The organism is Lactobacillus sp. ESL1191 (assembly GCF_058504435.1).
Map to the genome: position 1 here is coordinate 242,501 of NZ_CP196365.1, position 55,000 is coordinate 297,500.

Annotated in this window: 60 protein-coding genes, 5 tRNA genes, 2 rRNA genes and 2 pseudogenes (2 of these 69 cut by a window edge); 49 read left to right on the forward strand and 20 right to left on the reverse strand. The window is 42.9% G+C overall.

Annotated features, from left to right (window positions below):
• From ACSYSN_RS01275 to ACSYSN_RS01305, 7 genes are all read left to right on the forward strand, one after another.
• Positions 1-2,549 (forward strand): 23S ribosomal RNA (locus tag ACSYSN_RS01275); it begins 362 nt to the left of the window's first position.
• A gap of 84 nt (positions 2,550-2,633) precedes the next feature.
• A 5S ribosomal RNA gene (gene rrf / locus ACSYSN_RS01280) occupies positions 2,634-2,750 on the forward strand.
• Positions 2,751-2,761: 11 nt separating this feature from the next.
• A tRNA-Asn gene (locus ACSYSN_RS01285) sits at positions 2,762-2,834 on the forward strand.
• Positions 2,835-3,013: 179 nt separating this feature from the next.
• The gene (locus ACSYSN_RS01290) at positions 3,014-4,015 is read left to right on the forward strand and encodes a mannose/fructose/sorbose PTS transporter subunit IIA (protein WP_491712468.1); all 1,002 of its coding nucleotides are present in this window, start codon (positions 3,014-3,016) and stop codon (positions 4,013-4,015) included.
• A gap of 18 nt (positions 4,016-4,033) precedes the next feature.
• A complete protein-coding gene (locus ACSYSN_RS01295; RefSeq protein ID WP_317637737.1) occupies positions 4,034-4,840 on the forward strand; it encodes a PTS mannose/fructose/sorbose transporter subunit IIC in 807 nt (268 codons plus the stop codon).
• A 27-nt stretch (positions 4,841-4,867) separates the two neighbouring features.
• A complete protein-coding gene (locus tag ACSYSN_RS01300) occupies positions 4,868-5,782 on the forward strand; it encodes a PTS system mannose/fructose/sorbose family transporter subunit IID (RefSeq protein WP_317637738.1) in 915 nt (304 codons plus the stop codon).
• A 3-nt stretch (positions 5,783-5,785) separates the two neighbouring features.
• Entirely contained in the window at positions 5,786-6,148 is a 363-nt protein-coding gene (locus tag ACSYSN_RS01305; protein WP_491712469.1) for a DUF956 family protein, read from the forward strand.
• 41 nt (positions 6,149-6,189) lie between these two features.
• On the opposite strand, the pseudogene ACSYSN_RS01310 reads toward ACSYSN_RS01305, so the two are convergent.
• Both ACSYSN_RS01310 and ACSYSN_RS01315 read right to left on the reverse strand, forming a co-directional pair.
• Positions 6,190-6,877 (reverse strand): annotated as a pseudogene (locus tag ACSYSN_RS01310) (B3/B4 domain-containing protein).
• A gap of 142 nt (positions 6,878-7,019) precedes the next feature.
• Positions 7,020-8,390 (reverse strand): amino acid permease, encoded by a 1,371-nt coding sequence (locus tag ACSYSN_RS01315; RefSeq protein ID WP_491712470.1) that lies wholly within the window; start codon positions 8,388-8,390, stop codon positions 7,020-7,022.
• A gap of 167 nt (positions 8,391-8,557) precedes the next feature.
• On the opposite strand from ACSYSN_RS01315, the gene ACSYSN_RS01320 reads away from it, so the two are divergent.
• Positions 8,558-9,100 carry a GNAT family N-acetyltransferase gene (locus ACSYSN_RS01320; RefSeq protein WP_491712471.1) on the forward strand — a complete coding sequence of 181 codons (543 nt, stop codon included), beginning with the start codon at positions 8,558-8,560 and terminating at the stop codon, positions 9,098-9,100.
• A 139-nt stretch (positions 9,101-9,239) separates the two neighbouring features.
• Here ACSYSN_RS01320 and galE read toward each other — a convergent pair whose 3' ends face one another.
• Complete coding sequence (gene galE / locus ACSYSN_RS01325; RefSeq protein WP_491712472.1) at positions 9,240-10,229, reverse strand: UDP-glucose 4-epimerase GalE; 990 nt, start codon at positions 10,227-10,229, stop codon at positions 9,240-9,242.
• Positions 10,230-10,356: 127 nt separating this feature from the next.
• On the opposite strand from galE, the gene ACSYSN_RS01330 reads away from it, so the two are divergent.
• A complete protein-coding gene (locus ACSYSN_RS01330; RefSeq protein ID WP_491712473.1) occupies positions 10,357-11,115 on the forward strand; it encodes an NADPH-dependent oxidoreductase in 759 nt (252 codons plus the stop codon).
• Positions 11,116-11,207: 92 nt separating this feature from the next.
• Here the strand turns inward: ACSYSN_RS01330 and ACSYSN_RS01335 are convergent, their stop codons facing one another.
• From ACSYSN_RS01335 to ACSYSN_RS01345, 3 genes are all read right to left on the reverse strand, one after another.
• A complete protein-coding gene (locus tag ACSYSN_RS01335; RefSeq protein WP_491712474.1) occupies positions 11,208-11,324 on the reverse strand; it encodes an SLAP domain-containing protein in 117 nt (38 codons plus the stop codon).
• A gap of 169 nt (positions 11,325-11,493) precedes the next feature.
• The gene (locus ACSYSN_RS01340; RefSeq protein WP_491712475.1) at positions 11,494-12,021 is read right to left on the reverse strand and encodes a hypothetical protein; all 528 of its coding nucleotides are present in this window, start codon (positions 12,019-12,021) and stop codon (positions 11,494-11,496) included.
• A 75-nt stretch (positions 12,022-12,096) separates the two neighbouring features.
• Complete coding sequence (locus tag ACSYSN_RS01345; protein ID WP_491712476.1) at positions 12,097-12,819, reverse strand: BspA family leucine-rich repeat surface protein; 723 nt, start codon at positions 12,817-12,819, stop codon at positions 12,097-12,099.
• A 148-nt stretch (positions 12,820-12,967) separates the two neighbouring features.
• Here ACSYSN_RS01345 and ACSYSN_RS01350 point away from each other — a divergent pair, with 148 nt between their 5' ends.
• The gene (locus ACSYSN_RS01350; RefSeq protein WP_317637748.1) at positions 12,968-13,150 is read left to right on the forward strand and encodes a YlcI/YnfO family protein; all 183 of its coding nucleotides are present in this window, start codon (positions 12,968-12,970) and stop codon (positions 13,148-13,150) included.
• 226 nt (positions 13,151-13,376) lie between these two features.
• A tRNA-Thr gene (locus tag ACSYSN_RS01355) sits at positions 13,377-13,449 on the forward strand.
• Between the two features lie 109 nt (positions 13,450-13,558).
• On the opposite strand, the gene ACSYSN_RS01360 is transcribed toward ACSYSN_RS01355, so the two are convergent.
• Positions 13,559-13,927 (reverse strand): EXLDI protein, encoded by a 369-nt coding sequence (locus ACSYSN_RS01360; protein WP_317637749.1) that lies wholly within the window; start codon positions 13,925-13,927, stop codon positions 13,559-13,561.
• A 210-nt stretch (positions 13,928-14,137) separates the two neighbouring features.
• On the opposite strand from ACSYSN_RS01360, the gene ACSYSN_RS01365 reads away from it, so the two are divergent.
• Together ACSYSN_RS01365 and ACSYSN_RS01370 are read left to right on the forward strand one after the other, a co-directional pair.
• Positions 14,138-14,590 (forward strand): MarR family winged helix-turn-helix transcriptional regulator, encoded by a 453-nt coding sequence (locus ACSYSN_RS01365; protein WP_491712477.1) that lies wholly within the window; start codon positions 14,138-14,140, stop codon positions 14,588-14,590.
• Positions 14,591-14,642: 52 nt separating this feature from the next.
• Complete coding sequence (locus tag ACSYSN_RS01370; RefSeq protein WP_491712478.1) at positions 14,643-16,052, forward strand: MDR family MFS transporter; 1,410 nt, start codon at positions 14,643-14,645, stop codon at positions 16,050-16,052.
• 132 nt (positions 16,053-16,184) lie between these two features.
• Here the strand turns inward: ACSYSN_RS01370 and ACSYSN_RS01375 are convergent, their stop codons facing one another.
• Complete coding sequence (locus tag ACSYSN_RS01375) at positions 16,185-17,147, reverse strand: D-2-hydroxyacid dehydrogenase (RefSeq protein ID WP_491712479.1); 963 nt, start codon at positions 17,145-17,147, stop codon at positions 16,185-16,187.
• Positions 17,148-17,408: 261 nt separating this feature from the next.
• On the opposite strand from ACSYSN_RS01375, the gene ACSYSN_RS01380 reads away from it, so the two are divergent.
• From ACSYSN_RS01380 to ACSYSN_RS01390, 3 genes are all read left to right on the forward strand, one after another.
• A complete protein-coding gene (locus tag ACSYSN_RS01380; protein ID WP_491712480.1) occupies positions 17,409-18,254 on the forward strand; it encodes a DUF6574 domain-containing protein in 846 nt (281 codons plus the stop codon).
• A gap of 11 nt (positions 18,255-18,265) precedes the next feature.
• Entirely contained in the window at positions 18,266-19,666 is a 1,401-nt protein-coding gene (locus ACSYSN_RS01385; RefSeq protein WP_491712481.1) for a zinc ribbon domain-containing protein, read from the forward strand.
• Positions 19,667-19,837: 171 nt separating this feature from the next.
• On the forward strand, positions 19,838-20,323 hold the full coding sequence (locus tag ACSYSN_RS01390) for a helix-turn-helix domain-containing protein (RefSeq protein ID WP_491712482.1): 486 nt from the start codon (positions 19,838-19,840) through the stop codon (positions 20,321-20,323).
• 587 nt (positions 20,324-20,910) lie between these two features.
• Here ACSYSN_RS01390 and ACSYSN_RS01395 read toward each other — a convergent pair.
• The 3 genes and pseudogenes from ACSYSN_RS01395 to ACSYSN_RS01405 all read right to left on the reverse strand — a co-directional run.
• A complete protein-coding gene (locus tag ACSYSN_RS01395) occupies positions 20,911-21,501 on the reverse strand; it encodes an NAD(P)H-dependent oxidoreductase (RefSeq protein WP_491712483.1) in 591 nt (196 codons plus the stop codon).
• The gene (locus ACSYSN_RS01400; RefSeq protein WP_491712484.1) at positions 21,498-21,752 is read right to left on the reverse strand and encodes a hypothetical protein; all 255 of its coding nucleotides are present in this window, start codon (positions 21,750-21,752) and stop codon (positions 21,498-21,500) included. Before ACSYSN_RS01400 ends, ACSYSN_RS01395 begins: the two co-directional genes overlap by 4 nt.
• 186 nt (positions 21,753-21,938) lie before the next feature.
• Positions 21,939-22,064: pseudogene (locus ACSYSN_RS01405) on the reverse strand (hypothetical protein); the annotation flags it as partial.
• 553 nt (positions 22,065-22,617) lie between these two features.
• Here ACSYSN_RS01405 and apf point away from each other — a divergent pair.
• Positions 22,618-23,349 (forward strand): aggregation-promoting factor, encoded by a 732-nt coding sequence (gene apf / locus ACSYSN_RS01410; RefSeq protein ID WP_491712485.1) that lies wholly within the window; start codon positions 22,618-22,620, stop codon positions 23,347-23,349.
• Positions 23,350-23,443: 94 nt separating this feature from the next.
• Here the strand turns inward: apf and ACSYSN_RS01415 are convergent, their stop codons facing one another.
• A complete protein-coding gene (locus tag ACSYSN_RS01415; RefSeq protein ID WP_491712877.1) occupies positions 23,444-23,632 on the reverse strand; it encodes a UTRA domain-containing protein in 189 nt (62 codons plus the stop codon).
• On the opposite strand from ACSYSN_RS01415, the gene ACSYSN_RS01420 reads away from it, so the two are divergent.
• The 11 genes from ACSYSN_RS01420 to ACSYSN_RS01470 all read left to right on the forward strand — a co-directional run bounded on the left by ACSYSN_RS01420 (position 23,592) and on the right by ACSYSN_RS01470 (position 30,297).
• The gene (locus ACSYSN_RS01420) at positions 23,592-23,891 is read left to right on the forward strand and encodes a UTRA domain-containing protein (RefSeq protein WP_491712486.1); all 300 of its coding nucleotides are present in this window, start codon (positions 23,592-23,594) and stop codon (positions 23,889-23,891) included. The genes ACSYSN_RS01415 and ACSYSN_RS01420 overlap by 41 nt on opposite strands.
• A 171-nt stretch (positions 23,892-24,062) precedes the next feature.
• Positions 24,063-25,118, forward strand: coding sequence for an SEC10/PgrA surface exclusion domain-containing protein (locus ACSYSN_RS01425; RefSeq protein ID WP_491712487.1), 1,056 nt, complete (start codon positions 24,063-24,065; stop codon positions 25,116-25,118).
• Positions 25,119-25,142: 24 nt separating this feature from the next.
• The gene (locus ACSYSN_RS01430) at positions 25,143-25,313 is read left to right on the forward strand and encodes a hypothetical protein (RefSeq protein WP_491712488.1); all 171 of its coding nucleotides are present in this window, start codon (positions 25,143-25,145) and stop codon (positions 25,311-25,313) included.
• Positions 25,313-25,657 carry a GNAT family N-acetyltransferase gene (locus tag ACSYSN_RS01435; protein ID WP_491712878.1) on the forward strand — a complete coding sequence of 115 codons (345 nt, stop codon included), beginning with the start codon at positions 25,313-25,315 and terminating at the stop codon, positions 25,655-25,657. Before ACSYSN_RS01430 ends, ACSYSN_RS01435 begins: the two co-directional genes overlap by 1 nt.
• Positions 25,658-25,745: 88 nt before the next feature.
• A tRNA-Gln gene (locus ACSYSN_RS01440) sits at positions 25,746-25,817 on the forward strand.
• A gap of 212 nt (positions 25,818-26,029) precedes the next feature.
• A complete protein-coding gene (locus tag ACSYSN_RS01445) occupies positions 26,030-26,746 on the forward strand; it encodes a glycerophosphodiester phosphodiesterase (RefSeq protein WP_491712489.1) in 717 nt (238 codons plus the stop codon).
• A 93-nt stretch (positions 26,747-26,839) separates the two neighbouring features.
• Positions 26,840-28,021, forward strand: coding sequence for an aminotransferase class I/II-fold pyridoxal phosphate-dependent enzyme (locus ACSYSN_RS01450; RefSeq protein WP_491712490.1), 1,182 nt, complete (start codon positions 26,840-26,842; stop codon positions 28,019-28,021).
• A 60-nt stretch (positions 28,022-28,081) separates the two neighbouring features.
• A tRNA-Tyr gene (locus tag ACSYSN_RS01455) sits at positions 28,082-28,163 on the forward strand.
• A gap of 7 nt (positions 28,164-28,170) precedes the next feature.
• Positions 28,171-28,242: transfer RNA gene (locus ACSYSN_RS01460), tRNA-Gln, on the forward strand.
• A gap of 159 nt (positions 28,243-28,401) precedes the next feature.
• The gene (locus ACSYSN_RS01465) at positions 28,402-29,517 is read left to right on the forward strand and encodes a hypothetical protein (RefSeq protein ID WP_491712491.1); all 1,116 of its coding nucleotides are present in this window, start codon (positions 28,402-28,404) and stop codon (positions 29,515-29,517) included.
• An 81-nt stretch (positions 29,518-29,598) separates the two neighbouring features.
• Positions 29,599-30,297, forward strand: coding sequence for a GntR family transcriptional regulator (locus ACSYSN_RS01470; RefSeq protein WP_317637792.1), 699 nt, complete (start codon positions 29,599-29,601; stop codon positions 30,295-30,297).
• Between the two features lie 40 nt (positions 30,298-30,337).
• On the opposite strand, the gene tagD is transcribed toward ACSYSN_RS01470, so the two are convergent.
• Positions 30,338-30,724: a glycerol-3-phosphate cytidylyltransferase gene (tagD, locus tag ACSYSN_RS01475; protein WP_317637793.1), complete on the reverse strand. Its 387-nt coding sequence runs from the start codon at positions 30,722-30,724 to the stop codon at positions 30,338-30,340.
• A 117-nt stretch (positions 30,725-30,841) separates the two neighbouring features.
• Between tagD and ACSYSN_RS01480 the strand changes: the two genes are divergently transcribed.
• From ACSYSN_RS01480 to trxA, 11 genes are all read left to right on the forward strand, one after another.
• Positions 30,842-31,573, forward strand: a complete 732-nt coding sequence (locus tag ACSYSN_RS01480) for a WecB/TagA/CpsF family glycosyltransferase (protein WP_491712492.1) — start codon at positions 30,842-30,844, stop codon at positions 31,571-31,573.
• A gap of 3 nt (positions 31,574-31,576) precedes the next feature.
• Positions 31,577-32,674, forward strand: a complete 1,098-nt coding sequence (locus ACSYSN_RS01485) for a glycosyltransferase (protein ID WP_491712493.1) — start codon at positions 31,577-31,579, stop codon at positions 32,672-32,674.
• Positions 32,675-32,744: 70 nt separating this feature from the next.
• Positions 32,745-34,220: a nicotinate phosphoribosyltransferase gene (locus ACSYSN_RS01490; protein ID WP_491712494.1), complete on the forward strand. Its 1,476-nt coding sequence runs from the start codon at positions 32,745-32,747 to the stop codon at positions 34,218-34,220.
• The gene (nadE, locus tag ACSYSN_RS01495; RefSeq protein ID WP_491712495.1) at positions 34,220-35,050 is read left to right on the forward strand and encodes an NAD(+) synthase; all 831 of its coding nucleotides are present in this window, start codon (positions 34,220-34,222) and stop codon (positions 35,048-35,050) included. Before ACSYSN_RS01490 ends, nadE begins: the two co-directional genes overlap by 1 nt.
• Positions 35,051-35,162: 112 nt before the next feature.
• On the forward strand, positions 35,163-35,597 hold the full coding sequence (locus tag ACSYSN_RS01500) for a GNAT family N-acetyltransferase (RefSeq protein WP_491712496.1): 435 nt from the start codon (positions 35,163-35,165) through the stop codon (positions 35,595-35,597).
• Positions 35,598-35,904: 307 nt separating this feature from the next.
• Complete coding sequence (gene alaS, locus ACSYSN_RS01505; RefSeq protein WP_491712497.1) at positions 35,905-38,544, forward strand: alanine--tRNA ligase; 2,640 nt, start codon at positions 35,905-35,907, stop codon at positions 38,542-38,544.
• Between the two features lie 52 nt (positions 38,545-38,596).
• Positions 38,597-38,854: an IreB family regulatory phosphoprotein gene (locus ACSYSN_RS01510; protein WP_317637800.1), complete on the forward strand. Its 258-nt coding sequence runs from the start codon at positions 38,597-38,599 to the stop codon at positions 38,852-38,854.
• On the forward strand, positions 38,854-39,282 hold the full coding sequence (gene ruvX, locus ACSYSN_RS01515) for a Holliday junction resolvase RuvX (RefSeq protein ID WP_491712498.1): 429 nt from the start codon (positions 38,854-38,856) through the stop codon (positions 39,280-39,282). The genes ACSYSN_RS01510 and ruvX overlap by 1 nt, the downstream gene beginning before the upstream one ends.
• Position 39,283: 1 nt before the next feature.
• Positions 39,284-39,589 (forward strand): DUF1292 domain-containing protein, encoded by a 306-nt coding sequence (locus ACSYSN_RS01520; RefSeq protein ID WP_317637802.1) that lies wholly within the window; start codon positions 39,284-39,286, stop codon positions 39,587-39,589.
• Between the two features lie 53 nt (positions 39,590-39,642).
• Positions 39,643-41,991 (forward strand): endonuclease MutS2, encoded by a 2,349-nt coding sequence (locus ACSYSN_RS01525; protein ID WP_491712499.1) that lies wholly within the window; start codon positions 39,643-39,645, stop codon positions 41,989-41,991.
• An 86-nt stretch (positions 41,992-42,077) separates the two neighbouring features.
• Positions 42,078-42,389 (forward strand): thioredoxin, encoded by a 312-nt coding sequence (gene trxA / locus ACSYSN_RS01530; protein ID WP_317637804.1) that lies wholly within the window; start codon positions 42,078-42,080, stop codon positions 42,387-42,389.
• Positions 42,390-42,424: 35 nt separating this feature from the next.
• On the opposite strand, the gene mscL is transcribed toward trxA, so the two are convergent.
• Both mscL and ACSYSN_RS01540 read right to left on the reverse strand, forming a co-directional pair.
• Positions 42,425-42,799, reverse strand: coding sequence for a large-conductance mechanosensitive channel protein MscL (mscL, locus tag ACSYSN_RS01535; protein WP_491712500.1), 375 nt, complete (start codon positions 42,797-42,799; stop codon positions 42,425-42,427).
• Between the two features lie 77 nt (positions 42,800-42,876).
• Positions 42,877-43,284, reverse strand: coding sequence for a YslB family protein (locus tag ACSYSN_RS01540; RefSeq protein WP_491712501.1), 408 nt, complete (start codon positions 43,282-43,284; stop codon positions 42,877-42,879).
• Between the two features lie 79 nt (positions 43,285-43,363).
• Here ACSYSN_RS01540 and murI point away from each other — a divergent pair, with 79 nt between their 5' ends.
• Together murI and ACSYSN_RS01550 are read left to right on the forward strand one after the other, a co-directional pair.
• Positions 43,364-44,152, forward strand: a complete 789-nt coding sequence (gene murI, locus ACSYSN_RS01545) for a glutamate racemase (protein ID WP_491712879.1) — start codon at positions 43,364-43,366, stop codon at positions 44,150-44,152.
• A complete protein-coding gene (locus ACSYSN_RS01550; protein WP_491712502.1) occupies positions 44,121-44,780 on the forward strand; it encodes an XTP/dITP diphosphatase in 660 nt (219 codons plus the stop codon). Before murI ends, ACSYSN_RS01550 begins: the two co-directional genes overlap by 32 nt.
• Positions 44,781-44,812: 32 nt before the next feature.
• Here ACSYSN_RS01550 and ACSYSN_RS01555 read toward each other — a convergent pair whose 3' ends face one another.
• A complete protein-coding gene (locus ACSYSN_RS01555; RefSeq protein WP_317637809.1) occupies positions 44,813-45,625 on the reverse strand; it encodes a mechanosensitive ion channel family protein in 813 nt (270 codons plus the stop codon).
• Between the two features lie 111 nt (positions 45,626-45,736).
• Here ACSYSN_RS01555 and ACSYSN_RS01560 point away from each other — a divergent pair, with 111 nt between their 5' ends.
• Positions 45,737-46,162, forward strand: a complete 426-nt coding sequence (locus tag ACSYSN_RS01560; protein WP_317637810.1) for a DUF948 domain-containing protein — start codon at positions 45,737-45,739, stop codon at positions 46,160-46,162.
• Between the two features lie 18 nt (positions 46,163-46,180).
• The gene (locus ACSYSN_RS01565; protein WP_317637811.1) at positions 46,181-46,540 is read left to right on the forward strand and encodes a DUF1269 domain-containing family protein; all 360 of its coding nucleotides are present in this window, start codon (positions 46,181-46,183) and stop codon (positions 46,538-46,540) included.
• 75 nt (positions 46,541-46,615) lie between these two features.
• On the opposite strand, the gene ACSYSN_RS01570 is transcribed toward ACSYSN_RS01565, so the two are convergent.
• Positions 46,616-47,722, reverse strand: a complete 1,107-nt coding sequence (locus tag ACSYSN_RS01570; RefSeq protein ID WP_491712503.1) for an aminopeptidase P family protein — start codon at positions 47,720-47,722, stop codon at positions 46,616-46,618.
• Positions 47,723-47,871: 149 nt separating this feature from the next.
• Between ACSYSN_RS01570 and ACSYSN_RS01575 the strand changes: the two genes are divergently transcribed.
• Positions 47,872-48,873: a substrate-binding domain-containing protein gene (locus tag ACSYSN_RS01575; protein WP_317637813.1), complete on the forward strand. Its 1,002-nt coding sequence runs from the start codon at positions 47,872-47,874 to the stop codon at positions 48,871-48,873.
• 31 nt (positions 48,874-48,904) lie between these two features.
• On the opposite strand, the gene ACSYSN_RS01580 is transcribed toward ACSYSN_RS01575, so the two are convergent.
• Positions 48,905-50,290 (reverse strand): glycerophosphodiester phosphodiesterase, encoded by a 1,386-nt coding sequence (locus tag ACSYSN_RS01580; protein WP_491712504.1) that lies wholly within the window; start codon positions 50,288-50,290, stop codon positions 48,905-48,907.
• A gap of 84 nt (positions 50,291-50,374) precedes the next feature.
• Between ACSYSN_RS01580 and ACSYSN_RS01585 the strand changes: the two genes are divergently transcribed.
• From ACSYSN_RS01585 to ACSYSN_RS01605, 5 genes are read left to right on the forward strand one after another with little or no spacing between them, the layout of a single operon-like run.
• Positions 50,375-50,707, forward strand: coding sequence for a hypothetical protein (locus tag ACSYSN_RS01585; protein ID WP_491712505.1), 333 nt, complete (start codon positions 50,375-50,377; stop codon positions 50,705-50,707).
• Between the two features lie 13 nt (positions 50,708-50,720).
• Entirely contained in the window at positions 50,721-52,121 is a 1,401-nt protein-coding gene (locus ACSYSN_RS01590) for a bifunctional metallophosphatase/5'-nucleotidase (protein ID WP_491712506.1), read from the forward strand.
• Positions 52,096-52,644, forward strand: a complete 549-nt coding sequence (locus ACSYSN_RS01595) for a YutD family protein (protein WP_491712507.1) — start codon at positions 52,096-52,098, stop codon at positions 52,642-52,644. Before ACSYSN_RS01590 ends, ACSYSN_RS01595 begins: the two co-directional genes overlap by 26 nt.
• Positions 52,645-53,421, forward strand: coding sequence for a TIGR01457 family HAD-type hydrolase (locus tag ACSYSN_RS01600; protein ID WP_491712508.1), 777 nt, complete (start codon positions 52,645-52,647; stop codon positions 53,419-53,421). It abuts the gene before it with no gap.
• Positions 53,418-54,026 (forward strand): TIGR01906 family membrane protein, encoded by a 609-nt coding sequence (locus tag ACSYSN_RS01605; RefSeq protein WP_317637819.1) that lies wholly within the window; start codon positions 53,418-53,420, stop codon positions 54,024-54,026. Before ACSYSN_RS01600 ends, ACSYSN_RS01605 begins: the two co-directional genes overlap by 4 nt.
• A gap of 12 nt (positions 54,027-54,038) precedes the next feature.
• On the opposite strand, the gene ACSYSN_RS01610 is transcribed toward ACSYSN_RS01605, so the two are convergent.
• Positions 54,039-54,689 carry a VTT domain-containing protein gene (locus tag ACSYSN_RS01610; RefSeq protein ID WP_491712509.1) on the reverse strand — a complete coding sequence of 217 codons (651 nt, stop codon included), beginning with the start codon at positions 54,687-54,689 and terminating at the stop codon, positions 54,039-54,041.
• A gap of 9 nt (positions 54,690-54,698) precedes the next feature.
• Positions 54,699-55,000: the 3' portion of an NAD(P)/FAD-dependent oxidoreductase gene (locus ACSYSN_RS01615; protein WP_491712880.1), read on the reverse strand. The gene runs 637 nt beyond the window's last position; only the last 302 of its 939 coding nucleotides appear in the window; its start codon lies off the right edge, out of view — the gene reads right to left on this strand; it ends in the stop codon at positions 54,699-54,701.

Genomic DNA, 55,000 nt, shown 5'->3' on the forward strand with positions numbered 1-55,000 from the left:
AAAGCCCCGTAAGCGAAATTGCGAGCGCGCCGAGCAGGATCCTGAGTAGGTCGGAACACGAGAAATTCCGATTGAAGCAGCGAGGACCATCTCGCAAGGCTAAATACTAGCATGTGACCGATAGTGAACCAGTACCGTGAGGGAAAGGTGAAAAGAACCCCGGAAGGGGAGTGAAAGAGAACCTGAAACCGTGTGCCTACAAGTAGTCAGAGCCCGTTAAGGGGTAATGGCGTGCCTTTTGTAGAATGAACCGGCGAGTTACGTTAATTAGCGAGGTTAAGTCCAAAAAGGACGGAGCCGGAGCGAAAGCGAGTCTGAAGAGGGCGAGTAAGTTAGTGGATGTAGACCCGAAACCAAGTGACCTACCCATGACCAGGTTGAAGGTGCGGTAAAGCGCACTGGAGGACCGAACCCACGTAAGTTAAAAATTGCGGGGATGAGTTGTGGGTAGCGGTGAAATTCCAAACGAACTTGGAGATAGCTGGTTCTCTCCGAAATAGCTTTAGGGCTAGCCTGGTGCGAGGATGATCATGGAGGTAGAGCTCTGTTTGGACGAAGGGCCCATCAAGGGTTACTGAATTCAGATAAACTGCGAATTCCATGGATCAAAGCACTGGAGTCAGACTGCGAGTGATAAGATCCGTAGTCGAAAGGGAAACAGCCCAGATCACCAGTTAAGGTCCCAAAATCTATGCTAAGTGGAAAAGGATGTGGAGTTGCGTAGACAACTAGGATGTTGGCTTAGAAGCAGCCATCATTAAAAGAGTGCGTAATAGCTCACTAGTCGAGTGACTTTGCGCCGAAAATTTACCGGGGCTAAGCATAGTACCGAAACTGTGGATGTGTAGTAATACACGTGGTAGGAGAGCGTTCTAAGGGCGGAGAAGCTTAACCGAGAGGATAAGTGGAGCGCTTAGAAGTGAGAATGCCGGTATGAGTAGCGCAAGATAGGTGAGAATCCTATCCGCCGAAAGACTAAGGTTTCCTGGGGCAGGCTCGTCCGCCCAGGGTAAGTCGGGACCTAAGGCAAGGCCGAAAGGCGTAGTCGATGGACAACAGGTAGAAATTCCTGTACTGCGTTAGATCGTTAAAAACGAAGGAGGGACGCAGGAGGCAAAGAACGCATGGCGCTGGAAGCCCATGTTTAAACGATAAGTGTGGAGAAGAGTCAAATGCTTTTTTCCGGAAAGCACAAGTCGTGATGAGGAGCGAAATTAAAGTAGCGAAGGTTCTAGAGTCACACTGCCAAGAAAAGCTTCTAGTGAGAGCTAACGTACCCGTACCGCAAACCGACACAGGTAGTCGAGTGGAGAACACTAAGGTGAGCGAGAGAACTCTCGTTAAGGAACTCGGCAAAATAGCCCCGTAACTTCGGGAGAAGGGGTGCTGGTGTAAGAGCCAGCCGCAGTGAATAGGCCCAAACAACTGTTTATCAAAAACACAGGTCTCTGCAAAGTCGAAAGACGACGTATAGGGGCTGACACCTGCCCGGTGCTGGAAGGTTAAGGAGAGAGGTTAGCGTAAGCGAAGCTTTGAACTGAAGCCCCAGTAAACGGCGGCCGTAACTATAACGGTCCTAAGGTAGCGAAATTCCTTGTCGGGTAAGTTCCGACCTGCACGAAAGGTGTAATGATTTGGGCACTGTCTCAACGAGAGACTCGGTGAAATTATAATACCCGTGAAGATGCGGGTTACCCGCGACAGGACGGAAAGACCCCATGGAGCTTCACTGCAATTTGATATTGAGTAGCTGTTAAACATGTACAGGATAGGTAGGAGCCAGAGAAGATAGTACGCCAGTATTATCAGAGGCAATGTTGGGATACTACCCTTGTTTGATGGCTGCTCTAACCAGGGCCTCTAAGCGAGGCATGGGACAGTGTCAGATGGGCAGTTTGACTGGGGCGGTCGCCTCCTAAAGAGTAACGGAGGCGCCCAAAGGTTCCCTCAGAATGGTTGGAAATCATTCACAGAGTGTAAAGGTATAAGGGAGCTTGACTGCGAGAGCGACAACTCGAGCAGGGACGAAAGTCGGGCTTAGTGATCTGGTGGTACCGCATGGAAGGGCCATCACTCAACGGATAAAAGCTACCCTGGGGATAACAGGCTTATCTCCCCCAAGAGTTCACATCGACGGGGAGGTTTGGCACCTCGATGTCGGCTCGTCGCATCCTGGGGCTGAAGTAGGTCCCAAGGGTTGGGCTGTTCGCCCATTAAAGCGGCACGCGAGCTGGGTTCAGAACGTCGTGAGACAGTTCGGTCCCTATCCGTCGTGGGCGTTGGAAATTTGAGAGGAGCTGTCCTTAGTACGAGAGGACCGGGATGGACATACCGCTGGTGTACCAGTTGTTCTGCCAAGGGCATAGCTGGGTAGCTACGTATGGAAGGGATAAGCGCTGAAAGCATCTAAGTGCGAAACCCCCCTCAAGATGAGATTTCCCATACGAAAGTAGTAAGACACCTCAAAGACGATGAGGTAGATAGGCTAGGAGTGGAAGAGCCGTGAGGTTTGGAGCGGACTAGTACTAATCAGTCGAGGACTTGACCAAAGCGAGTGCAAGCTAAAGATTGGGGAAGGGAATTTTCGAAGGATTATATTTAGTTTTGAGTGTAAAAACTCAAAAAGAGAAAAGTACGGTGGCAAGAGCAAGAAGGAAACACCTGTAACCATGCCGAACACAGCAGTTAAGCTTCTTAACGCCGAGCGTAGTTGGTGGGAGACTGCCTGCGAGGGTAGGACGCTGCCGTGCTTTTTTAATATTCCGGCTTAGCTCAGTTGGTAGAGCGCTTGACTGTTAATCAAGATGTCGTCAGTTCGAGTCTGACAGCCGGAGCAAGTAAGAGAAGAGGACCCCCAGGTCCTTTTTTTGAGCGCAATCAATCCTTTCTTGTTATGCAAAAATCCGCTTCTGTTATCTTAAAGATTGTTGAAAATCGCCAATTACCGCGTGACTTAAGGTTTTTCAAAAGGTATAATAGTCAAGGATATATTTTATCTAAAGGAGGAAATCTCATGGTAGGAATTGTATTAGCCAGCCATGGCGGTTTCGCCGATGGAATTGCGCAGTCTGCGCAAATGCTGTTCGGCGAACAAGACAATTTTGCCCATGTTATTTTGACGCCTGATGAGGGGCCAGATGACATTAAAGGTAAAATGGAAGACGCGATTGCTTCATTTGACAATAAAGATGAAGTATTACTAATCGTTGATCTATGGGGAGGTACACCATTCAACCAGGCGAATAGTTTACTTGAAGAAAAACCTGCTTGGGCAGTTGTATCAGGTATGAATTTACCAATGGTGGTAGAAGCGTTAACGCAACGGATGACGAATCCTGAGGCCACTGCGCACGAAGTTGCGACTGCAATTATTACCCCAGCTCAGGAAGGCATTAAGACAAAGCCAGCTGACTTAATGCCAACAGCAGCTAATCAAGCTGCTCCTAAGACTAAAGCTGCTGACCAAAAGGAAATTCCCGAAGGAACTGTTGTAGGCGATGGCCACATTAAATTTGTGTTAGCCAGAATTGATTCACGGTTGCTGCATGGTCAGGTCGCTACTGGCTGGATTCCAGCAATGCATCCAGACCGAGTTATTGTCGTTTCTGACAGTGTGGCTAAGGATGAAATGCGTAAGAGCATGATTCGTGAAGCAGCGCCAGCGGGCGTTAAAGCTCATACGGTGCCAATCGAAAAAATGATTGAAATTGCTCAAGATCCACGTTTTGGCAATACTCATGCCCTGTTACTCTTTGAAAATCCCGAAGATGTTTTAAAGGTAGTCAAAGCGGGGGTTAATATCGAGACGGTTAATGTGGGCTCAATGTCTTACCGGGTTGGCGATGTTAATGCTAACAATGTATTGTCGATGAACCAAGAAGACGTCGACACTTTCCATGAACTTGAAAAGATGGGCGTTAAGTATGATGTTCGTAAGGTTCCGACCGATAAGTCAGGCAACATGGACGCAATTTTGGCTAAGGCTCAAAGTTTACTAGACGAACAAAAGAAATAATAGGATAGGAGCAAAAAAATGAATGCTATTCAAATGATTTTAGTTGTTCTTGTTGCCTTTTTAGCAGGTATGGAAGGCATCTTGGATCAATGGGAATTTCACCAACCTCTGGTTGCCTGTACGCTAATTGGATTGGTTACGGGACACTTAGACTTGGGAATTATGTTAGGTGGTTATTTACAAATGATCGCCCTCGGTTGGGCTAATATTGGTGCAGCTGTGGCTCCCGATGCTGCTTTGGCTTCCGTTGCCTCAGCTATCATCTTAGTTCAAAGTGGCCAAGGTACCAAGGGAATCGGTATGGCTACGGGGATTGCGATGCCATTAGCCGTTGCCGGTTTGTTCTTGACCATGATTGTGCGGACTATTTCTACTGGTATTGTGCACATTATGGATGCTGATGCTAAAAAGGGCAATTGGCGCAAAATCAATATGTGGCAATGGCTTGATGTCTGCTTGCAAGGGTTACGAATTGCTATCCCTGCTGCTTTGTTGCTTGCTATTCCCGCCTCAACTGTTCAGTACTGGTTGGGCTTAATGCCTGCTTGGCTAAGTGAAGGCATGCAAATCGGTGGTGCTATGGTGGTAGCAGTTGGTTATGCAATGGTAATTAACATGATGGCTAGTCGTGAAGTTTGGCCATTCTTTGCCATCGGTTTTGCCCTGGCAGCAATTCAAAATTTAACCCTAATTGCTTTGGGTGCAATCGGTTTAGCAATGGCTGTGATGTACTTGGCACTTGAGTCAAAGGGTGGCAGCAGCAATTCAAATTCAGATAATGACGGTACCGGCGACCCACTCGGCGATATCATTGATGATTATTAAAGTGATATTTAAGAGGAGGATTTTATTATGGCTGATCAAAAAATCAAATTAACTAAAACCGACCGCTTCAAAGTAATGTGGCACTCACAATTCTTGCAGGCTTCTTGGAATTATGAAAGAATGCAGAACGGTGGGTTCGCATATTCGATGATCCCAGCTTTGCGTAAGTTATATTCTGACAAGGATGATATGGCAGCAGCTCTTGAGCGACACTTGGTGTTCTTCAATGTGCACCCCTACCTAGTTTCACCAATTTTGGGTGTTACGCTGGCTTTAGAAGAGGATAAGGCTAATGGTGCTCCGGTTGAAGACGAGGCTATTCAGGGCGTTAAGGTTGGAATGATGGGACCGCTGGCCGGTGTCGGCGACCCAGTCTTCTGGTACACGGTGCGGCCAATTGTTGGTGCGCTCGGTGCTTCAATGGCGATTCAGGGTAACCTGCTGGGACCAATTCTGTTCTTTGTTATCTGGAACGCAATTAGATTGGCATTTATGTGGTACACCCAGGAATTCGGTTATCGTGCGGGTTCTGCAATTACTAACGATGTGTCCGGTGGACTTTTGCAAAAGGTTACCCGAGGCGCTTCCATGATGGGAATGTTCGTTTTAGGTTCACTAATTGAGCGCTGGGTTAACATCAAGTTCACCCCAATCGTCTCGAAAACACCAATTCAAAAGGGTGGCTACATTGATTGGAACTCACTTCCAGCTGGTGCCAAAGGGATTCAACAAGCTTTGATTGATCAAAGTAATGGCTTGTCTTTAACCAAGTTCAAGGTAACAACGCTACAGAACAATCTGGATATGTTAATCCCAGGTCTTGCTGGTCTCTTATTAACCTTCTTCTGTATGTGGTTATTAAAGAAGAAAGTTTCACCAATTGTGATCATCATCGGTATTTTTATTGTCGGTGTGGTATTGCACGTTTTGCATGTACTGTAAAAAATGGTTGAATCAAGTAATATCAACTTCGATTTAACATCCAGTGCAACTTGGTTTCGCGGTGTAGCGACCTACGGTAAAATCATGGTCGGCAATAAGGCGTTTGAGTTTTACAATGACCGTAACCCCGCTGACTATGTCCAGATACCCTGGGCAGAAGTAACCTATGTTGTGGCTGATGTGCATTTTGGTGGCCGGTACATTCCGCGCTTTGAAGTTAGAACGCGTAAAAATGGGGAGTTTATCTTCTCGGCGCGCAATAACAAGGAAGCTTTGCGGGCTATCCGGAAGTATGTACCGGCTGATCGGATGCGGCGGGCCTTAGGTCTGTGGCAGAAAATTAAGAGTAGATTTATTCATAAATAGCAAAATTCCGCGGTAAGTAACCTTACCGCGGAATTTTTTGTCTAGTTTTTGCTAAAACATTTAATTGTTCCTTTAACTTTTAACTTGTCAAAGATCTCATTTTGCAGCGCGTTAATAGCATTTTGCGCTCTGGCTTTTTGTTGATCAGTGATACCTTCAATAATTAAAATTGCATTCTTTGTTTTTTCTGTAAGCATGGTGCGCTCACCATCACGCCAGTTGAGAGAATGGCAGATGGCACCACTGGTGTCATAATAAATTACTTCTTGGGGACGGGGTGGGTCGTTTTTATCGGAGCCAATTGGATAGAAAGCTTCATTGCCCTGTGCTAACCCTAAGTGCATGGTGCCAGTTAGCGTGTCGAGATCCTCACCCCGCAGGGAACGCCGTAGGCTAATGAAATGCTGTTATAAATATCCACTAGAGGATTAATTGGGGTAAAGGTGTGGCCTTGGTCGACTCTTTTTAGTAAAGCCTCAATTGAAGCACGAGCCCCTTTTTCTTTTTAAACTTGGTCATGACCGTGCGCCATTCGGCAATAACAGAATTATTCTTAAAGTCTGGCGCGGTTAAAAATGATTTAGCCTGTTCTTCAGCCTGACTAAGTAGCAATTGATACTCTGTTTGGTCAGTAGGGATATGGTTGTCAATGTTTCGTAATTCAATAGCAAAAATTTGTGCATCTGGAAACAATGACCAAAATTCTTGGTCAACAATTAGTGCAGTCATGGTAATTCTCCTAATAATAAAAAACACTTAGTAAACTCTACTAAGACCTAAAGAGTTCACTAAGTGCGGTCACCCGGTGGCGACTATGATGTGTATTTAACTGCGATTTTAATATAAAATTTGAACAAAAACAAGTACCAAGCTAAGCTGCTTTTTCTTTAGTCCAAAGTTTAGCTGTGCTAGCTAGCAAAACGAAGATCAAAATTGCTACAATCATTGCCGTTCGGTTGGCTGGTAAAATTAATAGTAAAACAATCATCAAGACAAAAAAGATTAGGGCAAGATAATCCAACCAAGGAAAACCCGGCATTTGAAAAGTGGTCAATTCTTGCTGGTTAGTCTTGCGGCGGTATACGATATGGGTAAGGAGCATTAAACACCAGATAATTAGGAACATACTGGTTGAGGTGGACGAGATAAAGTCAAAAGCACTGTTACCAATCATGATGATAACCAGTGGAGCAAGTGCCATGAGTCCAGCAGATAAGATGAGAGCATTCTGTGGTAGTTGCCGCCGCAGCTGACCGAAGGTTTTATTCCATTTGCCTTCACCGTTGAAGGTGGCTGAGAACAGTAAACGGCCAGCACTATACAGGAAGCTGTTGGTGGAGGAGACGGCTGCAGAAATCACCACAAAGTTGATGATTGAGCCGGCATTTTTTATTCCAGTTGCGGCCAAGGTTTGCACAAAGGGACTGGATGAAGTGGAAATTTGGGGCCAAGGGATAACTATGAGAATAGCGATAATTGCCAATACATAGAAAAGAATAATCCGCACGGGTACTTGGTTGATAGCCTTTTTGATAACAACTTGGGGATTCTGTGCTTCAGCAGCCGTTACCCCGACCAGTTCCACACCTACAAAGCTAAAGATAACCATTTGAAAGCCTGAGAAAAAGCCATTACTGCCTTTAGCAAAAAATCCGCCATTAGTGGTTAGATTGGCAAGGGTCACGGGCCCAAAGCTAGTTTTACCACCTTTAGCTAGTAAATAACCAACTAGAATAACAAAGGCAATTACGGTCACAATTTTGATAATGGCAAAGCTGAACTCCAGATTGCCAAAAAGCCGGGCCGACAGTAGGTTGATAAAGAGCAAAATAGCAATTGTGACCAGTCCCGGCACCCAGGTAGGCAAATGCGGGAACCAGTACTGAAAGTAAATGCCCAAGGCCGTCATTTCGGCCATTCCCAGGGTTATCCAGCTAATCCAGTATAGGTAGCCGGTAATAAAACCAATATCTTTGCCAAGGTATTTTTTAATAAAGTCAATGTAGGTGTGCTTGGATAAGTCGGAAACTATCAACTCTCCCAGTGCCCGCATCAATAGAAACAAAAAAATTCCGACAATCACGTAGATCAGAATAACGCTAGGACCGGCTCGCCGGATACTGTTGCCCACACCTAAAAATAAGCCGGTACCAATTGTTCCGCCTAAGGCAATTAGCTGAATATGGGCGTTGGTTAGCGTCCGTTCATAAGTGGGTTCGCTTTTTTGGTCTTTTTTACTCATCAGATCACTCCATTTTTCAAACTGGGATATTATTTAATTATAACATTTACCCAATAGTTTGATTTAAAGGACCAGTAAAAATACTAGGTTGTCCTAATTTTAAAAAAATAGTCCAGCGGGCTTTTCTTGTAGTATGATAAATTTACTAAAAATGGGAGGGTATTTAAATGTTTGTTAGCCGTAACTTCACGCTTAATAATCTGACTATTCAGTTGGCTTTACCGGAACTCAGCCATGCGCCGGCCTTGTTTGAGTTGGTTAAACAAGATCGCTCAGACTTGTCCCGCTTTTTGCCATGGGCTGATAAAGTGGTAACTGTGCAAGATGAAGTTGACTTTATTAAGATGATCCGGGTAGATACGGCCAATTATCGGAAATTAGTGCTAGTCGTTTTAGTTGATCATCAACCTGCAGGCATGGTTGATGTGCACAAGATTAACTTGAAAAACGAAAGCGGCGAAATTGGATACTGGCTTGGACAAGCCTTCCAAGGTCAAGGTATTATGACCAAGGCGGTAGAGCAAATAATTGACCTTGCCTGGGTCGAACTCGGTTTGCATCGGTTGAATTTATTGGCCGAGCATGATAACCACGCTAGTCGGGCAATTGCCACCCGGCTGCATTTTACCCATGTTGCTTTACTCAAGGATGAGTTGAAATATCATGGCAAATTTCATGACCTGGATCTGTATACAATAATTGGTAAATAAACAGTTAAGTAGAATTTTGGTCGCTGATAATAAAGCTCAATTTTCTGTCTTTTAGCTAATTTAGTTATAAAAATAGTCCCAAAAGTTGTCTAACTTTCGGGACTCATTTCATGCTCTAAGGTGTTGCCAGCTTTTTTATTTAGTCATCGTAGCCATTGGGGCAAGTCTGATGCCACTTCCAGGCACTAGCGATAACTTCTTGGACATTTTCGTGTTGAGGCTGCCACTTTAAGATAGTTCTTGCTTTAGTCGAATCAGCTACCAGACTGTCAGGATCCCCACCTCGTCTTGGGCCCATTGTATAGGGAATGTCAATACCGGTAACCTCACATGCCGCCTGCAAAATTTCTAAATTAGAATAACCATGAGCTGTGCCCAGGTTAAAGATATCTGACTTGTTGGTTGTCATCAAGTGCTTAAGTGCTAGGATATGGGCATCAACTAAGTCAGAAATTTCCACGTAGTCGCGCACGTTAGTGCCGTCTTTGGTGTCGTAGTCATTTCCGAAGATGGTCAACTTGCCATCACCGCTAACTGCGCTCTTGAGAATGTTGGGGATCAGGTGAGTTTCAGGTGCGTGGTCTTCTCCGGTTTTACCGTCACTAGAAGCTCCTGCAACGTTAAAATAACGTAGGGCAATCGACTTAATTCCATCGGCCTGGTCAGCCCAGTGCATAATCTTTTCCATCATGAGCTTAGTTTCACCATATGGATTGATTGGTTCCGTCGGTGAATCCTCAGTGATTGGTAGTTGCTTGGGTATACCATATGTTGCTGCACTTGATGAAAAGACTAGGTAGTTGACGCCAGCATCCTTCATTGCTTCAAGTAAGGCAATCATGCCAGAGACATTGTTGTCGTAATACTTTAAAGGCTTTTTTACGGATTCTGGCACGAGGGAGTATGCAGCAAAGTGCATTACGGCGTCAATGTGCTCATTGCGCAAAATCTGGCTAACTAAAAACTTGTTTTCAATGTCGCCTTGATAAAACTTGGCTTGGGGGTCGACCGCTTTACGGTGACCGGTGTAGAGGGCGTCGAGTATGACCACCTCATTACCCTGGTTAATGAGTCCTCTAACTGCGTTAGAGCCAATATAGCCCGCTCCACCAACAACTAATATACGCATAATTACCTCCATGTGAATATAAATAGTTAAGTAAATTTTAGCACAGCGTAGCAAAAGTAGGAGGCATTTTTTATGCTATAATGAAGTTACTTACTTATTATTAGTAATATAGAAAGAAGCGCTAACCATGATGCACAATTCAACAATTGACCAGCAGCTTGATCACCGATCGATTCGAAAATTTAAGGATAAGCAGCTCACTAAGGACCAGCTGACCATCCTTTATACGGTCTTCCAGCATACGGCCACTAGCATGTTCATGCAGAATGCAACGCTGTTGCATATCACTGCTGAAAGAAAAAAGGCAAAGATTAGGGATTTATGCGGGCAGCAATATGTTGGAGCAGAAGGTGACTTGTTAATTTTTGTGGTTGACTTGTACCGTAATCAGCAAATTCGCCAGCAACTGGGGCAGGACGACGGCCGGGTGAATACGACAGATATTTTCTTCCAGGGGATGGATGACACCTTGCTGGCCTGGCAAAATGTGGCCAATGCAGTGGAGAGTATGGGGCTAGGTTATGTGCCGCTGGGCACGATTAACGATCATCCCTTGGCAATGTTAGAAGTGCTAGACCTGCCCGAATTGACTTTTCCGGCGCTAGGGATGCAAGTTGGAGTCCCAGACCAGCAGCCGCAACTTAAGCCGCGCTTGCCACTTGAGTTTACCACCTTTGAAAATGACTATTCGCGCAACTTTAAGGTTGATGATCTCAAGGAGTACGACCAGGAGGTAACCACGTATTATGACCTGCGTGATGCCAACCGGCGCATTGACTCTTTTACCAAACAGATTACTGGTAATAAGTTAAACATTAGGACCATTGATCGCGATCAACTGCCAGAATTATTGCATAAACAGAAACTGTGTCTAGATTGGAAATAAGGTAAGATTTGGCAGATAATGAAAGGCCCCATAGGTTGTTCAACTTACGGGGCTCATTTCTTGGTTATGCTTTTTATGCACAAGAAATTACTTTAAACTAGTTTTACGTTAACGACACGAATGTAACGATTCTTTGCAATCCGGTAATAAGTCTTACCTTTGATACGATAAACCTTGCCATTGCTCTTTACAACGGAACCTCGCTTCAAGAGTTTTCTTGAAACGCGCTTACCTGTCTTGGTATAACGATATGATGCTTTACGCAGTTTTAACGCTGAGTATTATTGTTGATAAGCGTAGTGGCTCGACAGCGGTTAAAGCGCGATCACACAATACGATGGCGATTTTTTGATTAAGTATCATTTTATCCTCTAACTTTTAATACACAAAGTGAGGATAATGACGGTTTTTAAGCCGGTTAGCAAGTTTAGAAGAGTGATAACGGTGGATGGTACCTCCCAAATCATGACCACTAGCACTGGTTAAAACTTGATGTCCCTTAAGCGTAGAAACATTAAAAGAGGCTCCTCCTGTTGTTTGATACCAGCCTGCTATAAGAATCCACCTGCGTCCGCGAACAGTTGTCGTAGGTTCTAAAATATAAATCCAGTTTTCTTTTTTTGTTTCATGCTTGGGATAGGCTGGATCATTTGTGGGTTTATTGTGTAAATACTGCACTTCTTTTTTGCCGTCATAATACGATATTAACTTCGTTTTAGTATAAATCTCTTTTTCAATTCGTTTGGTTATATTATCGTAATGATACCAGGTGCCGCGCATTTTCTTGGGGAAGACGGCTCTGGTGGGTTTTGCCTGCACGGAATTGACGGAAGTAGCCGATAAACTACTGGTCGTGCCTAAGCTGATTAACGCAACTAATGCAAGCAGATTTTTTTGGACTTTCATATGGCTTTTTTCTCCTAATCTGCTGTTGACAGCTATAACAACATTGACCAAGTATAATTATTTTTTTAAAGCAACTTAGTCTGCATTTTTTTCGATGCCGATGATTTTAACTTTGGTAGTGTCAAGACCATCAAAAATCGAATCCGAAGTGGAGTTAATGCCCCAGCCAGTCAGATTGATTTCAGTTAACGATTTGTCACCGGAAAACATCTCATAAGAATCCTGTAACGTACTTGTGTCCCAGCTACTTAAGTCCAAAGACTTCAATTTTTTATCTTTAGCAAACAGACTGCTTAAATTATAAGTAATGCCCGTATCTACTTTATCAAGTCCGCTAATATCTTCGAGATTGTACAGCTTTGAAAACAGGTCTTTAGAATCATCTGATAAGGCTATTTCATTATCAATACTAATATGCTTGATGTTACTCGGTTTGAATGTGCGCCTTTTAGAGATATGTTTTTTCGCCTTATGAACTGCCTCATAGATTGGAGTTGTTCCTAAGATGTTATTGTTTGCGCCTTCCTTGATGTGCAGGGTCTTAGTCGTAACATCAAACTTTAAAATACAATTATTATTTTCAGAATATTTGCTGATTTTGATGGTTTTCTTACTTTTCGCTTGAATAGTTTGAAGGGCACCCGGTTGTTTTGGCAGAACTGTCGTTGAGACCCCAACCAGCGTGCCGGCGAGAGCTGCACTAATTATTAATTTACCTATTTTGTGATTGTTTTTCATTTTTACTCCTTTACCTAATGATTCTTTCTTGTTGTTATCCTTCTGAATAGTTGCTAGCAATAATCGTCCTCCTTTATTTTGAGCTAGAAATTTTGACAGTATTATTATACGCTTTGCATTTCTTTTTATGCCGTAATTTAAAATGCATTATGCAATGCATATTTATCACTACTTGCCCCATATAATTAACTTGCAGGAGGTGATTAATTTGGCATTCAGAATCAAACCAAATCACAGGGAAACTGAAAATAAAACAGTTAGGTTTCCCCTTAAGCTCATTCAAAGAATCGAGCAGGCAATTAAGGGTAAGAATGTAACCTTTTCAGGTTTTGTAATCCAAGCATGTGAGTATGCACTAGACAATATGGAAGAAACACCAAAAGAAAAATAATAATATCATTTACTCTACAGCTATATTTTATAATTTGTCTTGCAAAAAGCAGTACAAATTATCAATATAGTATAAATGATTCTATTTATATCTTTAAAAATAGCGTTTCTGTAATGTAAGAAACACTGGTTTGTTCATTAAAAGTATTAATATCAGGCAAGAAAAGTCATGCATTCAATTGCATGACTTTTTAAGTTCTGCTATAATTTAAACGTTGTCAAAAAGCGCTGATTTAGCTCAGTTGGTAGAGCGTTTCCCTCGTAAAGAAAAGGTCGCCAGTTCGATTCTGGCAATCAGCATAAGTTAAGAACATGTAGCAAGCCCAAATTTATCTGACCTAGGTGAGATAAACTCGGGCTGATTTTTGTTTATTACGGAGATTTGGGCCAAAATTAGACAAGCTAATAGTTAAATATCCAGTTTTTCTATAAGTGTTCCTTGGTCAACTTTTTGTTGTAGCTTTTGAATTAATGCAGTACTTAAATAGGTTTGCAACTGTGCCAATTGAGGTACGACCTTAAAAATAATCTGATTATCGATATCTTCTGGAGCAAAAGCAGAGTCATATTTGTGAGGATCGCTCCAATAATTCCAATTGACATCAGTGCGCTGATAGTAGACATAATTATGTTTAGGAGTTTGATAAATTCTTTGAGATATTTTGGTTTGATTGTTAGCTGACTTTTGACAATGACTGTAAATTTTTATCCCTTGAAATATTTTTGTTTCATGTATTCCTTGGTTGTTAATTGTTAAAGTGATTTCTTGGTAAGCCATTGATATTATCTCCGCATTAGATATTATATTTATAGATTTTATCATATTTTCACAACAAGTAATGCTTCAAAATAGTTGTAATGCGGCTAATTCCTAACGCGATTACTTTAAGTAAGAGTGGTGGAAAATAATTAGTTACAAGTAAACTTATTCATCAAATGCTTGTTTTTTTAATAAAGTGTAGTAAACTACATATTAAAGGAGGAAAACATGAATAATTCATCCTTAAATGAACTTGGTCCGCTAATTAAGATTGCTAATACGCTGATTGAGAAGGAACTCAATAATCGGATAGCCCGGGCAATTACCGATTATAACCTGACCGGTCCGCAAATTACGATGATGGTTTACTTGTATGAAGCACATGGTAAGACAATTACGCAAAAAGAATTGGCCGATAAATTTGTTTTGAGTCATCCAACTATTCGCAGTGTTGTTCGACGCTTAGAAAAGGCAAACTTACTGAGTGCGGAACGAATGCCGGAAGATCGCCGGCAGATTAAGTTGTCTTTGACTACTGCAGGCAGCAGTTTTATTGCTACTAATCTTGCTGATATCTATGCGATTATGAATGAGGTCAACCGGCAAATCGTGCAGGGGCTCAGCCCGGCTGATCTTAAGCGAATTACCAAAACTTTGCAGCAGATTATTAAGAACTTCTAATGTTCTTTTTTATCAACATAAGTGTAGTTTACTACATAAAAGGAGAGAAAACATGACTAGTGCCAGCACCCCTAAAATGACAAACCGGCAGCGCAACATGATGATGGTCGTTCTGCTATTTGGAGCCTTTGTTGCTCTTTTGGCAGAGACTTTTTTAAATAATGCGTTACCAACAATAATGCATGCTTTTAGCGTCAGTCAAGCGACTGCCCAATGGCTGACGACGGGCTACTTATTGGTCGTTGGTTTAATGATTCCAATGTCCGCGTGGATTTTTAATTCATTTAGCCTGAAGGTCAATTATTTGACGATGATGGCCATCTTTTTTAGCGGATCTGTAGTCTGTGCGCTTGCGCCTAACTTTACCACTTTACTGGTCGGACGTATTATTGAAGCAGTTGCGGCCGGCGGGTTAATGCCTTTTATCCAAAATGTGATTTTATTACTATTCCCACCAGCAAAACGGGGGATGGCAATGGGAATTACCGGTCTGGTAATTGGTTTTGGACCTGCCGTTGGGCCAACCGTTTCAGGGTTGATTTTAAAATACGCGGATTGGCAAATGCTGTTTATTATTTTGAGTGTAACCAGTTTACTGGTGGGGCTGGCAGCCGCCTTTACGATTAAGGATATTACCCAGCCCAAATTTGTCTCGCCTGATATGACCTCGTTTCTTGAAACAATCTTTGGCTTTGGGTTAGTCCTGTACGCCTTATCTGAACTTGGCAATACTGGGAGAATCACGCTGCCGCTCGTATTTTGTTTGCTTTTGGGTTTAGTGATTATCATCTTTTTCTGCCGACGGCAACTAAAGATGCAGACACCGTTGCTGGATATCCGCATTTTTAAAAATCTAAAGTTCGACCTTTGTACAGGATTAAGCATGATTAGCAACATCGCCATGGTTGGTATTGAATTGATTCTGCCCCTGTACTTACAAACAACTAGGGCTGAAACAGCTGTAACGGCAGGACTGGTAATGATGCCGGGTGCCTTAGTGATGGTTATTTGCAATCCAATTTCAGGTACGCTTTATGACAAGTTTGGCATTAAGAAACTGTCAATCTTTGGCTTTGCGATGTTACTACTGGGTACATTACCGATGTTAACGTTTAAGGCAGATACAAGTTTACTAGTTATTGGAATCTGGTATGCAGTACGGATGGTAGGAATTTCCTTTACCATGATGACCACCTTCACAGCCGGGATTAACCTGGTAAATAAGGAGCTTACAGCCTATGCTAATGCTGCATCGTCAACTATCAGACAAGTTGGTGGCTCTCTTGGGACCGCTTTGGCAATGTTGGTAATTGCGCTGGCGACAACCATGAAAGCTGGGGTAAGCAAAGGTGCTGCGCTTGCCGCCGGTTACCACTGGGGCTTTATCCTAATGATCAGCTTTGTGCTAGTGGGACTAGTCTTGTCGTTTTTCTTGCCAACAGCTAAGGAAGAGCACAAGTAATACTATTAAGTAGTTATGCTTTACACCCAAATCATTTTGCTTGAGCAAAAAGCAGTATTAGGCAATTTTTTAACCTAAAATAAAAGCCCAGCCATACCTAAGTTGGTATAGCGGGCTTTTTTGTGTGTTAACTTAGTTAACCACGTTCATTTCTTGGCCATTGAGGAAGGCTCGCAAATTATCAAGCACAATCCCGAGCAGCCGGTTACGAGTTTCACGGGGGGCCCAGGCAATGTGCGGCGTAATATAGCAGTTCTGCGCGGCTAATAATGGACTAGTTGCTGGAATCGGCTCGCGCCCAGCCACATCAACACCAGCGGCGCCAACTTTACCACTAGCAAGGGCAGCAGCTAAGTCGGCCTCCTTAATCAGGCCACCGCGGGCAGTATTAATGATGATAACGCCGTCTTTCATCTGACTAAGAGACTCTTGATTAATCATTTCGGTAGTTTCGGGTGCCTGCGGAACGTGCAGACTGATGATATCGGCCTGTTGGTATAACTGGTCTAATCCAACTTGCTTAGCGTAGGCTGGAAGGTTTGTCTTAGGCCGATGATTGTAAAAAATCACGTTCATTGAAAAAGCGTGGCCAATTTCAGCCACCTTTTGGGCAATACTACCAAAACCAATGAGGCCAAGTGTCTTGCCTGATAGTTCCATTAATGGCTTAGCCCAAAAAGTAAAGTCAGAATTGCTCGACCACTTTCCTTGGTGGACTAACTCGTTGTGCAAACCGACTTGACTGGTAATTTCAAGCAGCAGGGCAAAAGTAAACTGAGCAACGGCCTCGGTGCCGTAGGTCGGGATATTAGTCACGGGGATGCCAGCAGCTCGGGCGGCCACCGTATCGATCACGTTATAGCCCGTTGCAGTTACACCGATATACTTAAGCTTGGGTGCGGAAGTGATGACAGTTTGGTCCAGCGGGGTCTTGTTGGTTAAGACTATTTCTGCGTCACCAATCCGGTTGAGAATTTCGTCGTCGTTGTCCACAGGTGTCCGATCGTAAAAAGTACATTCGCCTAATTTTTTAAGCGGTGCCCAGTCTAGATCTCCAGGATTTAAGGCGTAACTATCCAAATTTACAATTTTCATTTTTCTTACCTCATTAGAAAATTAGTTTCTCTTCTGTCTTCTAGTTTACTATAATTTCCCGGGTTAACTGTAATAAAAATTCACTTTATAAATAAATTGAATCTTGCGGCTATTTGACAGTATTTTTGAATAATTCTACAATTACTGGATATACTACTTTTTCACAATAAGTTGATAAAGCAGAGAAATAAAAGTGGTTTATTTGTTGTTTTATAATTATCTGTATTGTCAATATAAGATAAGTTAGAGAAGGAGTTATGAATGAAAAAATGTCCTAAATGCGGTGCCACAATGGAAGCCGATGTCAATTTTTGCACAGCCTGTGGAACTGATTTACGCGGAGTAAAAGCAATCCCAAAGACGCAGCAAGCACCACTTAAGCAGCAGGAAGAGCCCTCGGTTCAGCCGCAACAAGTGGAGGCTAGTCAGTCAGTAAACAATCAGGCTAGTGGCCAAACAACCGGAAAGGCAAGAGTCTGGGGCTACTATTGGCAATGGTGCCTTGATTCTTGGAAAAATCCGGCGAACACCACGGTGCAAGCTGAAAGCTGGTACGGCTGGGTGACTATTCTACTGGTCGACTTACTAATTGTTTTGGGCCTATACTTCTGTGCCAACACGCTACTTCATGCTGCGATTAGTTTTTCAAATCACTTTAATGAAGCGGGACAAGGCCTCAGCATGGTCGATTTTTCCTTTGGGATCGTTTTAAAAGTGCTCCTGTTTATTCTGTTATATGAAATAATTATGATTGGCAGTACTTATTTGGCTCACAAGTTTATTTATGATCGAAAAGTGGCACTACTAGACTTTGTCAATCGCAGCGCCCATGCGAGCAACTTGAACCTGATTTTTGCCGCCATCTTCTTTTTATTAATGTTGATGGGGCCTGGCAGTATTGTGCCCGCTGTAATTTTATTATTGGTAATTTTAATGCTGTTCTCAGTGGGTCAACAAGTAGTCTTGCTTAGTGATGAAGGTGCAAAGCGGGACAAAGTCTATGGCTGTCTGATTTCGTTGGGAATCAATTTTGTCGGGATGTTAATCTTGAATGCGCTACTTTTTCAGACTATTATCGGACAAATGATGTCTTTTGGTAGAATGTAGGGGTGAAGAGAATGAATGAAAGTCAATTTTGCCCTAATTGTGGTCAAAAGGTCGACTCTAAGGCGGAGTTCTGTCCCAATTGTGGGAAGCAACTCAAGGTGAAGGCAGCAAATCAAGCGCATCGTACCAAGAACGTGCAAGCAACCAATTCGCAGCCAGTTGTAACCCAGCAACAAGCAACGGTTGCGAAGAAGCGGCCGCCAATGAAGCAGAAAAGCAAAATTATTTTGAGTAGTCTAGCTGCTCTGGTAGTTGTTTTTGTTATCTTTTATGCCTGGGGATCCAACCATTATCAGCGCAATAACCAGCTTGCACAGATAAACACAGCATTGAAGAATTCACGTCAGTCTTTGAGCCAGTACGTTACTTCTGATAACCCGAATGTGCATGTGACGGATGCGGCATTGAAGCCGACGCAGAAGTATTATGCAGAAAATTATGAAAAAGCAAATAAAATGGCGGATGACCTTAAATACAGTGATCAGTCTGACGATGTTAGTCTGGTCAGGAGTGGTCATTACTTATTATTTTTCCCCAAATACAAGCTGCAATTCAAGACTTACACCCCGCAGATTAAGACTAATCACGCCAATTCCAGTATTTATGTTAACGGTCAAAAATTTGGTGGCATTGATGGCAGCGGCGGGGAATATTATAAGAAGATTACGCCGCTTTTTCCAGGCAAGTATCATATCGTAGTCAAGTCTATTGCCTCTGGCCATGAATTATCTGCTGACAAGAGCATGCTGATTGATTCCAACCAAGCCATTAATATGGACATTAAGACGGTCAACTTTATGGTTAAGAGCATGCCGGGCGCTGATGTTTATATAAATGACAAGAAAGTCGGGATACTAAACAGAAGAGGTACTAAAAATTTCAAAGAATATCCTGCAACCGCTGATATGAAGATTTACGTTGAAGCTACAATCGCAGGAAAAACCATTAAGTCGAAAATGGTTAATTATGATGATTTAGGCTTCGATGATGACGATGATAGTAGCAGTAATGTCATTAAGCCAGAATGGCCCGGACTAATCAGCCAGGATGATGCAGAGAGTATCTTACAGGACAACTTTAATTCTCCAGACGAAGATGCCTTTATCGGCGGTGCGGAGAACAAAGGCTACCAGGATCTGCACACACAAGAGGCCAAGTTTAGAAATAGTGATGAAATTATTGATTTTTCAATGGAGTGTAGCATCGTCTCAATTGCACCAGCTCCTAATAATTGTAGTAGCGTTACGTATAAGATAACTTATACCTTTGAACATGATGATTATGAGCATAAGCAGGTCTTGCTCTACTCGGGCGGTCTGTTCCACCAAGTCGGTGATGAGGATGATGGTAAGCAAAAGATTAAGTCAATTGGTAATGGTAAGGTGATTAGCGACAAGAAGTACGATAATTAGGAGTAAATATTTTTAGCAAAAAGCAAGTTGCTTACTTAATAAAATCAAAGCCTGTCATTTCAAGTTTGAGTTGACAGGATTTTTCTTGTGGGCAGTTATTGGTAACTTTAGATTGAGCTAGGCGGCCAAGTTAAAAACCACTTTAGCTAAATGAAAAAATGGAGTTTTTTGATGCACCAAGAAAGCTACGGACCAAAATTTCGTCAAATCAGAAGGCAAAAGGGCTTAAGCATAGTTGAAGCAGCTGCAGGGATAGTCTCTAAATCAGGACTTGCGCGTTGGGAAACTGGTCAAGGAAGTTTATCCTTTGAGCAGGTCTTAAGTTTGCTGGTGGAAAATAATATTCAACCAATCGAATTTATCCAAAAAAATATTTTTCCAGATTTAGATTCAATCGTTCAAACCGTTACCCAAGTTCACGATAGCAATGAAGTAGCTATTTTAAAGGAACATGCTGTTAAAGCAGCCGCAAATTATCAGCTGGATCCCCAAGATAAGGCTAATTTATTTAAAGCTGCAATAGCCTGCAATTATTTTCAAGACTTGACTGCAGAAAATTTGTTTCCCGAGATAGCACAACTTAAGTTAAAATTGTATTTTTCAAAAATAGTTGCAGAGAATAACTATTGGAGTTTTGAAAGTATTTTTTCTTCGTAAATACGGCCTTATTGTTTGAACCTGCTGATGTAAGTTCTTACACTGAAGACTTGACCTTGTTTATTAAAGACGAGAATCTCTCTGCTAACGACTGGTACCCCTATATTATAAATGGTTTGCTCAATCTGGTATTTGCTTTAATAAAGAAGGATCCGAAACCAGCGCATAAATTGCTGTCAACAATTAGTATGTTGAAGAATATAGACTATTATTCGCTGGCAAAGATTAGGATTAAGTTCATGCACTGCTTGCTGAATTATATTGACGATAAAAACGAGACACAAGTCCAAAAAATATTCTCCAACATTATCAAAAGGCCTCAAAGCATGTATGCTTTGAGGCCTTTGGTTGTATTTAAGGTGAAATTTCATTGTATGGTATGGCAGTAAGAGTTGCTCATTTTTAATTATCAAGCTTGACCAGTATTTTTAGCTTGGTCAGAATCGCGGACTTGCCACCAATTCGGTCTTGTACCAGTAATATTGTTGAAACTCATGCACGCTTAATTGACGTGAGAATTGTGGTCTGGCCATTTAATTAATGATTCTCCTATTAAGTATTAAGAACTGAGTAACTTGAATATTACATTATGAGCACTTAAAGTGATAACTTGTAAGATGGTGCAAATATTTTTCGCGTCGGGGCGGTTTTGACATGGTGATGCCTCCAAAGTGGAGCCAATGACGATCCTTCATTCCTAACTGTTTTAGTGTTTGATTGATAAAGATACGCTTGATTGCACTACCATTAAAAAGTCTAAGATAAAATTTGGGTGAAGTTGAAGTGGTTAGCACATAGGTGTGCTTAATGTTAGTCAGTTCACCGTGAATGCCGGTTTTAGAAACTGTATGTGACAGGCCTTCACCTTCTTTCATTACCTTGTCAATAAAGCCCTTCAGCATGCCTGGAATGCTGTTCCACCACAAGGGAGTAATGAAAATCACGGTAGTAGCATTTTGCAAAAGCTGGAGGTACTTTTTGACCAGTGGATCATGGGTGCCGCCGCTGTGAAACAGGCGCAATTCTTCCTTATCATAGACTGGATTGAAGTGGTCTGCGTATAAGTCGATCACCTGATATTGCTGGTTTTGTTTTTGTAAATTTGTTTTGACCGCAGTCAAAACAGCGTGATTAAAACTTTTTTCGTAAGGATGGCAGTAGATTATTAAAGTGTTCATTTTATTTCCTTCATCATTTGAGTTAGGGTCATTTGTACTAACTGGTGATCATAGGTGGTTACCTTGTTTTTAATTAAGAAGCAGTAGCCCTGGATAAATGACCAGATTTGAATTAAGAAGCTATGGTTACTGATGTCTGACTTGTAATCGACCTGCTTGATCAATTGGTTGACTTTGGCTAAAAAAGGGTAAGTAGGATTAGGCTTCTTCAGTGAAGCGACTGCCTCATCATTAAAAAATAGGAATTCCATAATATTAGGATGTTCTTGCACTTGTTCAACAAAATAATCGGCAATAACTAAAAGTTGTTCTTCGGCCGAATTATTGCTAGAAGGTAAGTGACCAATAAACTCCTGTGATAATTTTGCGGTCGCCTTTTGAAAAAACTCCTCTTTGCTGGCAAAGTGCTGGTAAAATGCCCCAGTAGTTAGACCAATGTCTTTGGTTAATTTACGCAGGGATAGGTTGTGATAGCCCTGTTGATCAATTACGGTAATTGCCTTTTGAATAAGTTGTTGATCAGTTGTATACGTGATAGTTCCTCCTTTAGATAACAGTGTTATCTGAAAACTATGATAACACTGTTATCCAAAAAGTCAAAATTTACGCAAATAAAAAGCTCCCTCATGGAAGAAGCGGAAGGCAACTAGTTAATCGGCGATTTTTTGGGCATGGTCCATGGCTGCCAGGATAGAAGGATTTTTAGAATGGCAATCCTTAATCATTTGCCAATCCTGTTCGTTCAATTCAACTTGATATTTAGTCATTTTACTCATCCTTTCTAAAAAACTTAGTTTTACTATAGCACTTTTTGCTCCCGATTAGCGAAAAAAATCGAGTCATACTTTATTGTTGCTAGATTATCATGCACTAACAAACTATGATCTAATACTAATATTACAAAAAGACTTGCCAAAAAACAAAAAAGCAATTAAAATGGATGAAAACGATATATTACAATTATGTCAATTATTTTAGATTAAGTAATTTATTCTTAAAGCTTGAGTGATCTTACTGTAATTTTAAGAATGTAGTATATAGATAATCAAGTTAAAGGATAGTTTTTCTATCTTTAGTTTGATCAAATTCAGGTTTTTTATTTAAGGAGATAATCTTTTGAAGGTAAAATCCATTTTAGGGAAAGCGGCAATAGCAGCAGTCTCTGCATCAGGGATTGCGGTTGTTAACAACGCCCAAACGAGCAAAGTTCAAGCGGCTACAGTTAAAAGCGACCATAGCGACCATAAGGCGAGCAAGAAGCATGCCAAAATAGTTAAAAATGATACTGCTGTGGTGACTGTTAACTACGTTGACGGTAACGGTATTCGGGTTTGGGATAGTTACAAGCAAACTAAAGCTACCGGGCAAGTTTTACCAAGTAATTCTTCTTGGAAAGTTATCAAAACCGCTTACGATAAAAAAGGTCAAAAGTGGTATGATTTAGGTAAAAATCAATGGGTAAGGGCTGAGTATGTTAACAAAGGTTATTACCCAGCTAATGAAGCCCCTGCTCCAGCAGTGACAACTAGTGAATACGCCACAGAAGATAATGGTGCTAATGGTAACTATACTATTAGTAACCAAACTTATAGTTCGACCTCTGTTTCTGTTCCGGCTACTTCAGGTTCAGAGTCAAGTGCAAAGGATTGGATTGCTAATCGTGAATCGGGTGGCTCATACAGTGCGCAAAATGGCCAGTACATCGGAAAATATCAGCTTACAGCCTCTTACCTAAACGGCGATTATTCTGCTGCGAACCAAGAACGGGTAGCTGATAGCTATGTAAAGGGTCGTTATGGTTCGTGGACAGCCGCTAAACAATTTTGGGAAGCAAATGGTTGGTACTAATTACGAGTTGCTAACTAAAGAGTAAATTACATTTTAAGCTTAATAAATCAAAGAAGACATTAGAACTTAGCTAATGTCTTCTTTTTGTTTTTAACTAGTGGTCGATCGCGTAGGTAAATTTATCACTGCGCAAAATTTGTTGAGCAAGATATAAAGGAGAATTGTTTTCATCATAAACAAAATCCTTAATCTGCATTAGCGGATCCCCCTCATCTACGTTTAGTAAAACAGATTCTTCTCTAGTGGCAAAAGCTATTTTGAAAGTTTTTTTACCAGAGCCGATCTTTGCCGAGCTAGAAAAAGCCGACCTGAGTAAATCACTTTATGAAGCTTTGAAGAAAAGATACCAAATAAAGAAATTAACTGCTGATGACATGATTATCAGAGTTTCTTTAGCGAACCAGGATGAAGCTAAGCAATTGAAAAAATCAATTGGCTTCCCCCTACTCTTAGTACAAGTAAGCGTGAAAGATGAGAATGAGCAGATTGTTCATGCGGGTAAACAATATATCGTTTCAGACAGATATGAATTTCACCTTTAAGTGGCTTGTCCTTATTTTTAAATTGGCGTCGCAGTAATTACCAGATAATAATAACTTAATTGTTAAAATACTTTTATTTTTTAGAGAGATAAGATAGCATTAACTAGTAATTAGTTTTAAAATTATAACCAAAAAGAGCCAGTTGGAAAGCATTACTCTTGAGGAAGTTCAATGAAAAAAAGTAAATTTACGGTTGTCTTAGTTAATATTATTTTGTTGGTAACTATTACCGCACTTACTGTCGGGGAAGCTGAACCAGTATCCGCTGCCAGCATTAAAGGCTACGTTAAAGTAAAAACAAAGGGTAAAGCACAACTGTACCAAGGGTCGGGCAAGCGGTCTCGATTTTACGCGGTGGCAAAACGTCAATATTCATACAGTCGTAAGAAAAAGATTGGGCAGAAAAAGCGCACTGCCTACAAGATTGGTAACAATTCTCAGTGGATTTTGGCCAAAGATGTTAAGGTGGTAAAAAAGCAGCCAGTGAAATATGCTCAGGCCACAATGAAATTACCGCGGGGATACAACAAAACCGACTTGTTGCAGGCATATCAGAGTAAACCGAGCAAGGCCTTTGTGAATGCTTCAATGCAGGGGATGAAGGTCAACAACTTTAGTCGCGGCAAGCTAGCAGAAAGTAAGCAAGATAACCAAACCGTGGTTAATTTGGCCAACCTTACGACAGAACAGTTGAGTGCCTTGACTACTTTCGCTTTGCGTTTAATTAATGAAGCTCGGAGTGATTTGGGCTTACGGGCTTGGGTTGAAAGTTCGGGCACACAGAAACTGGCGGCTGATATTGCCACTGAATATGCCCAGAATAAGATGACGATTAAGGATGGTCATTATGTTGCGGGGATCGTTCGTGCTTGCCAAGCTAATGGCTTGAAACTTGATGACAACTATGTCGAGGACATGGCAGGTTTTTATAATCAACAGCAAACAATGACCATGACCGAGTTGAAAAAGTCAGTATATTTCGGCTTGAAGCAGATGATTTTTGGTTACTCAGGTAGTAGTGAGTCAGAGCAAAGCGACCGCAGTTATTACCAGGAGTGGGGCCATGCTGGTGACTTGTTCAATACCCAGGGAACGTTGCACGATGGCGATTACAACTACTTTGGTTTTAATATTTCGACTACCAATAATATCTGTTCGTTGCACTTTATTAGTGTACCTACGTACATCGTTAAAAATAAGCAGAATAACGTTGATTTTAAGCCATAATAATAACTTTTGAAGGTGAAAGAGATGGCAATTTATATTCGTTTAGCTCAAGGCTGTGATTTGACTAGGATAATGGCGATTATTGATGAAGCCAAGGAGTTGTTAAAAAAGACGGCAGTCCGCAATGGCAAAATGGCAACCCTAATCACGCAATATTGGCAGCTGATATTGTCCAGGAGCAAGCGTATTGCTTGATGGTTGATCAAGCTGTAGCGGGGGTTGCGGCCTTAGTTGCGGGACCTGAACCAAATTACGACCGGATTGATGGCGCCTGGCACAATACAACAGACCAGTATGCGACAATCCACCGCATAGCAATTTCTGGTAAATATCGTGGGCAACACCTTAGTCAGTTTTTCCTGTCGAATTTACTTTCACGTGGTCTGCTACTGGAAATTCATAATTTCAGAATTGATACTCATGCAGATAACCAACGCATGCAAGCCCTAATTAGCCAGGTGGGTTTCCAATATCGCGGGACGGTTTGGGTTGACCAGACTGCAGATGGTGCTAGATACGCCTATGAACTCAACTTATGACTAGAAAATTTGGTTTTTGCTTGACTTAAAGTAGGAAATTTTTTATACTATTTGAAGTTGAGCAAACAAGTAAAAGCTCAGCTGGAATTGGGTTATAGCCAAGCGGTAAGGCACTAGTTTTTGGTACTAGTATGCGCTGGTTCGAATCCAGCTAACCCAATTGTTCTTACGAACACCCAACCCGAAAAAAGCAGTTCTGTTTCAAGAACTGCTTTTTTATTTTTTAAAAGTGGTGTGATACAAGCAAAAAGTTGTCTTTAGGAGTTTGGGGGTATTTTCAAATTGTCTAAATAGGGTTAAGATAGCCTCTATAATTTGCTGTAATTTGCTGTTAGACAAGTAGAATTTGATAGAGGTTTCACAATTAAAACAATGAATGGCGTTCAAGCAAAGACAGTCGTGTTCGGCCATCGCGGGTACCCAGCTAAGTTCGCTGAAAATTCCCTTGAGGGCTTCCGTTATGCCATTGAAAACGGCGCGGAAGGGGTCGAATTTGATGTTCATCTGACCAAGGATGAAGTACCAGTGGTAATGCATGATGAACGGGTTGACCGCACGACCGACGGCACAGGCTATATTAAAGACTTCACCCTAAAGGCATTACAGCGCTTGCACCTGACTAATGGTGAGCCTATTCCTGAACTTGAAGAAGTATTTAAGCTTCTTAATGAACGGGATATTATGATTAATTTGGAATTTAAAACCAGTATTGTGCACTATCAGGGCATCGAAAAAATTGTCCTGAAACTGGCGGAGCGGTACAACTTTGTCTACCCCATTATTTATTCCTCCTTTGACTATGTCACTTTAAAAAATTGTCAGGAAGTTGATGCCAGCCAAATTTATTGTTATCTGACTGATGCGGACATTACCAATTCAGCCAAATTAATTAAGGACAATGACTTTGCCGGTATTCATCCGGGGAAATTACTGAGTGCCCAAGAAGAGATTATTCAACGCGTGTGGACAGTGGATGATCCGCAAACCGCCAAAAAGTATTTTCAGCAGCGGATTGCTGGTATTTTTACTAATGATTTTCCGCTTATGACCCAGTTACGCAATGAAGTACAAGAGCAGGGCAAGTTTTAAAAATAAATAAATAAAAAATAAATAAGTATGTTAAAATCGGTCTAATGATAATATAATTTACCTAAGTAGATATACAGAAAGTTTGGTGAAAAGATGGTTGATCTTAAAAAATATATGCGTAAAGGCTTAGCCGAGGTCGAACCGAATCCGATTCTAAAATTTGCGGATTATGCTGGTAAAATCCCCGATGTGGTTAAATTCACTTTGGGGGAACCCGATTTTAATACGCCCGACCACATTAAGGAAGCTGCTAAGCAGTCAATCGCAGACAACCGTTCCCACTATGCTCCGTCTAATGGAACAATGGGCTTAAGGACTGCAGTTAGCAACTTTTTACGTCATAAATATGGTCAAGAGTATGATCCGGCTACTGAGGTTTTAGTCACTACCGGGGTTACAGAGTCAATCTTTGATACGGTCATGGCTACGCTGAATCATGGCGATGTGATGGTTGTTCCAACCCCAATGTTTTCGCTCTATATGTCAGATGAAAGTGTCATTAATGAAGGTGTGGAAGTTGTTGAAGTGGATACTTCGAACACCCAGTTCAAGCTGACACCTGAACAGTTGCAGGAAGTGCTTGATCAATATGGTGACCGGGTGCGGATGCTAGTGATGAACTATCCCACTAATCCAACTGGAGTAATGTACAGTCAAAAGGAACTTGATGACTTAGCCGCTGTTATCAGAAACAAGCCAATTTTTGCCTTGTGTGATGAAATATACAGTGAGCTCAACTATGACCAGCCCCATGCTTCGATGGAGAAGTCACTGCATGACCAGGTAATCCTGATGAACGGCGTGTCTAAGGCTTGGGCAATGACTGGTTATCGAATAGGAATTGTTTGTGCGCCCAAAGATATTTTGCTCGAGATTGCGAAAGTGCACCAGGCGGTCGTGACGACCGAACCAACCCCAATGCAAGATGCGGCTGAAGAAGCGTTTGCTAATGGGATGGATGATGCTGTACCAATGAAGGCTGAATTTAAGAAACGGCGCGATGTATTGTATGAAGGTTTAATGAAGCTGGGCTTTAAATGCGTCAAGCCGCAAGGGGCATTTTACTTATTTGCTAAAATTCCAGCTCACTTGGAGCAGGATGATACTAAATTTATTTATGACTTAGTCGACCAAGCGCGCGTGGCAGTTACAGCCGGGTCTTGCTTTGACAAGGGGGGAGCTGGTTATGTCCGTTTCTCCTATGCGGTTTCAATGCCACAGATCAAAGAGGGCTTGCGGCGACTTGAGCAATATATGCGGGAAATTAAGCAATAATCAGCTAATTAAGGCTTGCAATCATGCACGTTTTTCGGTAAGATAATTATCGTGCATGACGGAGGAGTAGCGAAGTGGCTAAACGCGGCGGTCTGTAAAACCGCTCTCTCTGAGTTCGGCGGTTCGAATCCACCCTCCTCCATTATCACTGGGTTATAGCCAAGCGGTAAGGCACTAGTTTTTGGTACTAGTATGCGCTGGTTCGAATCCAGCTAACCCAATTAAATTATAAAATCAAGGCAGCTAGAGTAGTTGCCTTTTTACTTGCTTGTCTTGGGGCGGGACTTGAACTTAAATAATCTAAAATCCGTAATTTCCGCTAAAGTCAAAAAGATAGTACAATAGTAGCTAGTTTACTCCTCGAGTAAGAAAGGAATTTTATGGCGAGACTAATTAAAGTTGGTGCTGGTGGCGGAGAAATAAACTGGCATGATGCTCTCAAGGACATGCAGGCTGACGATGTCTTGTTCTTAGAACCCGGTTTTTATGAACTACCGCAGGGACGCTACTTAGCTGACATTACGATTAAGGGTACTGGAAATTTACCTGAAGATACGACGATTTTGGGCAGTGTTAACGTTGACGCTGGTAGTCAATTTGTCAATCTAGAAAATCTCTGCATTAATACTAATGAAGATGCTAACAGTCTCTTTGTGCCGACTGAGGCTAATACTTATCTTACTTTGCGTAATTGTGTGGTTAAGGGCTTTGGCGGTGATACTGCAGTGATTGCTGCTAATGGCAAAATCACGCTGGAGCTTTTTTCAACCATGATTTTAAATGGTTCGGTTTCGCTGTTTGCCAATGCCAATTTTCGTTTGGAAATGAATGATTCAGCCATTGATAATATTTCTGAGCAGTTCGGAGCTTTGGCAATAGAAGGGCATGGTACTGCGATTATCAATAACTCGCGTATTAACGGTAGTATTGATACCTTTAAAAAGTGCAATGCTGAGGTCAATCTTAATAATGCGGTAGTAAATTCCCTCTTAGTTCAAGGGCAGGTTTGGTTAAACATGCTTAACAGCAAGGTTTTACTAGCTGATGACGCTAGTACATACATTACGGATGAGGCTTGGGTCAATATTGTTGGCTCTGACTTTAAGGGCGGGGTTTATTTAGATAAGCAACCTCATGTGATTATCCAGAATAGTCAAATTAACCGGCTGATTGCCGTTGAGCGCACTAAACTGACCATGGCTAATGCGGTTATCGAAAATCATGCCGACTTTCAAAACGAGGCAGAATGCGACGCTCGTCGAGTTACCTTTAATGGTGGAAACGAATATCAATACTTTTTGGCGTTAAGTGACCGGGCTCATCTGGTTGGACATGATTTAATCCTCAATTCTAACGGGGCTGATCTAGCCATGAAAAACGCTGCTTGGATGCAGGCCAGTGTCCTTGCTACTAGTGATGACTCGATTACGGTTGAATGCAGCCACAAAGCTAAACTCAGTCTTCTGGGGATGAAATGGACCACTAGAAAAAAATAGCCCTTAAAGCAGTTCGCTTTAAAGCTGTACAAAATAGACCAATTTGGATTATAATTGAAGACATAAGCGGAGGTGCCTTTAATGAAAGAACCCATGTACATCAAAATTCATAACCAGATTAAACGTGAAATTGAAGACCATGTATACCGCGTCGGCAGCAGAATACCGGCTGAGCGGCAGCTTGCGCAGAAGTTTGGGGTTTCACGCATGACTCTGCGGCAGGCAATTAAAACGCTAGAAGATGAAGGGATTTTAGAGCAACGGTTGGGAAGTGGCACTTATGTGGCCAACCAAAAGGTGCAGGAAAAGATGTCGGGAATTATGTCTTTTACTGAAATCACCCACGCCAATGGTCAAGCACCCTCCAGCAAGCTGATTTCTTACCGGGTAGGTAAGCCTTCCCTGTCGGAGACCGAGCGGCTCAACCTCGATGACGACCAGGAAGTCCTGCGCATGGAACGAATTCGTTATGCGGATGATGTACCGATTTGTTATGAGGTAGTCAGCATTCCACACCGCTTAATTGAAAAATTGTCAAAGGCCGAGATATCGGCCCACTTGTACCAGACCCTTGAGCAGAACGGTTACCAGATTGGGCGGGTAACCGAGCATATTTCAGCTGCTGTTGCAACGGAAAATGCCGCTCGTCTACTTGATGCGAAAAAGGGTGAGGCCTTAATTACGCGCCTGCAAGTTACGGAGCTGTCTACGGGGGAGCCGTTTGAATATACGCGGGCTAGCTATGTGGCTGATCGCTTTGAATTTACTTTTTCGAAATAAAACAAAAACTCTGAACTAGTGTGGTGTTAGTTCAGAGTTTTTATTTAAGGTCATCTTTAATTTTACTAGTGGAAATGCCGGGGGTGCGTGCCAGGTAGACCACCTCACAAGCAGGCTTTAAAAAGTCGAACTGGCCCCGCCAGTCGTCCCCCATCACAAAGGCATCGATGCCATATTTCTGGATATCGGTGGCTTTTTGGTCCCAATTCTGTTCGGGAATAACTTCATCAACGTAGCGGATAGCTTCAAGGATATACTTGCGTTCAGCATAAGTATTATATGCTTCTTTGTGTTTTTGGAGTTCATTGAACTGATCAGTTGAAAGACCAACGATAAGATAGTCACCTAGCTCCTTGGCCCGTTTTAGCAGGCGTACATGGCCATAATGCAATAAGTCAAATGTTCCATAAGTGATAACTTTTTTCATTTTATGATCTCCCTCGTGTTTTGCTAATATTATCATATTATAGAAAAAGGTTAAACATGTGCCCTAGAGCCTAATTGTTTGCTAAAATAAAGTAAATTAAACGCAAAGGTGATTGTCATGGATAAAGTAAATGTTTTGGGTGTTGATTTTGATAATAAAAGTTTTAAGCAATTTCAAACTGAATTTAGCAACCGCATTGACTCACATCAATCAACTTTGGTTGTAACTGCAAATCCCGAAATCGTAATGACAGCGAATGAAAACCCTGAATTTATGAAAATTTTGCGGCGGGCGGCGGACTATATTACCCCTGATGGTATTGGTATTATCAAGGCAGGCAAGATTCTTGGCACACCGCTAAAAGAACGCGTTACAGGTTATGACTTGTTTGTCTGGTTACTTAAAGTGGCAAATGAACGGAAGTTGCGAATTTATTTAGTTGGCGCCAAACCAGAAGTGCTGGCTGCCGTGCAGGAGCGAATTGGTCGTGAGTATGGCGGTATTGACTTGGTGGGAGCAGAAGATGGGTATTTTGATGACGATTTAGAAATTATCGCCTATCAGATTAAGCAAAAACAGCCAGACCTGGTTTTTGCAGCCCTAGGTTCACCGCGTCAGGAGCAACTATTGACCCTCCTGCGTAGGGACCGACTAGCCGCTTTAATGATGGGGGTTGGCGGTAGCTTTGATGTTTTTTCAGGAAAGGTCAAGCGGGCCCCGCAATTTTGGCAGAAGCTGCATTTGGAGTGGCTTTACCGCTTGCTAAAAAATCCGCGTCGTTTCAAGCGGATGCTGGTTTTACCGCAATTTGTGCTTGAAGTGTACCATTCAAGAACAGGGAAGAGATAAAGTATGAAGGTTTTACATGTCAATGCAGGCTTAGAAACGGGCGGCGGGTTGACCCACATTATTAACTTACTTAAAGAAGCTAAAAAAGAGCAGGAAGACTTCACGCTCCTGTGCTTAGCTGCTGGTCCTGTTGCTGATGCTGCACGCGCAGCTGGTCTGCGAGTGCGGGTGCTGGGGATAACAAGTCGCTATGCTTTAAGTAGCCTGAGGCAGCTCAGTGACTTCGTTAATCAAAATGGTTACGAAATCGTGCATAGCCACGGTGCGCGCGCCAACTTGTTTTTGGCGTTAATCAAGCGCAAGCTTAGGGCCCAGTGGTGTGTTACCGTCCATTCTGATCCCTACTTGGATTTTGAGGGGCGGGGAGTGGCTGGCCGCGCTTTTACTTTTGCCAACCTGCGTGCCCTCCGGCGCGCTGACTGTGTATTTGTAGTCACCAAGAGATTTGCCAACTTGGTTACAGACAAGGTTGGCGTTGTGCCCAAGAAGGTTCATGTAATCTATAACGGCACTTTTTTTCATGAAAATAGCGAAATTCCGGCTAAGATTGCTCATCCTGGTTTTAACTTGGTGAATGTTGCTCGGGCAGAAAAGATCAAGGGACAGGAATTGCTGCTGCAAGCGCTCAAAAAGTTAGATTACGCCAGCGTTCACCTGTATATTGCAGGAGATGGCCCGCAATTGCCCCACTTAAAGGATCTGGTTCAGCAACTGGGTCTAGGGCCCCAGGTAAGCTTTCAAGGGTTCTTAACGCAGCCGCAGCTTACCGACTTGTATCGGCAGATGGACCTGGCCGTTTTGACCTCTTATTCAGAAAGTTTTCCGCTGGTACTACTTGAAGCTAGCGACCACCTACTGCCACTTTTAGCGACCACCGTTGGTGATATCGAAATGATGATCCCCGATTCAGAGCATGGTTTTGTTACCCCGGTGGGCGATGTTGGGGAGCTTACTGCTACGCTAAAAAGTGCGCTAAATAGACCAACCGCAGATTTGAAAAAAATGGCCGCGCGGGAAAAAGACTATGTTGCTCATCATTTTTCATTGCAGCAGCAGCTGGCTAGCATCGTGCGAGTTTATCAGGAACTTTTGGCGGGCTAGCAAAATTGTTTAACTGGTTGCCAGTGGTTATAATAAAACAAAAAATATTTAAGTGGATAAAGAGGATCAGATGTTTTATCAAGAATTAGGGCAAGACGACTCGTTGACCTTGCACACGGACTTATACCAAATCAATATGATGTATACCTACTTCAAAAAAGGCATTGCCGAGCGCAATGCTGTTTTTGAAGCTTATTACCGGCAGGAACCCTTTGGCAATGGGTACTCAGTTTTTGCCGGCTTGGAGCATGCGATTTTGTATCTGCAAAATCTTCATTTTAAAAAGAGCGACCTTGAATACCTGCGTCAGGCAGTCGGTTATGATGATGACTTCATTGACTACTTGCGCCACTTTGAAATGAAGTTAACCGTGCAATCAATGCGCGAGGGTGAGATCGTCTTTGCTAATGAGCCCCTTCTTCAGGTTGAAGGACCATTAGCCCAGTGTCAGCTGGTTGAAACTGCACTGCTAAACATTGTTAACTTTCAAACGCTCTTAGCCACTAAGGCTGCTCGGGTCAAATTGGCCGTTCAGGGTGACGGTGTCATGGAATTCGGGACGAGACGGGCTCAAGAGGCCGATGCGGCCCTTTGGGGAACCAGAGCAGCTTATATTGGCGGCTTTGATTCGACCAGTAATGTGCGTGCGGGTAAGCTGTTCGGCATTCCGGTTTCTGGTACACATGCTCACTCTTTGGTTGAAGCCTTTGGGAGTGAGTACGAGGCCTTTAAAGCATATGCTGAAACTCATCGGGACTGCGTTTTTTTAGTCGATACTTATGATACGGTTCGAAGTGGCGTGCCGAATGCAATTCGAGTTGCCCAGGAGATGGGTGACAAGATCAATTTTCAGGGTGTCCGCATCGATTCCGGTGACATGGCCTACATTTCTAAACAAGTGCGCCGCGAACTAGACAATGCGGGTTTCCCAGCAGCTAAGATTTACGCTTCCAATGATTTAGATGAAACTACCATTACCAGCTTGAAGATGCAGGGAGCCAAAATTGACGTTTGGGGGATTGGTACAAAGTATATTACAGCTTACGATCAACCTGCGCTGGGCGCGGTTTACAAGTTGGTTTCGATTGAGGATGACCAAGGCCGGATGCGGGATACCTTGAAGATTTCTTCGAATGCTGTGAAGGTTTCTACGCCCGGGAAAAAGCAAGTCTGGCGGATTTCTGCTAATACGCAAAAGAAGAATGAAGGTGACTGGATTGCGCGTGCTGGAGTTGACCCCCGTAAGTTCAAGTCACTGTACATGTTTCACCCACAATATAACTACATCAACAAGGTGGTTACCGACTATACGGCGGAACCCCTGCTTAAGCCAATCTTTGAAAATGGTCAGTTAATTTACGAAAAACCACAGTTAGGCGATATCAAAAAGTTCTGTGCGGCCAATCTGGATGGTCTTTGGGATGAGTACAAACGTAGCCTGAATCCGCAAGAATATCCCGTTGACCTAGCTCAAGACCTCTACGACAGTAAGATGAACCAGATTCAAGACATTCGGAGTAAAATTATCAAAGGAGATGCAATGTAATGAGACCACTACAAGCAAAAATTATTGCCTACGAGCATGTTTTGCCGCAAATTGATGCTCAAAAAGAAATTAGGCGGTCAATTGATTTTTTAAAGGATTATTTGCGCGCGAATCGATTTTTGAAATCCTATGTGCTGGGCATTTCAGGTGGTCAAGATTCAACGCTGACGGGTAAGTTATGCCAGCTGGCGATTACGGAAATGCGTCAAGCAACTGGTGATCAGTCCTACCAATTTATTGCGGTTCGCCTGCCTTATGGAGTTCAAGGCGATGCCCAAGATGCGGCCGCTGCGATTGCCTTTCAGCAACCTGATCAAGATCTGATTGTTAACATTAAACCAGCAGTCGATACGATGGTTACTAGTCTGACTGCGGCAGGTCAAGTAATCACTGACTTTAACAAGGGCAACCTTAAGGCCCGGCAACGGATGGTGGTTCAGTATGCCATCGCTGGTGCTAACCAAGGGGCTGTTGTCGGCACAGACCATGCTGCCGAAAACTTTTCGGGTTTTTATACAAAGTATGGCGATGGAGCGGCTGACCTAACGCCGCTCTTTCGGTTGGATAAGCGGCAGGGTAAGCAAATGCTCAAGGCATTGGGTTGTCCTGAACAACTCTACTTGAAGGCCCCGACGGCGGACCTTGAAGAAGACCAACCGGCCCTGCCAGACGAAGAAGCTTTAGGGGTTAGTTATGAAGACGTGGACAATTATTTGGAGGGGCGGGAAGTACCGGTAGCCGCTGCCGAAAAGATTGAAGCGCTGTGGCGAAAGAGTGAACATAAGCGGCACCTGCCGGTAACGATTTTTGACAGTTTTTACCGTAGTTAAGGAGTCTCCAGAAATTTGAAGACGGATTTCTTGATATATTAGATATATTATAAGTAGAGTAGGTTTTTGGTAAAGATAAGGCTGATGTGAATGAAAGAGCAGGTAAGCAACGATGATTAGAAAAGCAAGAGTGAGCGATGCTGCTATCTGGCAACTTAATCAAACACAACTGGGCTACGACTACCCTTTGGCGCAAACAACTACCAACTTGGAGCGGTTACTAGTAGACGACCAACATCATCTGTTGCTGGTTTACGAGGATGATGCAAACGCTCAAGTTGCCGGATACGTGCATGCCGAATTATATGAGGAGACTTACTTTGAGCCGATGCTTAATGTTCTGGCTTTAGCAGTTGCTAGTCAGCGTCAGCAGCAAGGCATTGGCAGTCAACTGATGCAGGCAGTGGAAGAGCGTGCCAGACGAGCTGGACTTAATGAAGTTAGGTTGAATTCAGGTGCAGAACGGACCGGCGCACGTCACTTTTATGAACAACGCGGCTATCACTGCAGCAAGCAGCAAAAGCGTTTTGGTAAAAAATTGCGTTAAGGACTTTCAAGGGGATTTTACGCTAGTAAAAAAGCGGATGCAGCTGACTGCAACAAAAGATTGACAAAGATTGTGCATGTAGTAAAATAGCTGTTAACTTAAGACATGTTTTTTAAATTGTTAGTTCACAGAGAGGATCGTGCGCTGAGAAAGGTCTATGACGGTTTAAAAGATGCTCCTTGAGGGTTAAAATGAATGTTAATTAAGAGGTAACAAACACTGTTGCAATTGAGGTGGTACCGCGTTTTGAAGCGTCCTTAAGTATGGCAATGGTGTTTTTTATTTTGGCAAAAAAGGAGAAATATTAATGAAGAAATTGACCAGTTCCGAATTTAGACAACTATTTTTGGACTTCTTCAAGGAACATGACCACATGGTGCTACCCAGCCAATCGCTAATTCCGCAGGATGACCCGACGCTCCTCTGGATTAACTCGGGTGTAGCGACAATGAAGAAGTATTTTGACGGATCGGTTGTCCCGAAAAATCACCGCATTACTAGTTCGCAGAAATCAATTAGAACTAACGATATCGAAAATGTTGGTAAGACCGCTCGTCACCAGACCTTTTTTGAAATGCTCGGCAACTTCTCAGTTGGTGATTACTTTAAAAAAGAAGCGGTAACTTGGGCTTGGGAATTTTTGACCAGTCCCAAGTGGCTTGCTTTGGACAAAGAGAAGTTATACTGCACGGTTTATCCGAAGGATACCGAGACCTATCAAATTTGGTTGGAAGTTGGGATGCCGGAAGACCATATTGTCAAACTAGAAGAAAATTTTTGGGATATTGGAGAGGGTCCTTGTGGTCCTGACTCCGAGATTTTTTATGATCGGGGCCAAGAAAACAACGATGTGGCCGAAGATGATCCGGAAAATTTCCCTGGTGGAGAAAATGCCCGCTACCTAGAAATTTGGAATATTGTCTTTTCACAATATAACCATTTGGCTAACGGCAAGTATGTTGACCAGCCCCATAAAAATATTGATACCGGGATGGGACTTGAACGTGTTCTGTCAATTTTACAAGATGCACCAACTAACTTTGAAACTGACTTGTTTATGCCGCTTATCCATGAAACTGAAAAAATGACTTCAGGTAAGCAGTACGGTGCAAATGGGGCTGATACCGTCGCCTTTAAGATTATTGCTGACCATGTGCGCACGGTCAGCTTTGCAATTGCTGATGGGGCGCTTCCGTCTAACACTGGGCGCGGCTACGTCCTGCGGCGGTTAATTCGGCGCGGCGACCTTAATGGCCAACGACTGGGCATCACCGGGTCCTTCTTGTACAAGTTAGTGCCGATAGTCGGTCAGATTATGGCGAGTCACTACCCGGAAGTAACTGAGCAACAAGACTTCATTGCCAAGGTCATTAAAAACGAAGAAGAACGGTTCCAGCTAACGCTTGCTTCTGGTTTAAACCTGTTGGACGAGTTGATTGCTCAAGCGCAGCAGACGGGTGATCAGACCATTGCTGGTAAAGATGCCTTCAAGTTATTTGATACCTATGGTTTTCCTTATGAATTAACTTTTGAAACGGCTCAGGATGCTGGTCTGAAGATTAACAAAGCAGAATTTGACGCTGAAATGAAGGCCCAGAAGAAGCGGGCGCGTGAAGCTCGCGGTAATCTGCAGTCAATGGGGGTACAGGATGAAACCCTAATGAACCTAAAGGATAAGTCCGAGTTTGAATATGGTGTATATGGAGAAAAGCATGCGCGTCTGGTTGACATTATTGTTGATGACCAATTGGTCGACCAAGCAGAAGGCGAGCAGGCTACCCTAATATTTGATAAGACACCATTTTACGCTGAACGCGGGGGGCAGGTTGCCGACCATGGTGACATTTTTAACCAAGCTGGTGAGTTAGTGGCTAAGGTAACCGACGTTCAACATGCTCCGCAAGACCAGAATATGCACTTTGTTGATGTTGTTTTGCCGCTAAACAAGGGCGCAGAATATGTCCTTAAGATTGATCGTAAGCGCCGTGAAGGCCTGCGGCATTCCCATACGGCGACGCACCTTTTGCACGCGGCTTTGCGCAGCGTTTTGGGTGAACACACCCACCAAGCTGGTAGTTTGGTGGAACCGGACTTTTTGCGCTTTGATTTTACAGCAATTGAGCCAATGACGGACCAGGAATTAAAGTCAGTGGAAGAGCTAGTTAATCAAAAAATCTGGTCAGCGATTGAAGTCAAAACAACCATCACTGATCCTGAAAATGGTAAAAAAATGGGTGCCTTAGCCTTATTTGACGGTAAGTATGGTGATCAAGTACGGGTAGTTGAAATTAGTGACTTTTCTACCGAATTTTGTGGCGGGACCCACTGCAGTAACACTAACCAAATTGGAATTTTTAAAATTACCTCCGAATCAGCCATTGGTGCCGGACTCAGAAGGATTGAAGCTGTCGTATCCCAAAAAGCATATGATTACCTAGCAAGCCGCTCCGATTTGCTCGATCAGATTCAAGCTGAAGTTAAGTCAACTAAGCCGGAAGACATCATAGACAAGGTTGACAGTCTTGAAAAAGACCTGCATGATAGTCAAAAGCATGTAGAAGAGCTAAACCGGCAAGTTAACCAAATTAAGGCCGGGTCAATTTTTGATGACGTTAAACAGGTTGGTTCACTGTCAGTTATTGCGCAAAAGGTTGATGTCAATGGAATGAATGACCTACGTGACCTCGCTGATACCTGGAAGAGTGCGGCCAAGTCTGATGTTCTAGTCTTAGCTGCTGCAAAAGACGGTAAGGCTAATATGATTATTGGCTTGGGCCAAAAAGCCCGCGACCAAGGGCTAAAGGCCGGTGATTTGATTAAGCAAGTTGCCCCTCTTTTCGGTGGTGGCGGCGGTGGTAGGCCGGATCTGGCTCAAGCCGGTGGTAAAAAGCCAGAAGGTATTACAGCGGCAATTACAGCGGTGGTCACAGCGCTTAGTGCAAATTAATTGATTGAGTTTAGGCTGATTTTCAAGTAAAATTGTGCTAGGAGGAATAATTATGAGTTCGCTAGATAAGACGATGCATTTTGAGTTTAACGAAAATAAAAACAAAAATGTTTATGACACTCTTCAAGATGTCTATAATGCCCTTGAAGAAAAGGGTTATAATCCAATTAATCAGATTGTCGGCTACTTATTGTCTGGTGATCCAGCTTATATTCCACGGCACAACGATGCGCGCAATTTAATTTTGAAGCATGAACGTGATGAAATTATCGAGGAACTTGTGAAGAGCTATCTTGGTAAGGACAAGTAATGCGGCTGCTAGGACTAGACGTTGGATCAAAGACAGTTGGCGTTGCAGTTAGCGATGAATTAGGCATAACTGCTCAAAAGGTAGAAACGATTGCGATTGACGAACAGCGGTATAACTTTGGCATGCGGCCACTAAAGAAAATTGTGCGGAAGTATGATGCTGATGGCTTTGTTTTAGGTTTACCGAAAAACATGGATGGTTCTGCTGGAGCAGCTGTTGCCCGGAGTAAGGCATATGGCGAGCGTCTGACCCAAAAGTTTGGTCTTCCGGTTGATTATTTGGATGAGCGCCTGACCACAGTTGAGTCACGCCGCTTGCTGGTTGAAGAAGCGGGGATGCATAATCGCCGCGAGCGCAAAGAAATGATTGACCAAATGGCGGCGGTTTTAATATTGCAGAATTATTTGGACCTCAAGCGAAAGGAATAACATGACACAAGAAGTACACGGTGATGACCGTCAAATTACCCTAGTTGATGACAAGGGCAACGAAGAATTATACGAAATTTTATTTACATTTCATTCGGATGACTATGACAAGTCCTATATCTTGCTTTATCCGGCAGCAGTTAGTGAAGGTGATGAAGTTGAGATTCTAGCCTTTAGCTACGACACCGATGAAGCAGGTGATGTGTCTAGCAGCGATCTGCACGAGATTGAAGCAGAGGAAGAATGGGACATGGTTCAAGGAGTACTTAATACTTTTTTGGATGATGACCAGTTAAGTGGTGAATAAAAAGAAGGACTGGCTTAGCCAGCCTTTTTTATTAATAGAGAAAATATTGAAGCATGAACAAAAAAATATTAGATACTTTAGAATTTGCCAAGATTACCGCTAAACTGCGGCAATTGGCAATAACTGTACCGGCAAAACAGCAGGCTGATCAGTTGCAGCCAAGTAGCGACTTTAACCAAGTAAGTCGGGACCTCAAGCAGACACTAACTAGTGCCAACTTGCTACGGATAAAGGGGCAGCTGCCATTAACTAATTTTGCCGATGTGGCACCAAGCACCAAAAGACTACGCATTAAGGCTGATCTAAATGCCAAAGAGCTGGGCAATGTGCTACTTGTGCTGACTTTGGCCAGTGAGGTTAATGACTTTTTAAGCGATTTTGCGGAGGAAGAGCTGGACCTCTCCTCGATTGCCGATATTTTGACCGATTTAACGGTTCCAGTGGAGCTGCGGCAGGCACTTAAAAAGTCGCTAGACTTTGACGGTGAGGTACTCGATACGGCGTCGAGTGACTTGACACGTTTGCGCCGCGACCTAAAGTACAATGATGAAGAAATCAAAAAACGCATGGATGATTATGTCAGGGGCAGTAGTAAATACCTGTCTGAGCAAATCGTGACTATCCGTGATGAGCGCTATGTTATCCCAGTAAAGCAAGAATATCGGGGCAAGTTTGGTGGGGTCGTGCACGACCAAAGTGCCAGTGGACAGACGCTTTTCGTTGAACCCAGTGCAGTAGTCAACCTAAATAACCACCAACAAAACTTACTGGCAGAAGAGCGTAGAGAGATACAGCGTATTTTACACCAACTCTCAAACCAAGCGCGCGAGGAAGTTGATACTTTAGATATAATTGCTGCCGCTTTAGGAAAATTGGATTTTTTGCAGGCCAAAGCGCGCCTGGCAGAAACGATGAAGGCAACGGAACCTAAGTTGACGACTGATTTTTCGCTGCAGTTCATGCAGGCGCGGCATCCTTTATTAGCAGAAGATCAAGTTGTGGCCAATGATATTAGTCTGGGTAAAGACTTTGACACTATTCTGATTACAGGTCCCAATACTGGTGGTAAGACCATTACCCTTAAAACGGTCGGTCTGTTGCAATTGATGGTGCAGTCAGGTCTCTTTATTCCAGTAGCAGAAGGCAGTAAGGCGGGCGTTTTTAAAGAAATCTGTGCCGATATTGGTGATGAACAATCTATTGAGCAGTCACTGAGTACTTTTTCCTCTCATATTAATAGCATTATCGATATTATGAAAAAGGTTGATGATCAGACGCTAGTTTTGATTGATGAAATTGGTGCCGGGACTGATCCGGAAGAGGGAGCTAGTCTGGCCATCAGTATTCTTGACTTCTTACGGAAGAAGCGGGCCAAGATTATTGTGACAACGCACTATCCAGAATTAAAGTTATACGGCTACAATCGCACCAGGGCAACGAATGCCTCAATGGAATTTGACCTCAAGACATTGTCACCGACCTACCGCTTACAGATCGGGATTCCAGGGCACAGTAACGCTTTTGCAATTGCCCGTAGGCTAGGTATGCGAGAAGATGTGGTCAAGGGCGCTGAGGGCTTGATGTCGGATGAAAATTTTGACATCAATCAGATGATTGTGCAATTAACTAAGCAGACCAAGTCGGCAACTGACGCACGTAATCATTTACAAGCAAGTCTTGACCGTAGTCGCAACTTAGAGCAAAAATTAACGCAGGCGTTGGATTGGTATAACCAAAGAGTGCAAAAACAGTTGGAGTTTGCCCAAGAACGGGCCAATGAAGTAGTGGCTAAAAGTCGCAAAAAAGCAGAAAAAATCATTGCGCAACTTGAGCAGCAAAAAGGCAATGTTAAAGAAAATGAACTTATTGCTGCCAAAGGGGAGTTGAATCAGTTAGAGCGGCAAAATGAACACCTAGCCCATAACAAGGTTTTGCAGCGTGAAAAGCGACGTCACCACGTGCAAGTGGGCGATCAGGTTAAAGTATTGTCATACGGGCAGAATGGCAGTATTACTAAGAAGTTGTCTGACCATCAATATGAGGTTCAAATGGGCATCATCAAGGTTAAGGTCAGCGATCGTGATGTCGAAAAGGTGGTCAACAAGGCCGTAAAGCAGTCAAAACCAGTGCGGGCAGTAAGCGCAAACCGGCGCAGTAGTGCCAAAAGCGAGCTCGACTTACGCGGTCAGCGGTATGAGGAGGCCATGACCAATCTTGACCGCTATCTCGACACTGTTTTGCTGGCTGGTCTTGATGTGGTTACGATTATCCATGGTATTGGTACAGGGGCGATTAGAACAGGAGTCTGGCAGTATTTAGCTGCCAACAGTCATGTCGCTAGTTATAATTATGCGCCAGCTAACGAGGGTGGCAATGGTGCAACCATTGTGCATTTGCGGTAGAAACTGCTCACTTGTAAAAAGTAAGTTTGCTTGTTATAATAAAGTTATCAATAAAAGATTCTTATTTTTTTGCAGGAGGTATATTCATGGTTGAGGAACTTACAGATCAGAACTTTGAGAGTGAAACTAAAGATGGCGTCGTTTTAACCGATTTTTGGGCAACTTGGTGTGGTCCGTGCAAGATGCAGTCACCGGTTGTTGACCAACTGGCTGAGGAACGTCAGGATGTTAAGTTCACTAAGATGGATGTTGATCAGAACAAGGAAATTCCTAGTTCGCTAGGTATTATGGCTATTCCAACTTTAGTCATCCAGAAAAATGGCGAAATCGTTGACCGCATTACTGGTTACACGCCCAAGCCTAAATTGGATCAGATTCTTAGTCAATATACTGATTAAACTAAAAAGCCCCCTGCAAGCAGGGGAGCTTTTTTTTATTTAGTTTTTTCTTGTAGGAGATCACGAATCTCTTTCAAGTAGTCTGCGGAGGTTGGACCTGCCGGTTTTGCTGGTTTTTCATTTTGCTTAGTAAGCTGGTTGACGGCCTTAACGAGTAAGAAGACAATCAGGGCAATAATTAAAAAGTTGATGATGGCGTTGATGAACTCACCATACTTAAAGGTTGCACCGCCAATCTTGAGAACTAAGTTTGAGAGGTCGATACGGCCAATAAACAAGCCGAACAGTGGATTGATCAGATTTTTGACCATCGAATTAACTATATTGGTAAAGGCGCCACCAATAATTACCCCGACTGCCAAATCGATCACATTACCCCGTTGAATAAATTTCTTGAATTCTTTTAGCATTTTACTTCCTCCATTCTTACTCTAATCATATTGCAAGAATGGCGTAAAATTCAATTAATATACTTATTGATCGAAAATCAATCAAGCTGGGCCGTTATTCGGACTTTCTGCTTACGCTGGTCTACCTTGATCTCGCACTCGGTAATCCGGTTAGTTTCCACCTGGAGCGCTGCAGCAATAATGCCCGCTTCAAGTGAGAACTCATTACAATTACTATTTAAGCGGTCCGCCACGTTTTGTCCACTTAGTTCAAAAACAAATTCAGCACGGTGTTCCTTAACTTGGGTTAATGTGCCAAATTCCGCTGTCGCAAAAAAGCTGGCGATATCTTCAAATGAAGCGAGAGCATATTTTTGAGCCACGCGTTTACCCGCCCAATAAAGAATTTCATCATTGTCTTGGCCCAAAATGGTTGGTAATAAAAAGTCACGGTATAATTGATTGACAAAATACACGTGTTCATTTTGCTGGTTACTGTCTTGCATAAAGAATTCATCCCTTTTATTTTTCTTTATTTTACCGTAAAATTAATGGAAGGAAAAAGTTTTTAAGGAGATTTGGATGATGGATAATCGACCAATTGGTCTTTTTGATTCAGGTGTTGGCGGTTTAACCGTAGTTAAACAAGTTATTGCCCAAATGCCGCATGAATCAACCGTATTTGTCGGTGACAATGCCCATATTCCTTATGGTAACAAGTCAGAAAATGAAATCACCGACCTAACCGGGGAAAGTGTTAAGTTTTTATTAAGTAAAAACGTCAAGTTAATTATTTTTGCCTGCAATACAGCTACTGCAGTAGCTTTGCCGGAAATTCAAAAACAGGTTACGTTGCCTCTTATTGGCGTCGTTCAGGCCGGTGCGCAAACTGCACTAAAGGTAAGCCAGAATAAGCGGGTTGCGGTGGTGGCGACGCCAATGACGGTGAAAGAGCATGCTTACCGCCAAGAACTTACCAGGCGAGATCCTCAGGTCGAAGTAACCGAATTAGCGGCCCCCCAGTTGGTGCCGCTAATTGAAAAAAATGCAGACCAGGCTAGTATTGAGCGATCGATCGCCGCAACACTATTACCGATTCAAACTCAAGCGTTTGATACTCTAGTTTTGGGTTGTACGCATTATCCAATTGTGCAGGACAAATTTGTGAATTATGTGGGCCCAGGTGTACAAGTAGTTGATCCGGCTGCCCAAGTTGCTCAAACGGCTTATGAACTAATGCAGCGCAAGCAGCTACTAAGTGGTAGACCGGGTCTAGGCCAGCATGAATATTATACGACCAAAGCCAGCCACTTGGTTGACCAACTGGGGCGACGGATTTTGCATGAGCCTGACTTTGTGGCCCAGCAACGGTAAAAGGAGTAGCACGGTGGAAATTTTATTTGCGACAACGAACCAGTGCAAGGTTAGGGAAGTGACCCAGGCCTTCACCCGTGGTGGAATTAAGGCAAAAGTAAAAACCAATGCTGATTTGGTTAATCCGCCCTTAGTGGAGGAATATGGGCGCAGCTTTGAAGCTAACGCCAAGCTGAAAGCCCACGCTTTAGCCGATTTTAGTCAGATGCTGACGATTGCGGATGACTCTGGGCTAATGGTTGATGCGCTTGATGGGGCTCCCGGAGTGCGCTCTGCTCGATTTGCGGGTGAAGAGCACAATGACCGCAAGAACAATGCCAAATTGTTGGCCGAATTAGGTGGAGTACCAGCCGAGCAGCGAACTGCCAGCTTCAATACGACGATGGTAGTTTCCATGCCAGGTGCGTTTGAGCGTGACTTGGTGGTGACCGGCCAGTGCCTAGGCCAGATTCTAGTTGCCCCGCGCGGTGAGGATGGCTTTGGCTACGATCCTTTATTTTATGTTCCAGAAAAAGGTAAAACTTTTGCGCAAATGACATTGGCCGAAAAAAACAGTTTGTCCCACCGCGGCCGGGCAATTGCTAAGTTGATTGCCCTTTTGCCCGGATGGCTTGAACAGTTTAACTAAAAAAGGTTGAGCCCCACGGGGCTCAACCCTTTTTATTGGGCTAGCGCGATCTGATTGTCCTGTAATATTTTGAGGTAAGCGGTCAAATATTGGTCTTGCACCTCTTGCTCACTACCGGGCTTTACCTGAAAATGAATCACATAAGTGACTGTCTGTGCAGTTTGCGAGGTAATGCCGACAATGTTGGGTGGTTGGACCAGCAAGCGACTATTGGTCATGCTGTGGTTAACTTGTTTAATTAACGTACGAACCTGCTTAAAGTCGGTATCAAGCTTGAGTTGCAGCGTAAGATCGACGCCCATTCCGCCGTGTGCCAAATTTTGCACAATCGAAATGTTACGGTTGGGAATGTAGATGATTGAACCATCTGATGCTTTTAGCCTGGTCGTTCTGAGTCCTAACTGGACCACAGTTCCAGTTTGATTGTTAATTTCAACAATATCGCCAACATCAAACTGGTCTTCGCTCAGGATAAAGAAGCCATTGACTAGGTCACTAACGAAACCCTGGGCGCCCATTCCCAAAGCTAAAGAAAAAATCCCAGCACTAGCAAGGAGTGTTCCAACCGGAATGCCGAGAATCGACAAAACTGCAAACAGGTAAAAGAAAATCACGGTATATTCAAAAATACTATTAATCAGCGAAGTCACAGTTTCCGTGCGTTTGTTCTGGGGCCGCTTACTGCTTTGCAGATAATGGTTAATGATTTTTTTGCCAAAGTGGTCGATTAGGTAAAAGACAATACTTGAAATTACCAACTGCCACAAAATAGTTAGGGCTTGAGTACCTAACTGATCCCAGTTAAACTTTAAAGCTTGTTGGTTTAATTGAAATGTTTTTTTCATGAGGTCCACCTTTCACATATGCATATTAACTATAGCAAATTATCACATATAGATTGAGATTAACGTCTTTTCATGCTAGACTTTTTTTAGGTGTAAAATTGGAGGTAGAAGATGAAACTTACATATGGTGCAATAGCAGGACTAGTTGCCGCTGTTGCATTGTTGATTTTGGTGCTTTTCACAATTCCAGTGTTAGTTCGGGTTGCCAAGGCAACCAAAGAAGCAGACAAGGCAATTAAAGAAGCTAATGAATCAATTCAACAGATTTCAAAGGATGTTGATGAATTGCTTCACCAAAGCAGTGATTTGCTGGATAAAACCAACGTTTTAATGGCAGATGTTAATGTTAAAATGAAGAATTTAGACCCCGTTGTGCAGGCAGCGGCGGACTTAGGTGAGAGTGTTTCCGATGTTAACGCCTCTTCGCGCAAGATGGCCAAGCGGGTAAGCAACTTTCATGTAAAACGTAGTGGTGTAGTATCTTCAGTTTTAGCATCAATGTTTGCACGACGTAAACGTCGTAAGGGTGAAGATTAAGTAAAAGGAGTCAATCTCATGAAAAAGGTTACAAGTTTTTTATTAGGAACAATTGTCGGTAGTGCAGCAGGTTTTTTGGCTGGCTCACTCCTGGTTACTGATGACCAAGTCGATGATCTAAAGAAAAAAGTTAAGAGTAATGAAACTGTTCAGGACTTGAAGAAAAAATATGACAATGGTACTGAAGTTGTGAAGAACCAACTTGCTTCATTCCCTAAGAGTGTTGAAGATGATTCCGAATTGAAGGATTTTGATGATATTGTCATCGATAATTCTAAGGATGATGATTTGGGGCCAAAGGATCACGCGGAAAATTCAGTTGCTGATTTGCACCATGCTGAAGATGCGCATGACTTTAATGGTCCAATTGAGCGCTAAGCACCTGAAAATAAGACGATAATTAAAAAGCACTAACAGATTTTTTCTGCTAGTGCTTTTTTACTAAAGCCCCAATTAGTCCCGTAAGTGTAAAACTTTCAGCTCTTTCCCAGTGTGGGTGAATGGGTGGTAACCATCTTGGGCTACGACACCACAATCTTCAATCCTGACGCCAGCTACACCGGGAAGATAGATTCCTGGTTCAATTGAGAAGCACATGCCTTCCTCAATAATTAGGTCATTGCCCTGAACAATTGACGGATATTCATGCACCTCTTTACCAATACCATGGCCGAGGCGGTGGATAAAGTATTGACCATAGCCAGCTTTAGTAATCACGTCACGGGCTACACTGTCAATTTCTGCCGCAGTCATGCCAGGCTTGACGGCATCAATTGCAGCTTGTTGGGCTTCACGATCAATTTCATATATTTCTTTTTGCTCTGCTGTTGGTTCACCATATGCAACTGTGCGACTGGCATCTGAAGCGTAGCCGTTGTGCATGGTGCCAAGGTCGAATAAGACGAGCTGGTTAGGTTTAACCTGGTTCATGGTGGGGCCCAGATGTGGGTTAGCAGCGTTAGCACCGGTTTGAACAATTGTCTCAAAGCTGACGTTCATAACGCCCTTTTGCACTTTTAGTTGATATTCAATTTGCCCAGCGATGTAGCGTTCACTAACTCCGGTTTTAATGGTGTTGAAACCAACCTGGAAAGCAAAGTCTGCTTCTTGACCAGCTGCCTGTAACTCCTTGATTTCTTGCGGAGTCTTAAATAAGCGGATCTTGGCGATGAACCCTGAAACGTCACCGTCAAAGTTAGCATCTGGGAATTGCTTATGCAAAAACTGGTAGTGGGCTACGGAAAGATTATTTTTTTCTAAGGCCCATTTTTGGTAGGCAGTAGTCTTACCCTTGATTTTGTCGGCAATAATAGCCCATGGATCTTCTGAATCAAGGTAGCCGTAGACATTACCGTTCCAGGCAGAACTCTTGGCCTCTTCAACATTCAATGCAGGTACAAAAACAAAGGGCTCTTGCTCCTTAAAGACAAGGAGACTGAAGATTCGTTCATGCGGCTCCATTTCGTAACCGGTGAAATAAGCTATGGTTGTAGGGTCAGAAATATAGGCTAGATCATTGCCAGTACTTTGCAGCCATTCTTGTAATTTAGTTAAGTTCATTTACTTTTCCTTTCTTTATTAGCTATTCAATTTAGTCAAGTATATCATGTTCTTTCTTTTAAAAAATGAAAGAATAGCTGTAAACGTTTGCACTTTTTTAAAAAGAATGATAAATTTTATACTAGTATTTTTAGATGGGGGAAACAGGGATGCGTAAACAAGATATTACGATTTATGATGTTGCTCGTGAGGCCAAGGTCTCAATGGCCACAGTTTCACGGGTTGTTAACGGCAATACTAATGTGCGGAAAGATACCCGCGATCGGGTAATGAAGGTGATTAACCGCCTGCATTATCAACCAAATGCAGTGGCACAGGGGCTTGCCTCTAAACGAACGACTACCGTGGGGCTGATTGTGCCTGACCTGACCAATCTTTACTTTGCGGAATTATCCAAGGGGATTGATGATATTGCTTTGCTATATAAGTACAATATTATTATCACCAGCATTGAAAATCGCCTGATGCGCGAAGATCAGGCAATTCAGGGCTTGCTTAATAAACAGGTAGACGGGATGATCTATATGTCTGATAGTCTACCGGAAGAAGCGGTCCAGGCTTTTAAACGAAGCGATACACCGGTTGTCTTAGCCGGAACTAAGGATAACCACCAGGAGTTCCCCACTGTAGCCATCGACTACAAGAAGGCAGACACCGAGGCGTTGAACTTGCTTTATAATGATGGTAAGCAAAACTTGGCAATGGTTTTGGGAGATCCAGAAACTGTGGTTAACGCTGAGAATAGGATACCGACCTACAAAAAGTTCATGCAAGAACACAACTTGGGTGAAGGCCACATTTATAGCCATATTAAGGATCATTCTGATGGTTACAACTTATACACCCAGCTTGCCCAAGACGGTATTGATGGTGTAGTGGTGACAAGTGATATTACGGCAGTTGGTATTTTGAATTCTGCTATGGATGCTGGTAAAAAGGTTCCAGAAGATCTTGAAATCATTACAACTAGTGCTACGCAGATTGCTTCAGTTGTTCGTCCGGCATTGACAGCAATTCGTCAACCACTTTATGACATTGGCGCAGTCGCAATGCGGATGTTGACTAAGTTGATGAACAATGAGGAAATTACTGATATGCAAATTGAACTACCGTATGAGTTATTAAAGAAGCAGAGTACTTCAAATGAATAGGTAGTTAACGCTGATTAAAAAGCGGCTCACTTTAGTGAACCGCTTTTTTGCTGGTAATAGCAGTGGTAACCTTGAACAATTTAGCCCATGACCGCACTTGAGCTGCCTGAAGGGGCTGATAGGGAGTCAGTGCAACGTTAGTATAACGTTCCATGCGGGGCAGTAAGCGGTAAGTTTGCCAACTTGCCTGGTCAAAGAAGCCGTAAAACAGGATGTCGCTTGCCTTAACCCAACCAAGCGAAGTGTACAACCACATGCTCTGGGGACTACCGTTAAAGTTTTGAATTTTAAAGAGTGTATTAGCGGGCAACTTTTTGCTAGTCTTGAATTGATTTTCGGGATAGCGATAGATTGCTACGCTTTTTTGCGGTTTAGCAATGATTTGTTTGTCCCGGTATGGCGCAATGTCTTGCGGCTTTAAATCTAAGTTGACAAATTCAGCAGAAATAAAGGTTTGGTTAGCAATTTGGTAGTAAAGCTGGTTGTGAGCCCTAACGCCATACATCACGTCAAGTTTTTGTCCGGGATTAACAAATCTTTTCTGCTTAACCCGAACATAAGGATTCATTGTGGTTGCTGTGCGCCGTTTGCCAAAGTAGATGCCGCTGCGGTGAATGTCATACTTCTTGGTCCCCTCTTTGGCCAGCTTGTATTTAAAGCCGGTACTGGGAAAGTTAGTCACGACACCGTCAATATTTTTATTAATTAACCAGTTCCATAAAGAAGGGGACTCATCCATCTCGGTCCAGACAAAGACCTCTTTACCGAGTAAATGTAGCCAGTGAATCAGCCAGGAATGGTTCAAAATCAGGTCGGATGAAACGTTGACCGCATTAACTTGGGGTAAGTTACTGAAGTTAATGCGCTTCAGGCTACCAACAATTAGAATTAAGTAAGCATCTGGCATGATGCGGCGGAAGTAAAATAGGCTGGCTGCTGAGAATGAGTGAATCCTAACGCGCTTTTCCATATGGTATTTGGCAATGGTTGCAGCTATTTGATCCTCAAGTTCGTAGGAGGGGTCAAGCGCGTGGTCAATTTTAGTTTCTAAAATAAACTTGGCTCGGGGGTTATTTTGGTAGTGCTTGAAGAGTTGGTCCAAAGTCATTACGTGTTCGCCGTTATCGTAGGTTAGTTGGCTGAGTGTCTGCCAGCTATTTTGTGATACAATTGCATGTGTATGAGTAACTCGAAACAAGTCATCATCATGCGAAACGACTAACACACCGTCTAAAGATAAGTGGAGGTCGAGTTCAACATAGTCCGCACCGGACTTAAAGGCAGAGTCATCGCTTTGAATCGTTTCTTCAGGATACTTGCTAGGATCACCGCGGTGGCCAACTACGGTAAAACCGCTACCGGTTAGAAAGATTATGCTAAAGAAAAGAGCCGTAAGTATTTGGCTTTGACGTTTCATGTGTACACCTCTATCGTTAATACAATAGCATGGTTGCATTTTTTTTGCTATATATCACAGTTTAATTTTATGCAGGGATAACTAATGAAACAACAATATGAAGAACTAGATTTAATTGAAGAAATCACCCGTAACGACGGTAGTAAGTACTTTGAAATTGCCAATATTGACCAAAACGGAATTGCCGAACTGGCAGTTGATCATCAATTGATCAAAAATGTCCGGATTTTGCAGTTAAATATTCCGCGCACCCGGGCTCTAATTACATATGAAAAATACATTAATCAAAGCTATGAATTAGCAACGCTGACTGCTGAATCTGACTGGCAAAATCCCACCTGGGTTGAATGGGCCAAGCCAAAAGGAAAAATTTTGGATGCCTACAATACGGTTTTAAAAGCAAATCAAATTGGCTAGAAAGTAATAAACAATGGAAAAAATTCGCATTTTGCACACAAATGATCTACATTCACACTTTGAACACTTTCTCAAAATAGGTCGTTACTTACATGAAGCTCAACAGGATCAGACGGTCGACGAGGTTTTAACGTTTGATGCAGGTGACTTCATGGATCGGTCGCATCCTTTAACTGATGCTACCTTTGGTCAGGCCAATATTAAATTGATGAATGCTTTTCATTACGATGCGATCACCATTGGGAACAATGAGGGTATCTCAAATTCACATGAGGTGGTTGAGCACCTGTTTGATCATGCCCAGTTTCCAGTTGTTTTAGCCAACTTGCGCGAAGAAGATGGTAGTATGCCGCATTGGGCGACTACTCAAAAAATCATTAAAACCAAAAAGGGTACCAGGATTGCTTTAATTGGACTAACTGCGGCCTATCCGCTATCATATCAGCCAAATCACTGGCAGGTTAAAATGCTCAAAGAAACAATGGACGAGGTCTTGCCGGAACTCGCAGGCCACTATGATGTCTTGATTTTATTGACCCATGTAGGTCTGAACATGGACTACTTTTTAGCCCAGAATTATCCGCAAATTAATCTCATTGTTGGTGGCCACAGCCATGACCTGTTGAAGCAGGGCAAGCAGGTGAATGGTGTTTGGATTGTGCAGACGGGCAAGTGGGGCAACTATGTTGGTAATACTTACCTCCAACTTAATGATAACCATCAGGTGGAGCGAATTAGTCCCCACGTTGAGCCGACTAGTTTGATGAAAGCACAAACTGGCGATGAAGAAACTATTCTAGGTTTCCGTAAATGTGGTAAAGAAATTTTGACGCGGACAAAAGTAGCAAACTTGCCAGAAAAATATGAAGACAATTGCGAAGCAGCTATTCAGGTTTCGTTAGATGCGATTGCCGATTTTGCTGGTACTGACTTGGCCATGCTTAGTTCCGGCTTGTTTTTGACACCATTTAAAAAAGGTGTTTTAACTAAGTATGACTTGCAACGAGCTTTGCCGCATTCAATGCACGTTGTTAGGTCAACTTTGCAGGGCAGTGACTTGTGGCGCCTGGTAATGGAAATCGAGAAGAACCGGCACTATTTGGATCATTTCCACTTGCAAGGGATGAGTTTTCGGGGCAAGATTTTTGGACAGATGTATTACCGCCAAATCAAGTTTGATCCAGTTAGTCGGGTGGTCTTTGTTAATGGAAAGGAAGTAGACCCGCAGCAGGAATATCAAATTGCAGTACTGGATCATTATGTTCTGGTACCTTTCTTTCCAACTCTGGCAATTGTGGGGAACAACAAGTTCTTATTCCCGCAATTTTTGCGGGAAGTAGTCGGAAATTATTTAGCCCAAAAATATCCCTATCAAGGAAGTGAAAATCATGACGGAAAACCATCAGCAAACTGACAGCCCTAATTCCGATAAAGAAAATAAGTTTGCTCAAAAGCAGCCTTTGCGGCATCCGCAAGCTAAAGTGGTGCTGGATGAGGCAACTTTAAAAATCAACCAGCAGGTATACCAGGTTTTGGTTAACAAACAGGATGCCCTGGACCTAGACAGCCTGCGGCAAAAATATGATCCCTACCTCAACCAGTATGACTTTTTAGTTGGCGATATTTCAAGTGAACATTTACGCTTAAAGGGCTTTTTTCAAGATAATGTACAGGCGGCAATTGATCGTAAGAAACAGACCATTGCGGACTACCTAATTGAGTATTGCAATCCCGGCAGCCCCTACTTTATTTTGCAACTGTTAAGTCCAGTCCACCATTATCGGTCTAGTAAACGCAAAAAAACTAGAACAGGTCAACCAAGTAAAAGGGCAAATAACAGCTTAAAAGCCGTTCGGCGAGTGCGTCCTACGCAAATAAAAAAGCAGCCGGGTAACCACCACAACTTTATTATCAGAAAAAGAAGGGACAGCAACTAAGTGAAGGACTATCGGTTATTTTTAGTCGATCTTGATGGAACAATATACCGGGGCAAGGAGACTATTGCAGCTGGGGTGCGTTTTGTTCACCGACTTGAACAAGCAGGCAAGGACTACTTGTTTTTGACCAATAACACAACGCGGACGCGCCAGATGGTTGTGGATAAGCTGGCCCTTCATGGTATTAAAACTGATCCAGACCATATATATACTCCTAATTTGGCAACAATTAGCTATCTTAAGGAACAGGCAAGGACTCGTGATGCAAGGATTGGTGTCTATCTGATTGGTCAGATTGGTCTGTGGCACGAATTTTTGCAATGGCCCGAATTTGTCATCGATGAGCAAAGTCCAGATTATGTGGTAGTTGGGATGGATACGGATCTGACATACCACAAGATTCAGCTGGCTACGACCGCAATTAGAAATGGTGCTACCTTTATTGGCACCAATGCGGATTTGAATCTACCCACTGATGCTGGACTTCTTCCAGGGAATGGTGCTCAATGTGCAATGATTGCTGCTGCCAGTGGGCAAGAACCGCTTTTTATTGGGAAGCCGTCGTCAATCATCATCACTAAAGTGTTAGCTCAAAAGCATTGTCTGCAGCAGGATGCACTTATTGTAGGGGACAATTACCAAACCGATATAATGGCGGGCATTAATAGCCAGGTTGACCAACTCCTAGTAACAACGGGTGTTACCAGGGTGGCTGATCTCGTCGGGCAAATTCAACCAACAATGATAGTCGATAGTTTGGACGAAGTAGAATTATGAATCAAAAAAACCACCTTTTAACCATCATTTACCACTTTGTCTTTGCAGTTACCAGTAGCGTAGTGGGTGCACTAGTTGCTAGTTGGCCACTGCTATTAGTTTTTGTGATTGTCCAAAAAACCAATAAGACAGTTAATTTATCAATTGGTCAGGTGATGCACAATTATGACCAGTTATTATGGTATTTAATCTGGCCCTTTGATCGCCAGCTAAGGATGAGTAACTTTCGGACTTCACCGCTTGCAGCAGAGCACTTTGCCGCTGTAAAAAAGCTGTTTGTGTTGGCCATCATTGCTTTTATCTGTTGTCTAGCAATTCTCGTTTACTGCAAAAGAAAAAAGCGGCGGGCCCTTAAACTAAACAAAGTCTGGTCGCTCTTGTTTTTGTTGTTACCGGTAGTTGTACTGCCGTTTGCCTTAACCAATTTTGACCAGTTCTTTGTGAATTTCCATCATTTGTTTTTTGCTGGTAGCAATACTTGGTTGTTTGATCCGCTGACTGATCCCGTGATTAATGTACTGACTGAAGGCTTTTTTGCATCATGTTTTGCAGTTGCTGGCATTATTTATGAACTGTATTTTGCTGAAAAATTATTACAACGCTAAAAAAGGAGCTCGCTAGTGAAGCTCCTTTTTTTGGGACCAGCGCTTTTTAAGCGCGATGGCCATAATCGGCAGAACAGAAATTAAGATGATGGCCAGGATAAGTATTGAGAAGTGGTCTTTGACAAAAGGGATGTTGCCGAAAAAGGCGCCGATAATCGTGAAGAGGCCACTCCAGATGATTCCTCCCACCACGTTGTAAAACGCAAATTTACCATAGTTCATCTTGCTACCGCCGGAAACGAAGGGGACAAAAGTCCGAATGAAGGGGATAAAGCGTCCGATGACAATTGTGATGGGGCCATGACGGTCGAAAAACTGTTCGGCCGCGTGGCGGTTTTTTTGATTGATTAACTTGTTGAACCAGGGATGTTTACTTCCAGATTGAACAGAGTAGGCCCCGATTTCATAGTTGCAGGCGTCGCCTAAGACTGCTGCCAGGATGACTGCTAAGTAGATCAGCCAAATGTTTAAGTTGTATTTAGGATTGACCGCCATCGAGCTAGCTGCAAAGATTAGCGAATCTCCCGGTAAAAAAGGGAAAATAACCAAACCTGTTTCAATAAAAATAATGCCAAAAATAATCAAGTAGGTCCAGCCACCAAACTGGTTGACTATTTCAATCAAGTGATGATCAATGTGCAGAATAAAGTTGATGATTGCCATAGAGTTCTCCTAAATACTGGTTGAGTGAATAGTCAAAGTTTTTTCGGGAAATAAGGAGCGCATAATTGCAGTAACCGCAATTTGCGCTTCACCAAAGCCGAGGCCAATTACGGGAACGCGACCAGGATAAGTAACAGCGTCGCCTATGGCATAGATACCCGGAACGCTGGTTTTCATCTCGCTAGTAACTGCAATTTGACTATTGCTAATATTAACGCCCCATTTTTTGACAAAGCTATTATTAGAGCGAAAACCGTACGCAACAATAATTTGGTCAAAGTGCTTGTGGATAAGTTCCGTACTGCCCACCA

Bases quoted from the DNA above. Each gene is read 5' to 3' on its own strand.
- ACSYSN_RS01490 (WP_491712494.1), top strand. From the start codon at position 32,745: ATGTTTTATCAAGAATTAGGGCAAGACGACTCGTTGACCTTGCACACG.
- ACSYSN_RS01340 (WP_491712475.1), bottom strand. From the start codon at position 12,021: ATGAAAGTCCAAAAAAATCTGCTTGCATTAGTTGCGTTAATCAGCTTA.
- galE (WP_491712472.1), bottom strand. From the start codon at position 10,229: ATGCGTATATTAGTTGTTGGTGGAGCGGGCTATATTGGCTCTAACGCA.
- ACSYSN_RS01485 (WP_491712493.1), top strand. From the start codon at position 31,577: ATGAAGGTTTTACATGTCAATGCAGGCTTAGAAACGGGCGGCGGGTTG.
- ACSYSN_RS01430 (WP_491712488.1), top strand. From the start codon at position 25,143: ATGGCAATTTATATTCGTTTAGCTCAAGGCTGTGATTTGACTAGGATA.
- tagD (WP_317637793.1), bottom strand. From the start codon at position 30,724: ATGAAAAAAGTTATCACTTATGGAACATTTGACTTATTGCATTATGGC.
- ACSYSN_RS01380 (WP_491712480.1), top strand. From the start codon at position 17,409: ATGAAAAAATGTCCTAAATGCGGTGCCACAATGGAAGCCGATGTCAAT.
- ACSYSN_RS01580 (WP_491712504.1), bottom strand. From the start codon at position 50,290: ATGAAACGTCAAAGCCAAATACTTACGGCTCTTTTCTTTAGCATAATC.
- ACSYSN_RS01610 (WP_491712509.1), bottom strand. From the start codon at position 54,689: ATGGCAATCATCAACTTTATTCTGCACATTGATCATCACTTGATTGAA.
- ACSYSN_RS01360 (WP_317637749.1), bottom strand. From the start codon at position 13,927: ATGGCTTACCAAGAAATCACTTTAACAATTAACAACCAAGGAATACAT.
- ACSYSN_RS01305 (WP_491712469.1), top strand. From the start codon at position 5,786: ATGGTTGAATCAAGTAATATCAACTTCGATTTAACATCCAGTGCAACT.
- ACSYSN_RS01435 (WP_491712878.1), top strand. From the start codon at position 25,313: ATGGTTGATCAAGCTGTAGCGGGGGTTGCGGCCTTAGTTGCGGGACCT.
- ACSYSN_RS01470 (WP_317637792.1), top strand. From the start codon at position 29,599: ATGAAAGAACCCATGTACATCAAAATTCATAACCAGATTAAACGTGAA.
- ACSYSN_RS01520 (WP_317637802.1), top strand. From the start codon at position 39,284: ATGACACAAGAAGTACACGGTGATGACCGTCAAATTACCCTAGTTGAT.
- ruvX (WP_491712498.1), top strand. From the start codon at position 38,854: ATGCGGCTGCTAGGACTAGACGTTGGATCAAAGACAGTTGGCGTTGCA.
- ACSYSN_RS01290 (WP_491712468.1), top strand. From the start codon at position 3,014: ATGGTAGGAATTGTATTAGCCAGCCATGGCGGTTTCGCCGATGGAATT.
- trxA (WP_317637804.1), top strand. From the start codon at position 42,078: ATGGTTGAGGAACTTACAGATCAGAACTTTGAGAGTGAAACTAAAGAT.
- ACSYSN_RS01500 (WP_491712496.1), top strand. From the start codon at position 35,163: ATGATTAGAAAAGCAAGAGTGAGCGATGCTGCTATCTGGCAACTTAAT.
- nadE (WP_491712495.1), top strand. From the start codon at position 34,220: ATGAGACCACTACAAGCAAAAATTATTGCCTACGAGCATGTTTTGCCG.
- ACSYSN_RS01575 (WP_317637813.1), top strand. From the start codon at position 47,872: ATGCGTAAACAAGATATTACGATTTATGATGTTGCTCGTGAGGCCAAG.
- ACSYSN_RS01365 (WP_491712477.1), top strand. From the start codon at position 14,138: ATGAATAATTCATCCTTAAATGAACTTGGTCCGCTAATTAAGATTGCT.
- ACSYSN_RS01390 (WP_491712482.1), top strand. From the start codon at position 19,838: ATGCACCAAGAAAGCTACGGACCAAAATTTCGTCAAATCAGAAGGCAA.
- ACSYSN_RS01385 (WP_491712481.1), top strand. From the start codon at position 18,266: ATGAATGAAAGTCAATTTTGCCCTAATTGTGGTCAAAAGGTCGACTCT.
- ACSYSN_RS01550 (WP_491712502.1), top strand. From the start codon at position 44,121: ATGAGCCTGACTTTGTGGCCCAGCAACGGTAAAAGGAGTAGCACGGTG.
- ACSYSN_RS01585 (WP_491712505.1), top strand. From the start codon at position 50,375: ATGAAACAACAATATGAAGAACTAGATTTAATTGAAGAAATCACCCGT.
- mscL (WP_491712500.1), bottom strand. From the start codon at position 42,799: ATGCTAAAAGAATTCAAGAAATTTATTCAACGGGGTAATGTGATCGAT.
- ACSYSN_RS01540 (WP_491712501.1), bottom strand. From the start codon at position 43,284: ATGCAAGACAGTAACCAGCAAAATGAACACGTGTATTTTGTCAATCAA.
- ACSYSN_RS01395 (WP_491712483.1), bottom strand. From the start codon at position 21,501: ATGAACACTTTAATAATCTACTGCCATCCTTACGAAAAAAGTTTTAAT.
- ACSYSN_RS01570 (WP_491712503.1), bottom strand. From the start codon at position 47,722: ATGAACTTAACTAAATTACAAGAATGGCTGCAAAGTACTGGCAATGAT.
- alaS (WP_491712497.1), top strand. From the start codon at position 35,905: ATGAAGAAATTGACCAGTTCCGAATTTAGACAACTATTTTTGGACTTC.
- ACSYSN_RS01480 (WP_491712492.1), top strand. From the start codon at position 30,842: ATGGATAAAGTAAATGTTTTGGGTGTTGATTTTGATAATAAAAGTTTT.
- ACSYSN_RS01450 (WP_491712490.1), top strand. From the start codon at position 26,840: ATGGTTGATCTTAAAAAATATATGCGTAAAGGCTTAGCCGAGGTCGAA.
- murI (WP_491712879.1), top strand. From the start codon at position 43,364: ATGGATAATCGACCAATTGGTCTTTTTGATTCAGGTGTTGGCGGTTTA.
- ACSYSN_RS01595 (WP_491712507.1), top strand. From the start codon at position 52,096: ATGACGGAAAACCATCAGCAAACTGACAGCCCTAATTCCGATAAAGAA.
- ACSYSN_RS01425 (WP_491712487.1), top strand. From the start codon at position 24,063: ATGAAAAAAAGTAAATTTACGGTTGTCTTAGTTAATATTATTTTGTTG.
- ACSYSN_RS01510 (WP_317637800.1), top strand. From the start codon at position 38,597: ATGAGTTCGCTAGATAAGACGATGCATTTTGAGTTTAACGAAAATAAA.
- ACSYSN_RS01300 (WP_317637738.1), top strand. From the start codon at position 4,868: ATGGCTGATCAAAAAATCAAATTAACTAAAACCGACCGCTTCAAAGTA.
- ACSYSN_RS01320 (WP_491712471.1), top strand. From the start codon at position 8,558: ATGTTTGTTAGCCGTAACTTCACGCTTAATAATCTGACTATTCAGTTG.
- ACSYSN_RS01315 (WP_491712470.1), bottom strand. From the start codon at position 8,390: ATGAGTAAAAAAGACCAAAAAAGCGAACCCACTTATGAACGGACGCTA.
- ACSYSN_RS01370 (WP_491712478.1), top strand. From the start codon at position 14,643: ATGACTAGTGCCAGCACCCCTAAAATGACAAACCGGCAGCGCAACATG.
- ACSYSN_RS01330 (WP_491712473.1), top strand. From the start codon at position 10,357: ATGATGCACAATTCAACAATTGACCAGCAGCTTGATCACCGATCGATT.
- ACSYSN_RS01555 (WP_317637809.1), bottom strand. From the start codon at position 45,625: ATGAAAAAAACATTTCAATTAAACCAACAAGCTTTAAAGTTTAACTGG.
- ACSYSN_RS01375 (WP_491712479.1), bottom strand. From the start codon at position 17,147: ATGAAAATTGTAAATTTGGATAGTTACGCCTTAAATCCTGGAGATCTA.
- ACSYSN_RS01590 (WP_491712506.1), top strand. From the start codon at position 50,721: ATGGAAAAAATTCGCATTTTGCACACAAATGATCTACATTCACACTTT.
- ACSYSN_RS01445 (WP_491712489.1), top strand. From the start codon at position 26,030: ATGAATGGCGTTCAAGCAAAGACAGTCGTGTTCGGCCATCGCGGGTAC.
- ACSYSN_RS01465 (WP_491712491.1), top strand. From the start codon at position 28,402: ATGGCGAGACTAATTAAAGTTGGTGCTGGTGGCGGAGAAATAAACTGG.
- ACSYSN_RS01605 (WP_317637819.1), top strand. From the start codon at position 53,418: ATGAATCAAAAAAACCACCTTTTAACCATCATTTACCACTTTGTCTTT.
- ACSYSN_RS01560 (WP_317637810.1), top strand. From the start codon at position 45,737: ATGAAACTTACATATGGTGCAATAGCAGGACTAGTTGCCGCTGTTGCA.
- ACSYSN_RS01400 (WP_491712484.1), bottom strand. From the start codon at position 21,752: ATGGAATTCCTATTTTTTAATGATGAGGCAGTCGCTTCACTGAAGAAG.
- ACSYSN_RS01295 (WP_317637737.1), top strand. From the start codon at position 4,034: ATGAATGCTATTCAAATGATTTTAGTTGTTCTTGTTGCCTTTTTAGCA.
- ACSYSN_RS01525 (WP_491712499.1), top strand. From the start codon at position 39,643: ATGAACAAAAAAATATTAGATACTTTAGAATTTGCCAAGATTACCGCT.
- ACSYSN_RS01565 (WP_317637811.1), top strand. From the start codon at position 46,181: ATGAAAAAGGTTACAAGTTTTTTATTAGGAACAATTGTCGGTAGTGCA.